A 55,584-nucleotide genomic window follows, 5' to 3' on the forward strand; every position below is an offset into this window, starting at 1 on the left:
CGAAGCCGCCGCGCGCAAGTTCGACGGCATGATGATTGCCCATGGCGCATTGCGCGCCGTCGAAGGCTGGGGCGACGACGTGCCCCATGGCAAGCGCACAGATTTCCACCGCGCGACCGAGGCGAACGCCGATGAGACGGTGGTGTTCAGCTGGACCGAATGGCCCGACAAGCAGGTTCGCGATACCGCCCACGCCGCGATCAACAAGGCCATGGCCGAAGCCGCCGAGCCGATGGACATGCCGTTCGACGGCGCCCGCATGATCTACGGCGGGTTCGCCACGCTTTTCGATCTGGGAGACAAGGCATGAGCGCGCAGGTTCCCTTCGTCTGGTACGAACTGATGACCACCGACGCCGACGGCGCGGCGGCGTTTTATGGCAAGGTAATCGGATGGACGGTTGCCGCCTCCGATCCGGCTTCGCCGGTGGACTACAGGATGATCGCGCGCAGCGACGGCAAGGCCGTCGGCGGCCTGCTGCCGCTGACCGCAGAGATGCAGGCCGGGGGCGCTCGGCCCGCCTGGTTGCCTTATCTCGCGGTGGAGGACATCGACGCCGGCCTTGCCGCGATCACGGCGGACGGTGCCAAGGCGCTGATGCCGCGCACGGACATTCCGGAAGGCAGCTTCGCCCTGGTCACCGATCCTCAGGGCGCGCCGTTCTACCTGATGAAGCCGGTGCCGCCCGCTGGCAGTCCCGACGGCGAGAGCCACGCCTGGAAGGCCGACGGCGTGCAGCACGCGCGCTGGAACGAACTGGCGACCAGCGATCCTGTCGGTGCCAAGACGTTCTACGCCAAGCACTTCGGCTTCGCCTTCAACAACGCCATGCCGATGGGCGATGCGGGCGATTATGCCTTCATCGATTTTGGCGACCAGGTGCTGGGCGCGATCATGCCGGTCATGGATCCGGCCCGGCCGCCTTCGTGGCTGACCTATTTCGGCGTGCCTTCGGCCACGGCGGCGAAAGCGGCCATCGAGCAGTCGGGCGGCACCGTGCTGATGGGCCCGCACGAGGTTCCGGGCGGCGAATGGATCGTCGTGGGCACAGATCCGCAGGGTGCTGCGTTTGGTGTGGTAGGACCGAAGGGAGAGTAACCGTGGCCGAGTTTACCTTCTTCACCAATCCGATGTCGCGCGGGCAGATCGCGCGCTGGGCGCTGCACGAAGCGGGCGCGGACTACGAACAGGTGCTGTGCGGCTGGGGCCCCAAGCCCGAAGCGCTGATCGCGGCCAACCCGATGGGCAAGGTGCCGACGGTGATCCACCATGCCCCCGGCGGCGACCGCGTGGTGACCGAGGCTGCGGCGATCTGCCTCTATCTGGCCGAAGTTCTGCCCGGTGCCGGGCTTTCCCCGCGCGCGGAGGAACTGGCGGATTACCTGCGCTGGTCGTTCTTCGCGGCCGGTCCGGTGGAGCAGGCGGTGACCGCGCGGAGCATGGGCTTCGAGCCGCAGACGCCGCAGCAGCAGGGCATGGCAGGCTATGGCAGCTACAACCGCATGGTCGATGCGCTCGCGGGGCATTTCGCGACCCACGCCTTTGTCTGCGGTGATCGCTTCACCATGGCGGACGTCTATGTCGGCTCGCAGGTCGATTGGGGGCTGATGTTCCAGAGCCTGCCCGAAAGGCCTGAATTTTCGGCCTATGCCGAGCGGCTGCGTGCGCGCCCCGCCTATCAGGCGGCCAAGGCCATCGACGGCAAGCTGATCGCGGAGATGCAGCAATGACCGCGCCCGCACCCGCTGCCACGCTGTGCCTGTGGTATGACCGCGCGGTGGAGGGCGGCGCGGAAGCCGCCGCCACCTTCTATGCCGCCACCTTTCCCGACAGCTGGGTGAGCGCGGTTCACCGCGCTCCGTCCGATTATCCCGATGGGCGCGAAGGCGATGTGCTGACGGTGGAGTTCACCGTGCTGGGCCTGCCCTGTTTCGGCCTCAACGGCGGCCCGCATTTCACCCATACCGAGGCATTCTCGATCCAGGTCGCCACCGATTCGCAGGAGGAAACCGACCGCTACTGGAACGCCATCGTGGGCAACGGCGGGCAGGAAAGCGCCTGCGGCTGGTGCAAGGACAAGTGGGGCCTTTCCTGGCAGATCACCCCGCGCGCGCTGACCGAGGGCATGGCGGATCCCGATCCGGCCGTGCGCAAGCGCGTGTTCGAGAGTATGATGACAATGCGCAAGATCGACATCGCCACGATCGAGTCTGCGCGGGCGAGGTAATGCGATGCTGGAACTCTACGGACATCCTTTCTCTTCCTACACGTGGAAGGCCGTGATCGCGCTGCGCGTGAACGAGACGCCTTTCGCGTTCCGCATGGTCGGGCCGGAGCATCCCGAAAACACCGCGCGGGTGGCGGCGGCATCGCCGCTGGGCAAGTTCCCGCTGCTGATCGACGACGAGACGCATGTATTCGAGGCGACCTCGATCATCGAGCACGTGTGGCTGCACCATCGCGGCCCGGCGCCGCTGCTGCCCGATGATCCGGTGGAAGCGGCGCGGGTGCGGATGATCGACCGCGTGTTCGACAACTACGTGATGGCGCCGCTCCAGGCGGTGGTGGGCGAATACCTGCGCGCGCCCAAGGCGCCGGACCAGGTGCGGATCGACGAGGCGCTGGCGCAGCTCGATCGCGCCTATCGCTGGCTGGAGGACTGGCTGGCGGGCTATCGCAGCGACGGCGCGATCTCGCTCATCGAATGTGCGGCGGCGCCTTCGTTGTTCTATGCCGACTGGGTGCGGCCCATCGGCGAAGCCTTCCCGCGCCTTGCCGCCTTCCGCGCGCATCTGCTGGCGCTGCCGGCGGTGGCGCATTGCATCGACGAGGCGCGGCCATGGCGCGCCTTCTTCCCGCCGGGCGCGCCTGACCGGGACTGACGGAGGACCGATCCCATGCACCAGCTTTCGATCACCCGGCATATCGCCGCGCCGCCCGCGAAAGTGTGGGACGTGCTCACCAACCGCCAGGCGGAATGGTGGTGCCCCCGGCCGTGGCGCGCCGAAGTGGTGGCGCAGGAGCGCCGGCCCGGTGGGCGCAGTTCCATCACGATGTATGGCCCCGACGGCGAGGTCGCCCCGCACGAGGGGATATTCCTCGCCTGGGATGAAGGGCGCCGCTTCATTTCCACCGATGCCGTGACCGCCGATTTCCAGCCAGCCGGGCCGTTCATGATCGGCGTGTGGGAAATCGCGCCCGAGGGTGAGGGCACGCGCTACACCGCCAGCGCGCGCCACTGGACCGAGGACGACATGAAGCGCCACGCCGAGATGGGCTTCGAGGCGGGCTGGAATGCCTGCGCCGACCAGTTGCAGACGCTGTGCGAGGCGCCCCTTTGACCGCGGGAGCCTGATCCCAGGCGCTCTGCCTCAACCCTTCGCCGTCCGGATATATTCGCCCACGTTGCTGGCCAGCACATCGAGCGGCACGTTGCCGCCGCCCACCACCGCGTCGTCGAAGGCGCGCAAGTCGTAGCGCGCGCCCAGTTCGGCCTGCGCGCGGGCGCGCTGGCGCAGGATCTCGGTGTGGCCGATCTTGTAGCCGCAGGCCTGCCCCGGCCAGCTGCAATAGCGGTCCACTTCGCTCGATACTTCGTCGAGGCCCGAGCCGTTGGTCTCGGCGAACCACTTGATCGCCTGCTCGCGGGTCCAGCGCTTGGCGTGGAGGCCCGTGTCCACTACCAGCCGGCAGGCCCGGAATGCGATCGACTGGAGATAGCCGAGCTGCCCGACCGGATCGCCTTCGTAGGCGCCCAGCTCGTCGCCCAGCGTTTCCGCATAGAGCGCCCAGCCTTCGGAATAGGCGTTGAAGGCCAGCGCCGAGCGGATCAGCGGCAGCGTCTGCGCATATTCGCCCTGCCACACGTGGCCGGGGATCGCTTCGTGATGGACCAGCGTGGGCAGGCTGAACTTGTTGTGCAGCTTGGTGGTGCCAAGGTTGATCCACATTCGGCCCGGAATCTTGCCGTCGATCGAGCCGGGACCGCCATAGGCGCCGGGCGCGCCGGGTTCCTCCTCGGGCGGCAGGCGGCGCACTTCCACGTTGCCGCGCGTCAGCTTGCCGAAGGCGCGCGGCATCTGCGCGCGGATGTAGTCCAGCCGCTTCTGGATGAAGGCCATGATCTCTGCGCGGCCGGTGTCATTGTCGGGGAAGGCGAAGCGCGGATCGTTGCCCAGCGCGGTCATGCGCTGCCCCACGGTGCCCTGCGTGTAGCCCAGGCTGCGCAGGATCGGGTCCATCCGCGCGTGGAGCGCCTTCAGTTCGTCCAGCCCGATCTGGTGGATCTCGTCCGGCGAAAGCGTGGTGGTGGTGCTGGCCTTCAATGCCCAGGCATAGAACGCATCGCCGCCAGGGCGCGCCCACATCCCGGCATCGCTGGTGGCGCCGGCGCGCTGGCGGGTAAGTTCAGCGACCTGCCGTTCCAGCGCGGCGGCCACTGGCCCCGTGGCGATGGCGCGTGCGCGGCTCGCCCAGTCGCCGGCGATGCCCTTGGCTTTGGTGCGGCGTTCGATCGATTCGACCAGCCCGCCGCCAGCGCGCGCACCGGCCAGCGAGGCGGCAAGCTGCTTCAGCGCCTTGTCGAGCAGGAACGCCGGCGCGACCACGCCTTGCGCGGCGGTGGCCTTGAGCCGGTCGGTCTCGCCATCGAGAACGCCGGGATAGGCGGCAAGGCGTGAAAGGTAGGCTTCGGCATCGGCCGCCGTGTCGATCGGGTGGTCCGAATCGAGGAAGCGCGGAATGTCGAGATAGGCGCCCACGTTCTGGATCACGACGTAGGGCGTGTTGCGATAGCCGCCGACGGCGACATCGCCATAGGGCAGCGCGAAGCCTTCCAGCGCGGTGCGATAGGCGCTGCGAACCACCGCAAGGCTGGTGCGGGTGGAATGGTCCAGACTTTCCATCGGCACGGCCTCGACCCGTGCGAGATCGGCGCGCACCGCCGCCGCGATGGCGCGCTGGCCCGCGGCCGAACGGTCGGTCAGGAGGCTGCGCAGGCCAGAGTGCGCGCCGGTGTCCACGCCCAAGCTGGTCGCGCCCTCGGGCGAATGCGAGAGCAAGTCCCAGGCGAGGCTGTCGAGCAGGGCTGCGGCATCGCCTGGCGCGCCGACCGGCATGGCCGGGGACAGGGCCGGGGCCGATGGAACCGCCCCCGTGCGCGCGCAGCCGGGCAGCGCGAGCGAGGCTGTGCCGGCGGCCAGCGCGGCAAGGGTCTGTCGGCGGGTGAGGGTGTTCGTTTCGGGTGCAACCATGGCGCGCACCCTGTCGGCACGCGCCCCGGCTGTCAAACCCCTGTGGAAACGTCGGGAATGGGTCAGTCGGTCATGCTGGCGGGCACCTTGCCGCCGTTCTCGGCCAGCTTGCGCATCGTCGCCTTGTGCAGCCAGATGTTCATCTCCGCCGATCCGTCCAGCGCGCCGGTGTAACCCAGTTCCCGCGCCAGTTCCTTGCGGTTGTCGAGGCTCGAATCGATGCCGAGCAGCTTCATCAGGTCGACGATCGAGCTGCGCCAGTTGAGATTCTTGCCGTCCGCCAGTCCTGCCAGCTGCGCTTCGACGTCCACGTCCTGCAGCGGCGTTGCCGTGATCGCGGGCGGCACATGGGGCGCGGGGGCGGCTTGCGGGGCTGCACCGGCCGCAGCGGGCACGGGTGACGGCTGCTGCCCGGTCTGCGTCGGGCGGGTGCCCTTGAAAGAAATCGCGTCCATGATCTTGGAAAAGATGCTCATCGGTCGGCTCCTGTGCTGTCCACAGGCAACCGGTGGGAGTCCGGACCGGTTCCGGCTTGCATCGCGGGGCAGGCGCGGACTAACGCAGCGCCATGCTCGACACCGCGCTTTCGCTGCTCATGCTCGTATCGCTCGCCCTGATCGGCGGGGCGATGATCCTGTGGCGCAAGGGCGAGCGCAAGCGCCCCGCGCTGATGCTGGTGCTGGCGGCGGTGATGGCCCTGAACCTGGTGATCTGGACCTTGCCGACCACGCAGGGCGGCACGTTGGTGGCCGAAGCGCAGAAGTGATGCTGCGAAAGTGAAAACGCCCGGCGGGTGAGGCCGGGCGTTTCAGGTCACTTGATCGGGCAATCCGGCGCGAGGCGCATGTCGAGGTAGTTGTCGACCGAGCGCATCATCTCGTCCATCTCGTTCTCGAAGAAGTGGTTCGCGCGCGGCACTTCGTCGTGGTGGATGGTGATGTGCTTCTGCGTGCGCAGCTTGTCGACCAGCTTCTGCACCGCGTTCGGCGTCACCACCGTATCGGCATTGCCCTGCACGATGATGCCCGAGGCGGGGCACGGCGCGAGGAAGCTGAAATCGTACATGTTCGCGGGCGGCGCCACCGAGATGAAGCCGCGGATTTCGGGGCGGCGCATCAGCAGCTGCATTCCGATCAGCGCGCCGAACGAATAACCCGCGATCCAGGTGGTGCTGGCTTCGGGGTGGATCGACTGCACCCAGTCGAGCGCGGCGGCGGCATCGGACAGTTCGCCGATGCCGTTGTCGAAGCTGCCCTGGCTGCGGCCCACGCCGCGGAAATTGAAGCGAAGCGTCGCGAAACCGCGGTTCACGAAGGTCTTGTAAAGCGCCTGGGTGATCCGGTCGTTCATCGTGCCGCCCGCCTGCGGGTGGGGATGAAGGATCATCGCCACCGGCGCGCGCGGGCGCGATGCGGGCTGGAAACGACCTTCGAGACGACCTTCGGGACCGGGAAAGATGACTGCGGGCATCGTGTGTCCTGATGAAACTTGGTGGAGCGCCGCGCCGGCGCGAAACCGCCGGGGCTGGGAATTGAAGCAAGGGCTATATAGAAACGAGTGCTCCGAAAGCAACGTTTGCGGGATTTCCTGTTGTCCGAAGGCTGCATTTACCTCGATTACGCGGCCACGACGCCGCTGCTGCCACAGGCGCGGGCCGCCATGGACGAAGGATTCCGCCTCTGGGCGAACCCGTCCAGCCCGCACAAGGCGGGCCGCGCCGCGCGCGCCGCGCTGGAAGATGCGCGCTTGCGGGTGAAGGCCGCGCTGGGCTGGCAGGGCGAAGTGGTGTTCACCAGCGGCGCGAGCGAGGCGCTGGCGCTGGCCATCGGCCGGGCGAAGCTGCGCCGGCTGGTCGTCTCGGCCGTGGAACATGACGCGGTGTTGCGCCCTGCCGGTCCGGACGCGCTGCGGCTGCCGGTGGACGGGGCCGGACTGGTGGACTTGGCCGCGCTGGCGGCGGCGCTGGAACAGGGACCCGCGATTGTCGCCGTCCAGCAGGTCAACAGCGAGACGGGGGTGATCCAGCCGCTGGACGAGGTGGCCGCGCTGGTCCGCTCCGCCGGCGGCGTGCTGCTCTGCGATGCGGCGCAAGGCGCGGGCAAGATCGCGCTGCCCGATGCGGACCTGATCGCGCTTTCGGCGCACAAGTTCGGCGGCCCCATCGGCATCGGCGCCTTGCTGGTGCGCGATTTCGCCTTGCTCGATGCGCCCGGCGGGCAAGAGCGAGGCTATCGCGGCGGGACGGAGAATCTGCCCGGCGCGATGGCCATGGCGGCCGCGCTGGAGGCTGGAAATCAATGGCTCAAGTTCACTTCAGGTTTGCGAAAATCCTTGGAATTGCAGGTGGTTGAAGGTGGAGGCGAGGTGGTGGCCGCCGAAGCGCCGCGCCTTCCCGCGATCGGCGCCTACCGGATGCCGGGGGTGCCTTCGGCGGTGCAGCTGATCCGTTTCGACGGCATGGGACTGGCGGTTTCGGCGGGCAGCGCCTGCTCGTCGGGCAGCCTCAGGCCCAGTCACGTGCTGACCGCGATGGCCTACCCCGCGCTTGGCGAGGTGATCCGCGTCAGCCTGGGCCGCGAGACGACGGAGGGCCATGTGGCCGGTTTCGTGGCGGCGTGGCGTGAAATCGCGGGCGGGGCGCGCGCATGATCTATCTCGATTATCAGGCGACCACGCCGCTTGCCCCCGAAGCGCGCGAGGCGATGCTGCCGTGGCTGGCGGGGCCGGACGCACCGGGCTTCGCCAATCCGCACAGTTCGCACCGATACGGCCGCGCGGCGGCGGCGGCGGTCGAGGCCGCGCGCGAATCCGTCGCTGCGCTGCTGCCGCCGGGTGGGCGCGTGGTTTTCACCTCGGGCGCGACCGAAGCGATCAACCTCGCCATCATCGGTTCCGGTCGCAAGCGGTTGGCGGTGTCCGCGATCGAACACGCAGCCGTGCTCGACACGGCCCGGTTCGTCGATCCGGCCACCGTGATCCTGCCGGTCGATGGCGCCGGCCTGGTCGCGCCGGATGCAGATATCCCCGAAGGCACCGGGCTGGTCGCGGCGATGCAGGTCAACAACGAGATCGGCACGGTCCAGCCGGTCGCCGCGCTGGCGGAGCGCGCGCGGGCGATGGGCGCGCTGTTCCTGTGCGATGCGGTGCAGGGCGCGGGCAAGCTGGCCGCACCGGAAGGCGCGGATCTGATCGCGCTGTCGGCGCACAAGCTGCACGGCCCCAAGGGCATCGGCGCGCTGTGGGTGCGCGACGGGGTCGAACTCGCGCCGCTGATCCACGGCGGCGGGCAGGAGGGCGGCCTGCGGTCCGGCACGCTTTCGCCCGCGCTCTGCGCCGGGTTCGGCGTGGCGGCCCTCCTGTGCAAAACCTGGTGGGAAAGCGATGGACAACATGTGGAAAGGCTGTGGCAAAAAGCCCGCGCGCTGTTCTCCGACTGGACGTTGAACGGCAGCGCGGAGCAGCGCTGGCACGGCAATCTCAACCTGCGCCGCGAAGGCCTCGACGTGGCGCGACTGTTGTCCGAATGCCGCACCGTGGCGATTTCCGCAGGCTCGGCCTGCGCCAGCGGGTCGGGCAGGCCCAGCCATGTCTTGCGTGCCCTCGGACTTTCGGACAGGGATGCCAGAACCGCGATCCGGATCGGCTTCGGACGCTATACCGGGGAAGATGAGCTGGAACGGGCCGCTGCGGCGATCAACGCCGCGGTGCGGGCGCAGGGAGTCTAGCTATGGTGAAGGTCACGTTCGTCACCGCCGAAGGGCAGCGGGTGGAGACCCGTGGCGAGGAAGGCCAGCGCCTGCTCGAACTCGGCCAGAATGCTGGCATGGCGCTCGAAGGCACGTGCGAGGGGCAGATGGCCTGCTCCACCTGCCATGTCGTGATCGCCGCCGAATGGTTCGACCGGCTGCCGCCCGCCGTCGAGGACGAGGAAGACATGCTCGACCTTGCCGCCGGCGTAACCCGCACCAGCCGCCTGTCGTGCCAGGTCGTTCTCACCGCGGACCTCGACGGGCTGGAAGTCCGCATTCCCGAAGAAGCGCGCGACATGCAGCGAGGCTGAGGCGAAGGCCCGGACACCGCAAGGGCATCCGGGCCGTTCATTGCCGATTCGCGGGACCGAGGATCAGAGTTCCTCGATTTCCTCGTCTTCTTCTTCCTCGTCGTCTTCCTCATCCACTTCGCCGCGCTCTTCCAGCGCGTCGATCAAGGCCTGCGCGAAGGCGGGGATGTCGTCGGGCTTGCGACTGGTGATGAAGTTGTCGTCGATGACCACTTCCTCGTCGACCACTTCGGCACCCGCGTTTTCGAGATCGGTGCGAATCGAGGGCCAGCCGGTGACGGTGCGCCCGTCCAGCAGGTCGGCTTCGGCCAGCAACCACGGCGCGTGGCAGATCGCCGCGATCGGCTTGCCGGCGTCGTCGAAGTCCTCGATCAGCTGGATCACCCGTTCGTCCATGCGCAGGACGTCCGGGTTCATCTGGCCGCCGGGGAGCATCAGGGCGTCGAAGTCCTCTGCCTCCACATCGTCCAGATCGGCATCGACGGGGACGGACTTGCCCCAGTCGCCGTGATTCCAGCCCTTGATCTCGCCGGACTTGGGACTGGCGACGACCGTCTTGATTCCGGCGGCTTCGAGGGCCTTCCGGGGTTCGATCAGCTCCGATTGTTCGAAACCGTCGGTAGCGATGATGAGCACGCGCTTGGCCATGGGGGATTCTCCATCAGGAGGTGGGGAGTGCCCCGCCATAATGAGCGGCTTCCGTGACAGTTCCGGAGTTCCCCACCGGCTATCCTGTTGCTAGGACGTTCCACCTATGGCGATCACCACCGATGCCCACCCTGATCCGTTCGACGCCATCGTCGACGCCCCGTTCGATTCCGCGCTGTCGGAACGCTATCTTGTCTATGCGCTGTCCACGATCACAGCGCGTTCGCTGCCCGATCTGCGCGATGGGCTGAAGCCGGTCCACCGCCGCCTGCTGTGGGCGATGCGCCAGCTGAAACTGGACGCCAACGGCGCTTTCAAGAAGTCCGCGCGCGTGGTCGGCGACGTGATCGGCAAGTATCACCCGCACGGCGATGCCTCGGTCTACGATGCGATGGTCCGCCTCGCGCAGGATTTCGCGCTGCGTTATCCGCTGGTCGAAGGGCAGGGCAACTTCGGCAACATCGACGGCGATAACGCGGCCGCCTACCGCTATACCGAGGCGCGGCTGACGCGCACCGCGATGCGGCTGATGTCGGGGCTGGACGAAGGAACGGTGGAATTCCACCCGACCTACAACGGCGAGGAGGAAGAGCCGGAAATCTTCCCCGGCCTGTTCCCCAACCTGCTCGCCAATGGATCGAGCGGTATCGCCGTGGGCATGGCGACCAACATCCCCAGCCACAACGTGGCCGAGATCGTCGATGCCACGCTGCTGCTGATCGACAACCCGGCCGTCGAACACGCGCAGCTGATGGAAGTGTTTCACGGCCCGGACCTGCCGACCGGCGGCGTGGTGGTGGACAGCCCTGCCGCGATCTCGGCCGCCTATGAAAGCGGGCGCGGCGCGATTCGCGTGCGCGGGCGCTTTTCCACCGGCCGCGACGATGCGGGCCAGTGGGAAGACAGCGGCATCGAGAAGCTGGGCAGCGGCCAGTGGCAGCTGGTCGTGTCCGAAATTCCCTACATGGTGCCCAAGGGGAAGCTGATCGAGCAGATCGCCGCGCTGATCGCGGACAAGAAGCTGCCGATCCTGGAGGACGTGCGCGATGAAAGCGACGAGCAGATCCGCATCGTGCTCGTGCCCAAGAGCCGGAACGTCGATCCCGACCTGCTCAAGGAATCGCTCTATCGCCTGACCGACCTCGAATCGCGCTTCGGCCTCAATCTCAACGTGCTCGATGCACACCGCACGCCGGGCGTGCTGGGGTTGAAGCTGCTGCTGCAGGAATGGGTGATCAGCCAGATCGACATCCTGCTGCGCCGTTCGCAGCACCGGCTGGACAAGATCGCCGCGCGGCTCGAACTTCTCGATGGCTACATCATCGCCTATCTCAACCTCGACCGGATCATCGAGATCATCCGCACCGAGGACGAGCCGAAGCCGTTGATGATGGCCGAGTTCGGCCTGACCGACCGGCAGGCCGAGGCAATTCTCAACATGCGTCTCCGCAGCTTGCGCAAGCTGGAGGAGATGGAACTGCGCAAGGAGCACGACGCGCTTCTGGCCGAGCAGGACGAACTCCAGAAGTTGCTCGACAATCCGGCGCGCCAGCGCACCCGGCTGAAGCGCGACCTGAACGCTCTGCGCAAGGAATACGGCCCGGATACCGAGCTGGGCCGCCGCCGCACCACCATTGCCGAGGCGGCACCCACGCGCGAATTCAACATGGACGCGATGATCGAGAAGGAGCCGGTGACGGTGATCGTCTCGCAGCGCGGCTGGATCCGCGCGGCCAAGGGCCACGTTCCGCTCGACGGCGATTTCAAGTTCAAGGAAGGCGATGGCCCCGCCTACGCGCTCCACGCGCAGACCACCGACAAGCTGCTGGTGGCCGTGGACAGCGGGCGGTTCTACACGCTGGGCGCCGACAAGCTGCCCGGCGCGCGCGGCTTTGGCGAACCGGTGCGGACGATGGTGGACATCGATCCCGACGCGCACATCGTGGCTGTGCTGATCTACAAGCCCAAGGGCCAGTTGCTGCTGGCGGCAGACACCGGGCGCGGCTTTGCGGCGGAAATGGACGAACTGCTGGCCGAGACGCGAAAAGGGCGCGGAGTGGTGACCACCAAGCCGGGGGTCAAGCTGACGATCGTGCGCGAGATCGCGCCCGAGCACGATCACGTCGCCGTGGTGGGCGAGAATCGCAAGCTGGTGATCTTCGCGCTGAACGAAGTGCCGATCCTGGCCAAGGGGCAGGGGGTGACCTTGCAGCGCTACCGCGATGGAGGCCTGTCCGACGCCATCACGCTCAAGCTGGAAGACGGCCTGACGTGGGCGATGGGCGGCGACAGCGGGCGCACCCGCGTCGAGAAGGACCTGCTGCCGTGGAAGGTGGCGCGCGGCGCGGCCGGGCGGCTGCCGCCCAACGGTTTCCCCCGCGACAACAAGTTCTGAACCGGGCGCGCAAAGCGACCTGAACGAACCGCCGGCTTGCCCCAAGTTCGGACTCGACCTGTTTCGCACTTCTGTTAAGCGCCCGCTTAACCGGAAGCATCGAGGGAGAGACTAGTGGAGAAGCCGCGTTATTCGCTGGAAGGTCGCATCGCGCTGATCACCGGGGCATCGTCGGGTCTCGGCGCGCACTTCGCCCGGCTTTATGCGGCAGCGGGTGCGGCGGTGGTCATCGGCGCACGCCGCGCCGAACGCATTGCCTCGCTCGCGCAGGAAATTCAGGCTGCGGGCGGCCGCGCGCTGGCGGTATCGATGGATGTGACCGACGAAGCTTCGATCATTGCCGCTTTCGATGCGGCCGAGGCCGAAATCGGGACGCCCGACGTGGTCCTGGCCAATGCCGGCATCGTCGAGGCGGGCCGTTCGATCGACCTGCCGGCAGAAGCGATGCGCCGCGTGGTCGATACCAATTTCAACGGCGTGTGGCTGACCGCGCGGGAAGGCGCGCGGCGCATGATCAAGGCAGGCTCGAAGGAAACCGAGCGCGGGCGGATCATCCTGACCGGCTCGATCACTGCCGACATGACCGGGCAAGGCGATGCCGCCTATGCCGCCAGCAAGGCGGGCGTTGTCCACCTCGGTCGCCAGTTCGCGCGCGAATGGGCGCGGTCCGGGATCAACGTCAACACGATCCAGCCGGGCTACATCCGCACCGAGATCGACGGCGAATGGTTCGACAGCGAAGGCGGCAAGGCGCAGATCGCCAGCTGGCCGCGCCGCCGGCTGACCGATATCTCGGCGCTGGACGATATGATGCTGTTCTTCGCGTCGGATGCCTCGCGCTTCGTCACCGGATCGCACATCTCGATCGACGACGGCCAGTCGCTGTAAGTAAAGCACGGTTCGCGCAGCGCAGAGGCTGCGCGAACCCCTTACCTTCCGGCGGCCAGCGCGGGCAGCGTCTCGGGCGTCAGCACCTGCGGTAGCTTGACCGGTGCGCCGCCGCCCGCCGGATACCACAGGTAGAGTGGCACGCCCGCCGCGCCCTGCGCGGTGAGGAAACGCGTGATCGCTGGATCTCGCCGCGTCCAGTCGCCCACCAGCACGGTCACGCCCGCCTTGCGGAACGCATCGCGCGTTGCTTCGCGCTTGATCGCCACGCCCTCGTTGACCTTGCACGACAGGCACCAGTCGGCGGTGAAATAGACGAAGGCCGGCTTGCCCGACCGCTGCGCCTTGGCGAGCGCCGCCTCGCTGAACGGCCGCGCATTCAGCAGGCCCGCGTCGGCGCCCTGCCGCGCCTCGGCCAGATGCGGCGCGCCGATCACGGCGGCAGCGGCCAACGCCAGCAGCGCCGGCGCAACGAAGCGCGCCGCAGGCCGACCGCCGCGCTGCGCGCGTCCCGCCAGCGCCAGCACGGCAACGGCGGCCAGCGCCAGCGCGGCGGCGGCCAGCGCATAGCCGGTCCCGCCCAGCCGCCATGCCAGCCAGCCGAGCGCAAGCACCGTCAGCCCCATCGGCAGCGCCATGAAGTGGCGGAAACGCTCCATCCACGGCCCCGGCTTGGGCAGCAGCCGGCGTAGTGCCGGTACGAAGCCCAGCAGCAGGAACGGCAGCGCCAGTCCCACCCCCAGCGCTGCGAACACCGCGAGCGCGGCCCAGGTCGGGAGCACCAGCGCCGCGCCCATTGCGGCTGCCATGAACGGGCCGGTGCAGGGCGTGGCGACGAAGGCCGCAAGAAGCCCCGTGCCGAACGCGCCCATCGATCCCGATCCGCGCTCGATGGAAAGGCCCGGCAGCTCGAACAGCCCTGCGAAATTCGCGGTGATCGCCGCCGCCAGCAACAGCAGCAGCGCGACGATGCCGGGATCCTGCAGCTGGAACGCCCAGCCCACCTGCTCGCCCGCGGCGCGCAGGGCCAGCATCGCCCCGCCGAGCGCGAGGCAGGCCAGCACCACGCCGGCGGTATAGGCCAGCCCTTCGACATGGGCACGGTGCGAATTGCCGCGCGCCAGCGCCAGCGCCTTCAGGCTCAGGATCGGGAACACGCAGGGCATCACGTTCAGCACCAGCCCGCCCAGCAGTGCGCCGAGCACCGCCAGCCCCAGCGTCGCGGCCGAAAATCCGGCGACAGCGCCCACCGGCGTGCCGCCTTCGGGCACGGCACCGGCGCGCGCGACCAGCGCGATGCCGCCCGCGTTATCGCCAAGCGCCAGCACGCCCGAGATCACCGTCGGCTGTTCGGCCGAAGGCACTTTGGCTCGGGGCAGGTCCACCACCAGCACGTCGCCCTTGCGGCGGAACGCCTGCGGCGCGGCGTAGTTCACCAGCCCGTCGCCCGCGATGAAGAAGTGCGGCGCATCGATCCCGGCCGAGGCGGGGAAGGGAATGGCAAGGCTGATGCCCTTCGGCGTAACAGCGAAGGTGCCCGGCCGGTCGAGCGGGGCGGGCAGCGCGGCGCGCCAGCGCTCGAAGCGGGCGTCCGCAGGGCCTTGTCCCACTGTTACCGTGCCTTGCAGCACCGCCTGTTCGGGCACGCAGATCGATTCGGTGCAGGCCAGCCACTGCGCCTTGGCGGTGATCGGCAATGTGGTGCCGGCGCGCGCGTTCGCGGGCAGGGTCAACGGCACCAGCACCGCATAGTCATGCTCGTAGACGTGGTTCATCAGCCCCTGCACCAGCAGGGTCTGCGGCACCGGATAGAGCATGGTGCCGGCCCTTGCCCCTTCGGGCAGGGTCCAGTCGAGCGTCAGCCCCAGTCCGGCATCGCCGGGGTTCAGCCAGTATCCGTGCCAGCCCTTGTCCGGCTGCATCAGGATCGCCAGCGTCACCTCGCCGCCGGGTGCGGCTGGCGCTTCGGCGACAAGGCTGGCGCGGATGTGGTTGGCACTCGCCGGCGCGGCCATCGCCAGCACGCCGATCAGCAGGAAAAGTATCGCCAAAGGAAACGAATGAAACTTTCCGGTCACATTCGCGGCTAAGGGTCGACGGTGCATGGACGAAACGGCCTGGTGGCTGGTGCGGCCCCTTGCACCCGGAGACTGGCGGGGCCAAGACCCGCGTCTACGGATGCCCGGGACGTGAGTCCAGTGCGCCCCGTATCGGAGAACAGCGATCCCATGATGCCCCGCTCGAAAGCCCTGCTCCTGCTCGCCGCCGCGCTGCTGCCTCTCCAGCCGGTCGCGCTGGCCCGCCCTGCCAAGACTGCCCGCCCGGCCGCCACAAGGGCCGCCCAGCCCGCGCCGCAAGCGCAGTCCAAGGGCCCCCCGCGCCTGCTGGTGGCCATCGCGGTGGACCAGTTCTCCGCCGATCTTTTCGCGCAGTATCGCAGCCACTTCACGGGCGGCCTTGCCCGCCTGACGGGCGGCGCGGTGTTCCCGGCCGGCTACCAGAGCCACGCCGCGACCGAGACCTGCCCCGGCCACTCCACCATCCTGACGGGCATGCACCCCGCGCGCACCGGGATCATCGCCAACACCTGGATCGACCAGTCGGTCGGGCGCGAGAAGAAGACCGTCTATTGCGCCGAGGACGAGACGAAGCAGGCCGCCGATCCCAAGGACTACGTCGCCTCGGTCAGCCACCTGCTTGTGCCCACGCTGGGCGAGCGGATGAAGCAGCAGTGGCCCGCCAGCCGCAACGTCGCGGTTTCGGGCAAGGATCGCGGCGCGCTGATGATGGGCGGGCACGAGATCGACCAGGTCTACTGGTGGAAGGGCAACGGCTTCACCTCGCTAGAAGGCCGGCCGGTCGCGCCGGTCGTCGCTGCGGAGAACAAGATGATCGCGGGCACGCTGGCTGCCGGTGCGCCGGCCTTCGCGATGCCCGCATGGTGCGGCGCGCATGACCGCGCGATCACGCTGGGCGCCGCGGCCAAGGCGGATGCGGCGCCGGGCGCCACCGGCATGGGCAGCATGGCCGCCGGCGCGGCTGCGGCGTCGGCACCCTTCACCGTCGGAACGGGCCGCTTCGCGCTGGCCAAGGGCGATGCCAACGCCTTCCGCGCCTCGCCCCGGCTTGATCGCGCCACGATCGACATTGCCACCGAAATGGTCGACAGCCTGAAACTGGGCAAGGGCAGCGCGCCCGATATGCTGTCGGTCAGCCTTTCGGCCACGGACTATGTCGGCCACGCCACCGGCACCGAAGGCACCGAGATGTGCATCCAGATGCAGCAGCTCGATCTCGCGCTCGGCGATTTCTTCAAGGCGCTGGACCAGCGCGGGATCGATTACGCGGTGGTGCTCACCGCCGATCATGGCGGATTCGACCTGCCCGAACGCCTGCACGATCAGGCCTATCCCTACGCCGGTCGCGCCTGGCCGCAGCTGCTGCCTGAAAAGCTCTCTGCCGCCGTGGGCGAAAAGCTGGCGCTCGATCCCAAGGGGCTGATCCTGTCGGACGGCGCGTTCGGCGATTACTGGGTGCGCCGCGATCTTCGCCCTGAAGAAAAGCTGCGCGTGGTCGAAGCGGCGCGGAAGGTCCTGTCGGAAAATCCGCAGGTCGCGGCGGTGTTCAGTGCTGCCGAGCTGGCCGCCATGCCGATGCCCACCACCCCGCCCGATATGTGGACGCTGGCCCAGCGCGCGCGCGCCTCGTTCTATGCGCCGCGCTCGGGCGATTTCGTCGTGCTGCTCCAGCGCGGTGTGGTGCCCATCGTGAAGCCGATGCCGGGCATTGTCGCCACGCACGGTTCGGCCTGGGACTATGACCGGCGCGTGCCGATCCTGTTCTGGCGCGCGGGGATGACCGGGTTCGAACAGCCCAATGGGGTGGAAACGGTGGACATCGCCCCCACGCTCGCTGCATTGATCGCGCTCAAGGCGCCGGAAGGCACTTTCGATGGAAGGTGTCTCGATCTCGACGCCGGACCCGGCACGACCTGTGGAGCCACGAATTGAGCGATAGCGCCCTTTCCGAAGTTACCCCCACCGCCACGGCTGACGTGGTGATCCTTGGCGGCGGCCTTGTCGGCATGACGCTGGCGATCGGCCTCGCCAAGGCGGGGATCACCAGCGTGGTGGTGGACAGCTCCGATCCCGCGGCGCAGACCGCCAGCGATTTCGACGGGCGCGCCTCGGCGATCTCCACCGCCAGCTGGAACCTCTACGTCAATCTGGGCATGGCCGACGATCTTGCGCCCAAGGGCTGCCCGATCGATTCGATCGCGGTGACTGACGGGATGAAGCCGGGCCGGATCGATTTCCGCCCCGGCGAAGGCGGTTCCTCGCTCGGCCGGATGTATGCCAACCGCGATCTTCGGATCGCGATGTATGCCGCCGCCGCGCGCGAAAGTGCGATCAGCTTCATCACCAACGCCCGCGTCACCGCGCGTGAACGCGGCGAACACGGTGTGCGCGTGGCGCTGGCGGACGGGCACGTGCTGGGCGGAAAGCTGCTGGTGGGGGCGGAGGGGCGCCAGTCGCCCACGCGCGACGAAGCCGGCTTCACCCCCGCGCGCTGGGACTATGGCCACCGCGCGATCATCGCCGGACTTTATCACGAAAAGCCGCACGGCAACGTGGCGTGGGAAATCTTCTATCCGGCCGGCCCGTTCGCGCTGCTGCCGCTGCTGGATGATGACGGGCGGCACCGTTCGGCATTGGTCTGGACCGTGGCGGAAAAGGATGCGGCGGGCGTGCTGGCGCTGCCAGAGCACGCTTTCCTGTCCGAAGTGGAAAAGCGCATGGGCGGGGTGTTCGGCGACATCAGCCTTGCCAGCCGGCGCTCGTCCTATCCGCTGAACTTCCACCACACCGCCCGGATCGTCGACAACCGGCTGGCGCTGGTGGGCGATGCCGCGCACGGGATGCATCCCATCGCGGGGCAGGGCCTGAACGTGGGGCTGCGCGATGTGGCGGCGCTGGTCGAAGTGCTGTCGGACGGAATGCGGCTCGGGCTCGATGCGGGTGATGCCCAGCTGCTCGCGCGCTACGAACGCTGGCGCGCGCTCGATACGTTCATGGTCGCGGGCGCGACCGACGTGCTGACGCGCCTGTTCGGCCTGCCGGGGCGCATCCCCTCGGCGATCCGCCGACTGGGCATGGCCGGTGTGCAGCGCCTGCCTTCGCTCAAGCGGTTCTTCATGGACGAAGCCCGCGGCATGAGCGGCAAGCTGCCCGCGCTGCTCCAGGCCTGAACGGTCAGCCGCGGCGCCCGTTCAGGGCGCGGGCGGGCCTTGGGTCGGTGCGGGGGCGGGCGAAGCGGCGGGAGCAGGCGCTGCCGCCGCCACTTGCGCCGCCGCCACTTGCGCCGGTGCCGTCTGCGCAGGTTCGGGCAGGGTCAGCGCCGATGTTTCAAGCTGGTCCAGCGCGCGCTGTGTCATCACCCAGTCGCGGGCATGGGCAAGCCACTCGGTCGCCCCGTCCTTGCCCGGCGTGCGCTCGATTTCGGCGATGGCCATGTCGATCCGGCCGCCGGCGATGGCCAGCCGCGCACGTTCGATCCGGCTTTCGGGCGTGGGCGAGGGGGTGTCTTCGTGGCGGATCACGAACAGGTTGCCCATTTCGCGCTTGATCCAGCCCCAGCCGCCTTCGTTCGCCGCGCCGCCGGCCAGACCGGGCGCGATGCGCTCGAATTCCTCGGAAAGCGTCGCCAGCGTGACCGGCTTCTGGCTGGCCATCAGCAGGCGGTCGACCGCGTTGGGCTGGCTGTTGCCGAAGCGCAGGCGCAGCTGGTTTTCCAGATAGCCCAGCGGTGCCCCGCGTTCGACCGCGCGGCGCGCGGCGACGGCCACCAGCAGAGCCTCTGCATGGGTGGCCTGGCCCGATGCGGCGTTGGCCTGCTGGCTCAGTTCGGCAAGCCGCTGTTCCAGCGCGGAGACCTTGGCCGCAGCCCCGGCCAGCGCTGCCTCGGTCGCCACGCGGTCCGCGATCAGCGCGGTGCCGGGCGTGGGCGACGGAGTGACGGGCGCGGTCTGGCTCGTGCCGAGATCGAGATGGACGAGGCCCTTTTTCCAGCCGAGCCACGTTGCCGCGGCCAGCCCGCCCAAAAGCATCACGATGATCAGAAGGCCAACGAGCGCGCCGGTGCCTCGTCCGCGGCTTCCGCGCCGGGACGTACCCGGTTCGGTATAAGTCGTGTCCTGCATCAGCGCCTTTTTGCTTGTCCGTGGCCCTAGGGACACACGGTCTGGCACATTTGGACGGCGAGCGCCAGCAGCGCGTCATCCGTGTGGGTCCGGGCGATTTCAATGGCCTGCCAACCGGCGCCCGCTTGCACGCCGATTCGGGGCGCAAGGCAGGCGAGTGCCAGCCCGCCGCGCGGGATCGCCAGCCGGTCGCACTCGGCGGCGAAATGGGCGGCGGCCTCGCCCGAATGAAGCAGCACCACCGCCGGCTGCGCCAGCGCCGCCGTCAGGTCCGCCGGAAACGGCAGCGCCCGCGCGGCATAGACCACGCGCGTGTCCACGGTTACGCCCGGCGGGCAGGCCAGCGGCACGTGCTTTTCCCCGGCGAGACGCAGCCAGCGGCCGGGGGCAAGGTGCGATACCAGCGGCTGCAATCCGCCTTCGCCGGTTTCGGCCACGGTGAAACCGGCAGCGCGCGCGGCCTCTGCCGTCATGGCACCCACGGCGTGGGCCGGAAGGCCGCGTAGCCCCGCGATCCCCGCGCCGCCCAGCCGGAACACGTTGGCGCTTCCGGCAAGAAGGCCGGCGTAACCCTGCGGCAAGGGCACCGCCCAGTCGGCCGGCGCCATGTCGAACAGCGGGTGGGCGATCACCTCCAGCCCCAGCGCGCGCGCAGAGGCGGCGGTCGCGGCGTTGCCCGGCTCGGGCCGGATCACGACGACCGGCCGCGCGCTCATCGCTGTGCGGCGGGGTGGCCGTGGAAATGGACGCGAATGCCTTCGGGCGCCTTGTCCAGCAGGTCGGCCGCCAGCGCGGCGGCGCCCCGGTCGTCGCCAATGGCGAAGCGGGCGCTGGCTTCCACGCGCATCGAACCGTCCGGACTGAACAGCGCGGCGCGCAGCGCGACCGAATCCCCTTCCACCCCGCTCAGCAGCGCGATCGGGCTGTGGCAATTGCCGCCCAGCGCCAGCAGCAGCGCGCGCTCGGCGCGGATCGCGGCGTGGCTTGTCGCATCGTCGATGGCGGCCAGCCAGCCGCGCACGTCGCTGCGTTCGGCCAGGCATTCGATGCCGATGGCGCCCTGCGCCGGTGCGGGCAGCCACGCATCTGCGGGCAAGGGATGGCCGACGCCGGTTTCGCCCAGCCGCTGTAGGCCGGCGGCGGCGAGCAGCGTCACGTCCGCCTCGCCCGCCTGCAATTTCGCCAGCCGGGTGGCAACATTGCCGCGGAACGAGACGACCGTCAGGTCGGGCCGGGCATGGAGCATCTGCGCCGCACGGCGCGGCGCGCTGGTCCCCACGCGCGCGCCGGGCGGGATCGCGGCCACGCTTTCCGCGCCCACCAGCACGTCGCGCACGTCCGCACGCGGCAGGATCGCGGCGATGGCGAGGGTTTCGGGGCGGATCGTCTCCACGTCCTTCATCGAATGGACGGCGAAGTCGATCTCTCCGGAATGGAGCCAGGCGTCGAGTTCCTTGGTCCACAGCGCCTTGCCGCCGATCTCGGCCAGGGGGCGGTCCTGCACCTTGTCGCCGCTCGCCACCACGGGCACCAGCTCGACCAGATCGGTGCTCCAGCCATGGGCGGCGCAGAGGCGCGCGCGGGCTTCCTTGGCCTGTGCCATGGCGAGCGGGGAGCGGCGTGTGCCGAGCCGCAAGGGGCGGGCCGGTTGCGCCAACTTGGGGGCAGATGCCGCCTGTGTCACGTTAGGTGTCGTTCGGGACGTGTTCATGCACGGTTGCCGTAACGGGGATTATCTCTAAGGGAAAGCGCTCCATGGCCCTCATCCTCGGCATAGAATCCTCCTGCGACGAAACCGCCGCCGCGGTGATCGATGGCAATGGCCGCACGCTGGCCGAGCGCATCGTCGCGCAGCGCATCGCCTCGCAGGACGAGGCGCACCGGCCCTATGGCGGTGTCGTGCCCGAAATCGCCGCCCGCGCCCACGTCGAAGTGATCACGCCGATGGTGGGCGCGGTGCTGGCCGATGCCGGCCTGACGCTGGCTGACATGGACGCGATTGCCGCGACCGCCGGGCCGGGCCTGATCGGCGGGGTAATGGTCGGGCTGGTCACGGGCAAGGCGCTGGCAATGGCCGCGAACAAGCCGCTGATCGGGGTCAACCATCTGGAAGGCCACGCGCTTTCGCCCCGGCTGGCGGAGCCGTCGCTCCAGTATCCCTACCTGTTGCTGCTCGTTTCCGGCGGGCATTGCCAGATCCTGGAAGTGCGCGGGCTGGGCGATTATCGCCGCCTCGCCACCACCATCGACGACGCGCTGGGCGAGGCGTTCGACAAGTCCGCCAAGATCCTGGGCCTGGGCTATCCCGGCGGCCCGGCGGTGGAGCGACTGGCGCGCGAGGGTGATCCCAAGGCGGTGCCGCTGCCACGCCCGCTGGTGGGCAGCGGCGAACCGCACTTCTCCTTTGCCGGCCTGAAAAGCGCGGTGATGCGCGCCAAGCAGGCGGGCACCTGGACCGACGCGGACATCGCCGCCTCGTTCCAGCAGGCCGCGCTCGATTGCGTGATCGACCGGACGCGGATCGCGCTGGGCGCTTGCGGCCCGGTGACGGCGCTGGTCGTGGCGGGCGGCGTGGCCGCCAACGCCGCGCTGCGCGGCGCGCTGGAAGGGCTGGCCGCCTCTGCCGGATTGCCGCTGGTGGCACCTCCACCCCGGCTTTGCACAGATAATGCAGCCATGATCGGCTGGGCGGGGGCGGAACGCTTCGCAATGGGTTATACCGACGCGCTCGACGTGGCCGCGCGTCCGCGCTGGCCGCTCGACGCCAACGCCGCGCCGGTGCGCGGAGCGGGAGTGAAGGGATGACCGTGGAAGTGGGCGTCGTGGGGGCGGGCGCATGGGGCACCGCGCTGGCGCAGATGCTGGCCAGCGACGGCCGCGAGGTGCTGCTGTGGGCGCGCGAGCCGGAACTGGTCGCGCAGATCAACGACGAGCGCCGCAACGGCCTGTTCCTGCCTTCGGCCGAACTCCACCCCTCGATCCGCGCCACGGGCGACCTGACCGCGCTGGCGGACGTGCCCGTGCTGCTGCTGGTCACGCCGGCGCAGCACCTTGGCGCGGTGCTTTCGGGCATGGGGCGCAGCGACGGCGATATCGTGCTGTGTTCCAAGGGCATCGAGGCTGGCAGCGGCCGGCTGATGGCGGATGTGGCGCGCGCCGCCGCACCCCGCGGCAGCCTTGCCGTCCTTTCCGGCCCTACTTTCGCGCACGAAGTGGCTGCCGGGCTGCCCACCGCCGTCACGCTCGCCTGCGCGGGCGGCGAAGCGCAGTGGCAGCGGCTTTCCCCGGCCATCGCCCGGCCGACTTTCCGGCCTTATTATTCGGATGACGTGACCGGCGCGGAGATCGGCGGCGCGGTCAAGAACGTGCTCGCGATCGCCTGCGGCGTGGTGGAGGGGCTGCGGCTGGGGCAGAACGCCCGCGCCGCCCTGATAAGCCGGGGTTTTGCCGAAATGCAGCGCTTCGGCCTCGCCATGGGCGCACAGGCGGAAACCTTATCGGGGCTTTCGGGGTTGGGTGACCTCGTGCTGACCTGTTCCTCCACTTCCAGCCGCAACTTCTCGCTCGGCAAGGCGCTGGGCGAGGGAGCGAGCGCCGCCGCGATCCTGGCCGACCGGGCCACGGTGGCCGAAGGCGCATTCACCGCGCCGGTGCTGGCCGACCTCGCGCGGGCCAAGGACATCTCGATGCCCATCGTCGAAGCGGTAACGCTGCTGCTTGAAGGCGCGGCACCCGCACATGAGGTGGTGGCGCGCCTGCTCTCACGCCCGCTGCGCGCGGAAAATCCGCTTGGCTGAGGCCGCCGCCATCCCTCCGAGCCGAACCGGCGAGCAGCAGGACATTGCCGCGCTCGCCAAGGGTGGGCGCACCAACTTCCTCGGCTTCCTGCTGCGGCTGGCCGCGCGCATACCGTTCCTGTTCATCGCCGGGCGCCTCTATGGCGCGGACGACCTTGGCCGCTTTGCGTCCGCCACCATTGCGGTGGAACTGGCGGCGCAGCTGGCCACGCTGGGGCAGAAGCGCGGGCTGGCGCAGCAACTGGCCAAGGACGACCGGCCCGGTGCCTGTATCGTGGCCGATGCGCTGCTGCTGTCCGGCGTGGTCTCCGCGATCTTCGCTGCGATCCTCTATGCCTTCCCGGCGCCGATGTTTCCCAGCGGCGAATTTACTGCGCTTCAGCGCCTGCTGCCGCTGACGATCCTGCCGCTGGCGCTGGGCGACATCGCGCTTGCGGCGCTGGCCTACAAGTTCGACGTGGGTGCCACGGTGCGCGCGCGCGCGGTGGTCGAGCCGTGGACGCTGTCGATCGTGGCGGGCGGGTTGTGGCTGGCGGGAATGTGGTATCTGCCGCTGCGCGAAAGTGGGCTGATCCTGTCCTACGTGGCGTCGATGGTGGGGGCGATGGCCACCGCTTTCGTGCCGCTGGTGAAAAGCTATGGTCTGCCGCGGCAGTGGTCCCCGCGTCCGGGCGACCTGCTGCGGCTGGCGAACCGCAACCTGCCGCTGGCCGGTGCGGACGCGGTGGAATGGGGCACGCGCAAGCTCGACATCTTCATCCTGGGCACGTTCGCGCCGCCCTCGGCCGTGGGCATCTATTACGTCGCGCAGCAGGTCGCCTCGCTGCCGCAGAAGCTGAAGACAAGCTTCGAGCCGATCCTGGGGCCGGTGATCACGCGCAACCTCAAGGAACGCAATTACGACGCCATCGCCCGGCAGGTGTGCCAGGTGGGGTTCTGGATCATCGCCGCGCAGGCGGGCATCGCGCTGGCGCTGGGCATTCCGGGCAGGGGCGTGATGGGGCTGGTCGGGCCGAACTTCGTGGCTGGCACCGGCGCGCTGGCGCTGCTGCTGGCGGCCGAAGTGGTCGCGGCCACGGCCGTCGTCAGCGAGGCGGCGCTGATCTACGTGGCGCGGATGCGCAACCTGTGGATCAGCCTTGGCACCATTGCCTTGCAAGGGGCATTGACCGTGGGGCTGATGCTGCTGGCACGACGCGGCGGCGCGGGGCCGCTGCTGGAGGCGGAGGCCGCCGCCTTCGCGCTGGCGGTCACGCTGGGGCTTTCCTCGCTGCTGAAATCGCGGCTGCTGGGGCGGATCCTGGGCCAGAGCATCAACAACTGGCGCTGGGCGCTGGTGTGGGCGGCGGTGCCGGCGTGCATGGTCGGCTATTTGGTCAAGTTCCTGCCCGAATGGGCGGAGCTTTCGTTGGGTATTCCGGCGATCCTGGGCGTCTATTGCTACGTGATCTGGCGGCGCGGCTTCGGGCCGGAAGACCGGATGCTGTTCAGGAAGCAGGCCGCCTGACATCTTGGCAATGGCGCCGCTCCGTGGGATGGCGCAGACGGGTTTGTGAAACGCGGGTTCGGGAGTTCACATGGTACAGATGCTCGAGGCCAACTGGATCGCGGTACTGGCGGTCGTTGCGCTCGTCTTCCTTGTCGCCTGGCTGGTGTGGGGACGGCGCAAGCCTGCCCGCGTGCAGCGGGAATATCGCGACGTTCTGTCGGAGGGCGCCGGCCCGGCACAGCGCAACAACGCCTTGATCGACACGCCGCCGGCTGCGGCCATTCCGCCGATCACCACCATCGCGCCGCCCCCCGGCGCGGGTCTGATGGCCGGCGTCGGCGAGATCGTGAGCGAGGCGGCCGAACAGGAAATCGAAGCCGCCGTCGCGCCCGAGCCAGCACCTGCACCTGCGGCTTCGCCGGCAGAGCCGGTGGCTCCCGCGGCATCTGCGCAGGGTGATGACCTCAAGCGGATCAAGGGCGTCGGCCCCAAGCTGAGCACGCTGCTGGGCCAGTTGGGCGTGACGACCTTCGCGCAGATCGCGAACTGGACCGAGGCGGACCTCGCCGCGATCGACGCCAAGCTGGGCGCGTTCGCGGGGCGGCCGACGCGCGATGCGTGGATCGAGCAGGCCAAGCTCCTCGCGGGGGGGGATACCGCCGGCTACGAAGCGAAGTTCGGCAAGCTCTGAAGGGGGCTGTTCAGGCCCAGGCTACTCGGGGGCGGCAGCGCTGAGCGGCGCGGCCACCGCCGGGCTGGCCTTGCACCGGCGCAGCACGTCGCGCGCGGCGTCGCTGGCCACCACCTTGATCATGCCCCCGCCGGGCAGCGTACCGTTGAACGCGCCCTGGAACACGGCCGCGCCCGGATCGTCGGGATTGAGCGAGCCCTGCCACAGATAGCCGCGCTGGCCGGGCACCGAGGTGGCATCGACCGGCAGCCGCAGGATGTGCCCGCTGCCCTGAAGCGCGAACAGCGCCTGCGCGCCGACTTCCGCAGGGCTGTGCCGGGTGACCAGGACCACGCCGGAGCGACAGGCCAGCGTCAGTAGCGGAGTCTCGCCGGCATAACCGAAGCGCGCCTCGTCCCCGTTGCCGGTCCATCCGGCCCGAGCGTTTTCGACCGGCGCGCCCGGCAGCGCTTCGCTCTGCGGCATCGACAGGCGCACCGCATCGAGCGGCGCACCTTCGCGCGGCGTGCTGGCGGCGGACTTGGTGCAGCCGGACAGCGCAGCAAGGCTGCAGACGGCGGCGATCCCGGTGATCCCTGCTCGGGCGAGGTGGCGAATCATTTGCCCCATTTACGCTGAGACTTGCCGTAACGCATCTTCCGCGTGCCGGGTTTTCCCTCGTTCGATCGCCCGACCATCGGCGCCTTGCGGTCGCCTTCGGGCAGGCCGAGCTCTGTGGCTTCCAGTCGTCGGATTTCGTCGCGCAGCCGGCCCGCTTCCTCGAATTCGAGATCGGCGGCGGCGGCGCGCATCCGTTTCTCGAGATCCTCGATATAGCCGCGCAGGTTGTGGCCGACGAGATTGTTGGTGGCGTCGTCGTCGATTTCGACCAGCACGCCGTCGCGGCTGGCGGTATCGGCCACGATATCGTGGATGTTGCGCTTGATCGTTTGCGGCGTGATGCCGTGTTCTTCGTTGAAGGCCTGTTGCCGGGCGCGGCGGCGGTCGGTTTCGGCGATGGCGCGTTCCATGCTGCCGGTCATGCGGTCGGCATAGAGGATCACGCGACCATCGACGTTGCGCGCGGCGCGGCCGATGGTCTGGATCAGCGAGGTTTCGCTGCGCAGGAAGCCTTCCTTGTCGGCATCGAGGATGCAGACGAGGCCGCATTCGGGGATGTCCAGCCCTTCGCGCAGCAGGTTGATGCCCACCAGCACGTCATAGACGCCAAGGCGCAAGTCGCGGATCAGCTCGATGCGTTCCAGCGTCTCGACATCGGAATGCATGTAGCGCACGCGCAGCCCTGCCTCGTGCATGAACTCGGTGAGATCCTCGGCCATGCGCTTGGTCAGCGTGGTGACGAGTGTGCGGTACCCCTGCGCGGCGGTTTCGCGGCATTCGTTGATGCAGTCCTGCACCTGGTCCTCGACCGGGCGGATGAACACCGGCGGGTCGATCAGGCCGGTGGGACGGATCACCTGTTCGGCGAAGACGCCGCCCGATTGCTCCATTTCCCACGATCCGGGCGTGGCGGAGACGGCCACGGTCTGCGGGCGCATCGCGTCCCACTCGTTGAAGCGCAGCGGGCGGTTGTCGATGCAGCTGGGCAGGCGGAAGCCGTATTCGGCCAGCGTGATCTTGCGGCGGTGATCCCCCTTCGACATCGCGCCGATCTGCGGCACGGTCTGGTGGCTTTCATCGACGAACAGCAGCGCGTTGTCGGGCAGGTATTCGAACAGGGTCGGCGGCGGCTCGCCCGGCATACGGCCGGTGAGGAAGCGGCTGTAGTTCTCGATGCCGGCACAGCTGCCCGTCGCGGCGATCATCTCGAGATCGAAATTGGTGCGCTGTTCGAGCCGCTGGGCTTCCAGCAGCTTGCCTTCCGCTTCCAGTTCCTTGAGCCGTTCGGTCAACTCGAAGCGGATTGCCTCGGTCGCCTGCTTCATGGTCGGCCCCGGCGTGACATAGTGCGAATTGGCGTAGACGCGCACTTTGTCGAGCTTGGTGCCCGCCTTGCCGGTCAGGGGATCGAACTCGGCGATCTCCTCGATCTCGTCGCCGAAGAACGACACGCGCCATGCCATGTCCTCATAGTGCGACGGGAAGATTTCGAGATTGTCGCCGCGCACGCGGAAATTGCCGCGCTGGAAGGCGGCGTCGTTGCGCTTGTATTGCAACGCCACGAGCTTGCGGATGATCTCGCGGTTGTCGACCGTGTCGCCCTTCTTGAGGTCGAAGATCATCGCCGAATAGGTTTCGACCGAACCGATGCCGTAGAGGCACGAGACCGACGCCACGATGATCACGTCGTCACGTTCGAGCAGCGCGCGCGTGGCCGAGTGGCGCATCCGGTCGATCGCCTCGTTCACCGAGCTTTCCTTCTCGATGTAGGTATCCGAGCGCGGGACGTAGGCTTCCGGCTGGTAGTAGTCGTAGTAAGAGACGAAATACTCGACCGCGTTGTCGGGGAAGAAGCTCTTCATCTCGCCATAGAGCTGCGCCGCCAGGATCTTGTTGGGCGCGAGGATCAACGCCGGCCGCTGCAACTGTTCGATCACCTGGGCCATGGTGAACGTCTTGCCCGATCCGGTGACGCCGAGGAGAACCTGCGTCTGCTCTCCTTCCAGCGCGGTGGAGACAAGGTCAGCGATCGCGGTCGGCTGGTCGCCGGCGGGCTGGTAATCGGAAACGATCCGGAACGGGCGACCCCCGTCGGACTTTTCCGGCCTCTGCGGCTTGTGGGGAACGAAGTTGCCGGAAGTGTCGGGTTCTTCGAGACCCCGGCGGATGACGAGTTCGGCCATGATGCGAGTATGGGTGTTCTTTATGCGTTCCGCAATGCCCGCGTGCGTTGCCACGCGCGCCGGTTGGCAAGCGCGGCTGGCGGGACTAGGGTGCGCCGGCAGGGGACACGTGGAACCATCGTTCGCGCCGCGAAGCGATGGTTCGTAGAAGAAACGAGGTCCCCATGCGCTTGCCCGGCCTGTTGTTGACACTGACCATGCTCGGTTCGGCGAGCGCTTCCACGGTGCTCGCTCCGGCGCTGTCGGACCGCGGCAATGCGCGCAACGGACCGCAGATCGCGGCGGAGACCGATCGCCCCAGCTATTCGCTCTATGCGCCGGGCGAGCCTGTGGCGGTGAATTTCGACGTCACCGGGCTCGCGCCCGGCCAGGCGACATCGCTGGCGCTGGTGGTGCGCGATGATGCCGACAGGCAGATTGCCTCCGCCAGCCTGCCCTTGCGGGCGGATGCGGCCGGAGAGGCCCACGCGACCTATGCCGCCCCGCATCCCCGCCTGGGATACTACGCGGTATCGGCCCGGTTGCCGGATGGTTCGACCATCATGGGCGAGGGGACGCGCCCGGATGGTATCGTGACGTATGGCGTGCTGCCCGATCCCGCGCTTCGGCGGGATTTCGGCGCGGCGCGGTCGCGTTTCGGATTGCAGGGCGGCTTCAACCGCAAGGTCAGCGTGTTGCCCTGGCTGGGCGTGCGATATGTTCTTGGTGCAGGAAGCTGGACCCGCAGGACGCCGCTCTCGCCGGGCTTGCCAATGGCGGAGCAACCCGGCCCGGCAAACGGGCGGCGATCGGTGCTGGCCGCATCCGCCGGCGCGCCCTCGTACGACGGCAAGCCTTGGAACGTCTATCCGATCGCCATCGTTGGTTCGAACAACCTGCCGGAATGGGCGGTAAGGCCCGGATCCGAGGGCACGGTGTGCAAGCAGGCGGGCGCGCTGGGACCGGAGGGGCAGAAGGCGTTTCCGGCCTATGCCGAGCAACTGGCGAGGATCTTCGTGGCCGATTACCCGGACCAGTCCCCGCGCATCTACCAGATCACGTGGGAGCCGGAGCAGAAATGGTGTTTCGGTGGATCGGCGGAGGATCTCGTCACATTCTATCGGTTGGTCCACGATGTGATCCACCGCGTTGACCCCAACGCACTTGTCGCGGGGCCGACGTTGTTTCCCCAACCTGAATCGACTCGTCAGCTTGGGCAATTGTGGGACGCGGGCCTGCGCCGCTACATCGATGCCTTCGCGCTCCATCCCTATCCCGGCGGGGTGCCGGCGGAACGCTTCGGGATGCCGCGCGAACTGGAAAGGCAGCTTGCCGCCATTCCCGACGGGCAGGGGATTCCGTTCCTCGGCACGGAACATGGCGCCGATAGCGACCGTGATGGCCTGATCGGCAAGGCGACCGAGGATCTCCACAAGACGCTGATGATGCTGGGGCACGGCGCGTTGCTGGACGTGGGTTTCTACGTTGCCGACTATTGGGTGGCTGCGAACGGCCCTCACGGCAAGGGCCGCGATACGCAGGGCTTCTTCTTCAACCTCAACGGCGCGATGCCTTATGGCACCGATCGCCTTGGCCCCAAGCCGCTGGTGCCGGCCTATGCGGCAATGACCCAGCTGCTCGACGGGAGCGACGGGCGGGGGCGGCTGGCCGGGCTGACCGGCACGCAGAACGGCTACCGCTTCGTGCGCGGCGGAATGACGGTCGATGCGGTGTGGGACTATGGCACGCCCGCCAACAGTCAGCCTGCAGCCGGGCAGGCCGGGTCTCGCTGGCCGGTCCGCGCGGGCGCGCGCCTCTGCGACTGGATGGGCAATTGCCGCCCCGCCAGCACGTCGTTCGTCACGCTGGGCCAGCGGCCGGTATACATCGTGACGGGCACGCCCTGATCCTTTCGCGCCATCCCAGGTTCATGACACTTTTGTGAAACTTTGCGGCAGTGCTGGCGTTGAGCGCTGGCATGGGCTCAGGGCTTCGGCCTGCAGGAGTGAAGCGATGGCGGCATGGATCGAACAGGATTGGCACGGCGCGGCAGCCTTGCGCGACGCCGGGGCGCGGCTGGATGCGGTTCGCCGTGAGGTCCTGCGCCGCCATGCCTTGGCCTTCCAGCCTCGTCCCTCCACCGCACGCGGCCCTGCGCTGGCCCGGTTGCTGGCGGAACTGAAGACGCCGATCGAGCAGTGGCAGGCGCGCCGTGCGGCCAACTCGCAGCCACCTTCGGCCGGGCCGGCCGTCACGTCGCGCCCGGTCATGCTGCTGCCCGGCTTCGGCACGCACCCGGCGCGGATGGGCGCGCTTCGCAAGGCGCTCGATGGCGCGGGGCACCGCGTGTCCGACTGGGGGCTGGGCTTCAACTTCGGTCCCACGGCGGATCGCTTCGACCGTTTGTGCGAACGCGTGGTGACGATGGCGCGCCGCGAGGGCGAGCCGATCGTGCTGGTGGGCTGGAGCCTTGGCGGGCTGTTCGCGCGCGAGGTCGCGCATCGCCATCCCGAGGCGGTGGCCATGGTGGTGACGATGGGGTCGCCGTTTTCGGGCGACCGCAGGGCAAACAATGCATGGCGCGCGTATCAGCTGATTGCCGGGCACAGCGTGGATGAGCCGCCGGTGGGCCTCACCTTCTCCCAAAAGCCGCCCGTGCCCACCGTGGCGCTGTGGAGCCCGCGCGACGGGATCGTCTCGCCGCGCTCGGCTTGCGGGCGCAAGGGGGAGCGGGATCTCGCCGTGGCCCTGCGGTGCACGCATCTCGGTTTCGCGGCGCATCCCGCGGTGGCGGACACATTGTTGCGGCTGGTCGCCACGCTTTGATCCCCACCTTATTTACGGTGAACTGACAAAATATTTCGCAGGTGCAGCATAGGCGCTTGTCGGACACTGATTCGTGTGCGAGCAATGAGGTCCAGACGGGATGTGCCTATGACCAACTCCTCGCCCTCGTCCTATGACGAGATGCATGATGCCGACGGCGCGGCGCGCGCTGCCTACAACGGTTACTGCAAGTGGTTCGAGGAGCAACCGCCCGGTTTGCTGAAGCGCAAGGGCAGCGAAGCCGAAGCATTTTTCCGGCGCACCGGCATTACTTTCAACGTCTATGGCGCAGAGGATGCGGAAGAGCGGTTGATCCCGTTCGACATGGTGCCGCGCATCATCACCGCGCACCAGTGGCGCAAGCTCTCACGCGGGATCGAGCAGCGCGTTCGCGCGCTCAATGCCTTCCTCCACGATCTCTATCACCGGCAGGAGATCGTCCGGTCGGGCCGGCTGCCCGAGCGATTGCTCGAACGCAATGCCGCGTTCCTGCCGCAGATGGCAGGCTTCACCCCGCCGGGCGGGGTCTACACCCACATTGTCGGCATCGATCTCGTCCGCACGGGCGAGGACGATTTCATGGTTCTGGAGGACAACGCCCGCACGCCGTCCGGCGTCTCCTATATGCTGGAGAACCGCGAGACGATGATGGCGATGTTCCCGGAACTGTTCACCCGTGTGCGGGTGCGCGAGGTTTCGGACTATCCCCGGCGGCTTGCGCGCAGTCTGGCAGCATGCGCGCCCCCGGCCGCGCGCGGGCACAAGCCGGTGGTCGCGGTGCTGACGCCCGGCATCTACAACTCCGCCTATTTCGAACACGCGTTCCTGGCCGACCAGATGGGCGCGGAACTGGTCGAGGGCAGCGACCTGCGCGTCGAGAACGGACGCATTGCCATGCGCACCACGCGCGGGTGGAAGTCGATCGACGTGATCTATCGCCGGGTGGATGACGAATACCTCGATCCGCTGACGTTCAATGCCGACAGCGTGCTGGGCGTCTCGGGCATCATGGACGTCTACCGCGCGGGCGGCGTGACCATCGCCAACGCCCCCGGCACCGGCATCGCCGACGACAAGGCGATCTACAGTTTCATGCCGGAAATCGTCGAGTTCTACACCGGCGAGAAGCCGATCCTGCAGAACGTGCCGACCTGGCGCTGCTCGGAGCCCGATGCGCTGAAGTACGTGCTCGACAACCTGGCCGACCTTGTCGTGAAGGAAGTCCACGGTTCGGGCGGCTATGGGATGCTGATCGGGCCAACCTCGTCGAAGAAGGAAATCGCGGCCTTCTCGGCCAAGCTGCGCGCCCGGCCCGACAACTACATCGCGCAGCCCACGCTTTCGCTGTCCACCGTGCCGATCCTGACCAAGGCCGGCCTCGCGCCGCGCCACGTCGATCTTCGCCCCTTCGTGCTGGTCAGCCCCAACGGGATCGACATCACGCCGGGCGGTCTGACGCGCGTGGCGCTCAAGAAGGGATCGCTGGTGGTGAACTCGTCGCAGGGCGGGGGCACCAAGGACAGCTGGGTGCTGGACGACTGATGCGGAAGGAACGCTGATGCTAGGACGCTCCGCAAACGGCATTTTCTGGCTGTTCCGCTACCTTGAGCGCGCGGAGAACACCGCGCGGCTGATCGAGGCGGGATTCCGCATGGCCCTGACTCGCGATTCCAGGGACGCCAGCGACGAGTGGCGTTCGGTGGTGGTCACGCTTGGCCTGCAAAAGGCCTACGAAGCCAAGTTCGGGCGCGAATATGGTGGCCCGCAGGTGTTCAACTTCATCCTGCGCGACAAGGACAATCCCGGCAACGTGCTGGCGATGACCGAGCAGGCGCGCACCAATGCGCGCATGGTCCGCACCGGCATCACGCGCGAGGTGTGGGAAACCGTCAACGAAAGCTGGATGCGGCTGCGCGACCTGCTCGCCCGGCCGGTGAGCGAGACGCGGCTGGGCGACGTGATCGACACGATCCGCCGCCAGGCGACACAAGTGCGCGGGGCGATGGATGGCACCATGCTGCGCAACGACATCTACAATTTCGCGCGGATGGGCACGTTCGTCGAACGCGCCGACAGCACCGCGCGCATTCTCGATGTGAAATACTACGTGCTGCTGCCCAGCATTTCCTATGTCGGCTCCAGTCTCGACAACGTGCAGTGGGAAAACGTGCTGCGTTCGCTGGCGGGCGAGCGTGCTTATCGCTGGCTTAATGCCGGGCGGATGGAAGCGCGCGGCATTGCGGAATTCCTTGTGCTCGACGGCCGTTTCCCGCGCAGCCTTGCGTTCTGCTACGCCGAACTCCAGTCGAACCTCGCGCATCTCGCGCGTGAATACGGCGGCGAGATGGCCAGCCACGAGATTCTGCGCGATGCGGCGAGCAAGCTGCACACGATCACGATCGAGGCCATCTTTGAGCAGGGCCTCCATCAGTTCATTGGCGACTTTATCGCCTGCAACACCCGTCTCGCGCAGCAGATCCAGCGCGACTACCGGTTCATCGAGTAGGGAAGGCCCGCCGCCATGCGCCTCGCGATCGACCATACCACGCACTACCGCTTTTCCGGCCCGGTCTCGCGCGGGCAGCAGCGGTTGCGGCTGAAGCCCAAGGAAAGCGCGGGGCAGAGCGTGCTGGAGTGGGCTATCCACCTGGACGGCGCGCGCTGCGAAGTGGAGTACGATGACGAGAACTCCAACCACGTTACGCTGATCTCGTTCGAGCCGGGAACGACCGAAGTGACCATCCGCTGCGAAGGCGTGGTCGAAACGTCGGATGTGGCGGGGATCATCGGGCGCCACGCCGGTTACCTGCCGCGCTGGCACTTTCTCCAGCAGACCGACTTGACCGCGCCGGGGCCGCGCCTGCGCGCGCTGGCCGCCAGCCTGGACAGCACGGGCGATGCGCTGACCAAGCTGCACGCGCTGTCGTCGCTGGTGCGCGAAACGATCGCCTATGAACTGGGCTACACCGACGCGGCGACGACTGCCGAAGCTGCGCTCGCCGATGGACGGGGCGTGTGCCAGGATCATGCCCACGTATTCATCGGTGCGGCGCGCTTGCTGGGCATCCCGGCGCGCTACGTCAGCGGCTATCTGATGATGAACGACCGGGTCGAGCAGAATGCCGGCCATGCCTGGGCCGAGGCGATGGTCGAGGGACTGGGCTGGGTCGGCTTCGACGTCTCGAACGGCATCTGCCCGGACGTGCGATACGTGCGCGTGGCGACGGGGCGCGATTACCGCGATGCGGCGCCGATCACGGGCATCCGCACCGGCGCGCGGGACGAGACAATGCACGTGAAGCTTGCCGTGGAACAACAGCGTGTGGAACAATAACCGCCAGCGCTGACAGGCAGCGGGGATTCGGCCGGGCCGGTCTCCTGGCTCGCCGTTGCAGGAATGTCCGGGGATCATAATGACGTATTGTGTGGGAATGGTGCTCGACCGGGGCCTTGTCCTGATGAGCGACACGCGCACCAATTCCGGCGTCGACAACATCTCGGTGTTCCGCAAGATGTTCAGCTGGTCGGAGCCGGGCGAGCGGATCATCACGATCATGACCGCGGGCAATCTGGCCACAACGCAGGCGGTGGTCAGCCAGCTGGAGGAACGCAACAAGGCGCCCGGCGAGCGACGCCCCTCCATTCTCGAAGCACCGACGATGTTCCAGGTGGCGACGCAGGTCGGCCGCTTGCTGCGTGACGTGATCGAAGGCCGGCAGGACGGCGGGATGCAAAGCGAGGGGCCACGCTTCTCCGCCTCGATCATCGTGGCGGGGCAGATCCGCGACATGGAGCCGCGCCTGTTCCTGGTCTATCCCGAAGGCAATTTCATCGAGGCGAGCTTCGACACGCCGTTCTTCCAGATTGGCGAGACCAAGTATGGCCGCCCGATCCTGCTGCGCGGCTACGACAAGACCATGTCGTTCGAGGACGCGGTGAAGCTCATGATGGTCTCGTTCGATTCCACGCTGGCGGCGAACCTTTCGGTGGGCTTGCCGCTTGATCTGATGGTGATCGAGCGCGACGGCTTCCAGCCGCTGCACCAAAAGCGGATCCTCGCCACCGACCCCTACTTCAAGTCGATCTCGTCAAGCTGGAGCGAGGCTTTGCGGCAAGCGTTCCACTCGCTGCCCGATTATACCTTCGAGGACCCCAGCCCCGCCGCCGCGCCCTTGGAGTAGGTATTTCGCCTTAGGCGAATCACCTGCGCTAAGTGGTTAAGAAATAGAGCATAAACGGTAACCGCTGCGAGAGGCGGAGAGGCTCATATTTCCTGCATGGAACAGGAACACCCGCCCCTTGCGCAAACGTTGTCTGGAAACACAATCCGTTTCGGACGAAAATCTCCTAAGGGAAATGCTTTAGGAATGGCCCTACGGGGCAAACCTTTGGTTCAGAACGAAGGCAACCCGGATGGCACTGCGGCGCCGGTCGATGGCTTAGTTCTCGACATGGTCGAACGTGTCACACTCCACATCCTCGATAGCGACAGCGCCCGCCGGGCCCAACTCGCTCGTCTCGCTTTCGCAGCGGGGCATCACGCCGAAATCTACGCGAACGCGGAAGAGCTGCTCTCCCACGCTCCGTCGACCGGCCTGGTGCTGGCGCACGATGAACCCACTGGCGAAGGCATCGCAGCGCTGATCGGCGCCATGATGCGCGCCGGGCACTGGCTGCCGGTCATCGCCGTCGCGGAAGTGCCTGAAACCCACGCGGTGGTCACCGCGATCAAGGCCGGTGCGCTCGATTACCTGGGCGTGCCCACCCAGATCGCCCCCCTCAACGAAGCCATCGCTCGCGCCGCGCGCGAAGCAGAGACGCACCGCGCCCAGCGCGCCCGCGCCGCCGAAGCGCGTCAGCGGATCGCCCGCCTGTCGCTGCGGGAACGCGAAGTGCTGGACCGTCTTGCCGAAGGTTGCAGCAACAAGGCCATCGCACGCGATCTGGAAATCAGCCCGCGCACGGTGGAAATCCACCGCATGAAGATGATGGGCAAGCTGGGCGCGCGCCACGCCGCCGAAGCGGTGCGCCTGCGCATCGAAGCGACGGGGCTAGACGACGTGGCAGCCTGATCGGGGCCAGCCTGATCGGGTCCAGCCTGATCGGGTCCAGCCTGATTGGGGGCAGCCTGATCCCAGGGCTGCCTATTCCGTCACCGGCAGAAGGGCCGGCCCTGTCCGACTTCCAGGTGCAAATGGTCGCGATGCGCGGGATTGTATTCCGGCGAAAGCACCGTGGCGAAGCGCTTGCAGCCGCTGTCGCGCACCGTCCGCAGGAAAGCGCGGATCTGGGGGGAGTCGCTGTCCCAGTCGCGCAGCACGTTGATCCGGCGGCCGTCGGCCAGCAGGAAGCCGCCGATGTCGATGGCATCGGCCGTTGCGTGCGCTGACATCCGGCTGGTGCCGGCCACCGTCCGGCATGAGTAGCTGCCCATCGTCTCGATCCGCGCCAGCGGACTGCCCAGGATCTGCCGCGCCGCCCGGTCCACGCCGAACCGCGCCCAGCCTGACAGCGCACTGGCCAGCGGGCAGGTGACCGGACCGAGGTTCGACAGTTGCAGCCGGCTGTCGTCGCTCCTCAGGTAGTTCAGCCGCACCACATTGAGCGTCGAGCAGCCCGCGCCGAAATACTGGTCGGGCAGCGGCGTGAAAGCCGCGTCGCTGCGGCCCAGGTTGGCAAGGCAGGCGCGTGCGTCGGGACGCTGGGTCATGGTGCCAAGGCTGGTGCGCGAAGGACCGCGCCGCGCCGGCTCGGGCGCATCGACGCAGCCGGCAAGGGCGGCGGCGAGCGTGGCAGTCAGCAGCAGGGGCAGGGCCGGCCATTTCATGCCTGCTACCCTGCGCCGACTTGGTTAACGAAACGTAACTGGCGCGGCGAGCTGTTCATGGCGATTCGCCTCCCCCCGGAGGGTCATGCCGCGCGCCGCCGAAAAATTATCGCACGGCTAGACCCGCACAAACCCTCACCAATTGGCTGATGCGCGGATTCGCACGGATACGCGCGGTTGACAACGTGCGCACCGCCGCTAGGGCCGGCGGCGGGCCACGCGGTCCCAACGCCGCGCGAGCTCTCTGCAAGGAGAGAATACATGACTGTCCAAGTTCCCGCCGCGAAGCCGGCGCGCCCGTTCTTTTCCTCGGGCCCCTGCGCCAAGCCGCCCGGATACTCCACCGACAAGCTCCAGACCGCATCGCTTGGCCGCTCGCACCGCGCCAAGATCGGCAAGCAGCGCCTTCAGTACTGCATCGACCTGATGCGCGAAGTGTTGCAGCTGCCCGACACGCACCGCATCGGCATCGTCCCCGGTTCCGACACCGGCGCGTTCGAAATGGCGATGTGGACCATGCTCGGCGCTCGCGGCGTGACGGCGCTGGCCTGGGAAAGCTTCGGCGAAGGCTGGGTTACGGACGCAGTCAAGCAGCTCAAGCTCGAACCGACCGTCGTGCGCGCCGATTACGGCCAGCTGCCCGACCTCGACAAGATCGACTGGGCCGACGACGTGCTGTTCACCTGGAACGGCACCACCTCGGGCGTGCGCGTTCCCGATGGCGAATGGATCCCCGACGACCGCGAGGGCCTGTCCTTCGCCGACGCGACCAGCGCCGTGTTCGCCTATGACATTCCGTGGGACAAGATCGACGTCGCCACCTTCTCCTGGCAGAAGGTGCTGGGCGGCGAAGGCGGCCACGGCGTGCTGATCCTTGGCCCCCGCGCCGTGCAGCGGCTTGAGGAATACACCCCGAGCTGGCCGCTGCCGAAGGTCTTCCGCCTCGTGTCCAAGGGCAAGCTGGCCGAAGGCGTGTTCAAGGGCGAGACGATCAACACTCCGTCGATGCTGGCCGTCGAGGACGCGATCTTCGCGCTCGAATGGTCGAAGTCGGTCGGCGGGCTGGAAGGCCTGAAGGCGCGCTGCGCCGCCAACGCCCACGCGCTCGACAAGATCGTCGCCGAACGCGACTGGCTTGGCCACCTCGCGGTCGACAGCGGCATCCGCTCGAAGACCTCGGTCTGCCTCACCGTCGAAGGCGCCGATGCCGATTTCATCAAGGCCTTCGCCGGCCTGCTGGAAAAGGAAGGCGCGGCCTATGACATCGCGGGTTACCGCGATGCCCCGGCGGGTCTGCGCATCTGGTGCGGCGCCACGGTCGAAACCGCCGATATCGAGGCGCTCGGTCCCTGGCTCGACTACGCCTGGGCTTCGCTCAAGGCCTGATCCGGTCCTCCCCGCCGTCGTGCGGGGAGCGTCCTTCTCCACCATGAATTCACGGCCGGGCGCGCGCAGGATGGCACAAGCCAGCGCACCCGTGCAGCACAAGGGAAACGTCCCATGACCAAGCCCAAGGTTCTCATTTCCGACAAGATGGACCCCAACGCCGCGCGCATCTTCGAAGAGAGCGGCTGCGATGTCGACGTGATCACCGGCGAAACCCCGGAACAGCTGATTGCGCGCATCGGCGACTATGATGGCCTCGCCATCCGTTCCTCGACCAAGGTGACCAAGGAAATCCTCGCCGCGGCGAAGAACCTCAAGGTCATCGGCCGCGCCGGCATCGGCGTCGACAACGTCGATATTCCGGCCGCTTCGGCGCAGGGCGTGGTGGTGATGAACACCCCGTTCGGCAATTCGATCACCACCGCCGAACACGCCATCGCGCTGATGTTCGCGCTGGCGCGCCAGATCCCGGAAGCCAACGCGCAGACCCAGGCGGGCCTGTGGCCCAAGAACGGCTTCATGGGCGTTGAAGTCACCGGCAAGACCCTCGGCCTGATCGGCGCGGGCAACATTGGCTCGATTGTCGCCAGCCGCGCGCTGGGCCTGAAGATGAAGGTCGTCGCTTACGATCCGTTCCTCACCCCGGAACGCGCGATCGAAATGGGCGTGGAAAAGGCCGATCTCGAAACGCTGCTCGCCAAGGCGGACTTCATCACGCTGCACACCCCGCTCACCAGCGAGACGCGCAACATCCTGAGCCGCGAAAACCTGGCCAAGACCAAGAAGGGCGTCCGCATCATCAACTGCGCACGTGGCGGCCTGGTGGATGAGGCTGCGCTCAAGGACGGGCTGGATTCGGGGCACATCGCCGGGGCAGCGCTCGACGTGTTCGAGACCGAGCCGGCGAAGGATTCGCCGCTGTTCGGCACGCCCAACTTCATCTGCACGCCGCACCTCGGCGCCTCGACCACCGAAGCGCAGGTCAACGTGGCGCTGCAGGTGGCCGAGCAGATGGCGGACTTCCTCGTCACCGGCGGCGTTACCAACGCGCTCAACATGCCGTCGCTGTCGGCTGAGGAAGCGCCGAAGCTGAAGCCCTATATGGCGCTGGCGGAAAAGCTGGGCAGCCTGGTCGGCCAGCTCGCGCACGACAACCTGACCAAGATCTCGATCGAGGTCGAAGGTGCAGCGGCGCAGCTCAACCAGAAGCCGATCACCGGCGCGGTTCTGGCGGGCCTGATGAAGCAGTATTCGCAGACCGTGAACATGGTCAACGCGCCCTTCCTGGCCAAGGAGCGCGGGCTGGACGTGCGCGAAGTGCGCCACGACCGCGAAGGCGAATACCGCACGCTGGTGCGCGTCACCGTGGGCACCGCGCAGGGTGATCGCTCGGTCGCGGGGACGCTGTTCGGCAACGGCCAACCGCGTCTGGTCGAGATCTTCGGCATCGGCATTGAAGCCGACCTCGACGGCGACATGCTCTACATCGTCAACTCCGACGCACCGGGCTTCATCGGCTCGATCGGCACGATCCTCGGCCAGGCCGGCATCAACATCGGCACCTTCCACCTCGGTCGCCGCGAAGCCGGCGGCGAAGCGGTGCTGCTGCTCTCGGTCGACAGCCCGGTGACCGAAGACGTGCTGAAGCAGGCGCGCGACGTGGCCGGCGTCCGCACCGTCAAGGCGCTGAAGTTCTGATCGCCTGATAGTTCCCGGCTCGCTCGCTCCCCCTTCGACAAGTGGGGGGCGAGCGGGTAGGGGGCGAATCACCATGACCGACACCAGCGACGCCGACCTGCTGCCCGAGGGGCTTGAAGACCGCCTCCCGCGCGAAGCCGCCACCACGACCCGCGCCATGCGCGCCATCCAGGACGTGATGCACGGCCACGGCTATGACCGTGTGCTGCCGCCGATGATCGAATTCGAGCGCAGCCTGGCGAGCCGCATGGCTGGTATCCAGTCTCGCCGGATGTTCCGCTTCGTCGATCCGTCGTCGCTGCGGATGATGGCGCTGCGCAGCGACTATACCCCGCAGATCGGCCGCATCGCGCAGACCCGGCTGGCCGAGGCGGCCCGCCCGCTGCGCCTGATGTATGCGGGCCAGGTTCTCACCATCAAGGGCGACGGGCTCGATCCCGCGCGCGAGAAGCTCCAGTGCGGTGCCGAACTGATCGGCAGCGACAATGTCGCCGCCGCGACCGAAATCCTGTCCATCGCGATCGAGGCGCTGCACGCGGCCGGCGCGACGGGCGTGAGCGTCGATTTCACGCTGCCCGACCTGGTCGATACGCTGGCGGCCAAGGCGCTGCCGCTCGACGCAAGCCGGATCGAGGGCGTGCGCCGTGAACTTGATACCAAGGATGCCGGCGGGCTGGTCGATGCCGGCGGCGCGGCTTACGTGCCGTTGCTCTATGCCACCGGCGATTTCGACAGCGCGATCGAGAAGCTGGCCGCGATCGACGCCGGCGGCGTTCTGGCCGGGCGCATCGCTGCGCTGCGCGAGATTGCCGCGGCGCTGGGCGGCAAGGCGCGCCTGACGCTCGATCCCACCGAACGCCACGGTTTCGAATACCAGTCGTGGTTCGGCTTCATGCTCTATGCCGATGGCGTGCGCGGCGCGCTGGGCCGGGGCGGCACTTATCGCATTGCGGGCACAGCCGGCGGCGAAGGCGAAGTCGCGACCGGTTTTTCGCTCTATCCCGATGCCCTGATCGGCCTGCTCGCCGCGAACGAGGGGAACGAGGACCGCGTGTTCCTGCCGCTCGGCCACGATCGCGAGACCGCTGCGCGTCTGCGCTCGATCGGCTGGCGGACGGTGGCGGCGCTGAACGAGGCGGACAACGCGGAAAGCCTTGGCTGCACGCATCGGCTGGAAGGCAGCGAGCCGGTCAGGCTCTGAACGGCCGGCGCGGGGCGTTACCCGGTCAGGTGCAACAGGCCGGGCGCGAGCGCGCGCCACCAGTCGCTGCTCGCGATCCATGGCGACGCGATATGGATCGGCACCAGCGCCGCAGCGGCCCACAGCGTGGCCGGACGCACCCGCCCACGCTCGCGCCTGTCGTGGACTGCCAGCGCAATCAGGAACAGGTCTGCCAGAAGGTTGGGCGCCATGTCCGATAGTGGGAACGCCGCGGGGAGCAGCAGGACCCAGCGCGATACGGCCGGCCCCACCAGACACAGCGCGGCGGCGAACGTGAACCGGCGATGCCAGTCGGGATGGCGGGTGACGCCGGCAAATGCGGCGGTCATCATTGCCGAGAACAGCGCGATGTCGACCACGTTGTAGAACGTCACGTCGAACGGATGGGAATCGCCCGCCGCGATCCTTCGCCGGATGGCCACGATTGCCATGATCGCGCCCAGCGGCAGCATCATTGCCGAAAGCGCAACGCCCGCCAGCCCCAGTTCGCGATGTCGCGCGGTGCGCCCCTGCGCGACCAGCTGCGTCTGCCAGGCATAGAGGCCGATCCACGCGAAGAACGGCAGGCCGTGGATGTGGTGGAACGGTGAAAACCGCCGGCTGCCGGAGACGAGCGGCGCGTAATACGTCAGCGGAAAGCTCAGCACCACGCACACCAGCATCACCATCGCGGAACGGGTGAAGAAGCGCGTGTGCGGCCTTGGTGCGCCGGTGTCCCTCGCCATGTTCGTGCCCCCGCCGGGAAATCGTCCCGATCGGCACCGAACCTAACGCAAACGTCCTGTGGCGGCGATGGACAAAGTCGGCCCGCCCTTGACTTGCGCGCCTCTCTCACCCTACGGCGCGCACCGCAAAGCGGGCGCTTTCGGGCGCCTCCCGTTCCATCCGTTTCGCCGAGTCCTGTCGAAGGGCGTCACCGGATCCGCCTGGGCAGGGTGGTGGAGTATAAGCATGGCCAACGTAACCGTGATCGGCGCCCAGTGGGGCGATGAAGGCAAAGGCAAGATCGTCGACTGGCTCGCCAGCCGTGCCGATGCCGTGGTGCGCTTTCAGGGCGGCCACAATGCCGGCCACACGCTCGTCGTGGGCGAACATGTCTACAAGCTTTCGCTGCTGCCCTCGGGCATCGTCACGGGCACGCTGTCGATCATCGGCAACGGCGTCGTGCTCGATCCCTGGGCGCTCAAGGCGGAAATCGAAAAGCTGACCGCGCAGGGCGTGGAGATCAATGCCGAAAACTTCGCCATTGCCGACAATTGCCCGCTGATTCTGCCGCTGCATCGGGACCTTGATGGCCTGCGTGAACAGGCCGCCGGCGCGGGCAAGATCGGCACCACCGGGCGCGGCATCGGCCCCGCCTATGAAGACAAGGTCGGCCGCCGCGCGATCCGCGTTTGCGATCTGGCCCACCTCGATGCGCTCGATGCGCAGCTCGATCGTCTTTGCGCGCACCACGATGCGCTGCGCGCCGGTTTCGGCCAGCCGCCGGTTGATCGCGCCGCGCTGATCGCCGAGCTGAAGGACATTGCGCCTTACGTGCTCCAGTTCGCGCAGCCAGTATGGATGCGCCTGAACAAGGTGCGCAAGGCCGGCGCCCGCATCCTGTTCGAGGGCGCGCAGGGCGTGCTGCTCGATGTCGATCACGGCACGTATCCGTTCGTCACGTCGTCGAACACCGTTTCGGGCACGGCGGCGTCCGGCTCGGGGCTTGGCCCCAATTCGACCGGCTTCGTGCTTGGCATCGTCAAGGCGTACACCACCCGCGTCGGTTCGGGACCGTTCCCGACCGAGCTGGAGGATGAGACGGGCCAGCGGCTGGGCGAGCGCGGCCACGAATTCGGCACCGTGACCGGGCGCAAGCGCCGCTGCGGCTGGTTCGACGCGGTGCTGGTGCGCCAGTCCTGCGCGATTTCGGGCGTCACCGGCATCGCGCTGACCAAGCTCGACGTGCTCGACGGCTTCGACAAGGTGAAGATCTGCACCGGCTACCGCCTGCGCGGCAAGGTGCTGGACTATTTCCCCAGCCATGCCGCCGACCAGGCAGCGGTCGAGCCGATCTACGAGGAAATGGACGGCTGGGTGGGGACCACCGCGGGCGCGCGGTCCTGGGCCGATCTGCCGGCGCAGGCGATCAAGTATATCCAGCGCGTGCAGGAACTGATCGAGACGCCGGTGGCGCTGGTCAGCACCTCGCCCGAACGCGAGGACACGATCCTCGTGCGCGACCCGTTCGTCGACTGACGGCCATGCGCCGCCTGCTCCTTCCCCTCGGCCTTGTGCTGGCGGCGGACGGAGCAGCGGCGTCGGTCGATCCCGGCCAGGCAGAGCCGCCCGCGGCCGGCTCGGTCCTGATCGAAAAGGCAGCCCGGCGCCTGACACTGTTCGACAGCGCCGGCCATGCCATGCGGACCTATTCGGGCATCCAACTGGGCGATGCGCCCGCAGGTCCGAAGCGCTTCGAGGGCGATGAACGCACCCCGGAAGGCCGCTATGTCATCGACTATGGCAATGCGGACAGCGCCTATCACCTCTCGTTGCATATCTCCTATCCGGATTCGCGCGACGTGGCCTTCGCGCACGCGCGGGGCCGCAGCCCCGGCGGACTGATCTTCATCCACGGCCAGCCCAACGGCTTTCAAGGGCAGCGGATGCCGGGCGACTGGACCGATGGCTGCATCGCCTTAAGCAACGAGCAGATCGAGGAAATATGGTCGATGGTTGCCGACGGCACGCCGATCGACATCAAACCTTGATCCAAAATCGAGGTATTGTCGGTTGACCCCGGCGGCCTTGTTCTACTCTTGTTCGCATTACGTGCAAATACGGAGCGAACAGAATCATGGGGCAGGCCGCAGCGCCTTTCGATTTCCAACCTGGCGAGACCGGAGGCGGGGGGCGTGGCCTTGGAGCGCTGGCCGTCTCGATCTTTGCGGATCGCGGCTATCTGCGCGCGGAAATGGCCGAGGATGCGGCGGCGGCAGGGCTGCGCGTGGCGCAGACCGCGGACTTCGAGCGGCTCCTTGGCGGTGATGGGGCACCGGCGGGCGATCTTGTCCTTGTCGATTGCCCCGTCGTGGAAGGCGCCCAGCTGGCCGCACTGTCGCAGCTGGATATTCATGCCGCGAAAGGGCTCGCGCATCTGGTGGTCTCGACCAGTATAGGCTCGCTCGACGATGTGTTCGGTTGCCTTGATCAGTCTGACGCGCAAATCCTCGTCAGCCCCAGTCGGGCCGAACGGGTGATTGCGCTCGGCCGCGTGATTGCCCGTCTTGGCAACCGCGTGCGTGAACTGTCGGAGGACGACCGCCTCTCGCTGCTGCGGCTGACCGATCAGGTCACCCAGATCGCCCAGAAGCTGGAAGCCTTGTCGTCGGGCAGCAATGTCGTCTCGCCCGATGCCTCGGCTTTTCGTTTCGACGGGCATGGAGACGATACGCGGATGGAGGAGCCGGGCGATCGGCTCGTTCGCGCGGCCCGGCCGGCCTTGCCCGATCCGCGTCTCGTGCGCCGGGTGATCCGCCAGCGCCAGTTGCGGGGCCGCTTTTTCGGTGGCGATCTCTTTGCTGATCCGGCGTGGGACATGCTGCTTGATCTGACGGCTGCGCGGGCGGAGCACGTGCGCGTCTCGGTCACGTCGCTATGCATCGCCTCGGGTGTCCCGCCTACCACGGCGCTGCGCTGGATCGGTCAGATGACCGATGCCGGCCTGCTCCAGCGCGTCGATGACGAGACAGACCGCCGCCGCGCCTTCATCACCCTGTCCGACAAGGCGGCAGACGCGATGGCCCGTTATTTTGCCGAACTGGCCGCGACCGCGTCAGCGCTGGTCTGATGCGGAAAGTCCGGTTCGGATGAAAAACCATCCCGGTATTTTGAATCGGCCGGGGAATAAAGCAATGTGCGCTGCCGTTAAGTGATCGTGCCTGCTTCAAGGAAGAAACCCGACAGCGGGATGTATCCGATAGCCGGCGACGACGATATTCTTTCGGGCGATACCGGCGATGATCGCCTGAACGGCGGCAGTGGCAACGATCACATCGATGGTGGTGACGGCCGTGACACCGAGCGTGGCGGTACCGGCGACGATTCGATGTCGGGCGCCAACGGCGACGATCGCCTGTTCGGCGATTCGGGATCCGATTCGATGGATGGCGGCGCCGGAGGCGACACGATGTCGGGTGGCAACGGTGACGATCATCTCGCCGGCGGCAGCGGCAATGATCGTGAATCCGGCGGTGCCGGTATCGATCATCTGGACGGTGACGACGGCAACGACTCGCTGTCCGGCGGTGACGGCAACGATGTGCTCGGCGGCGGTTCGGGCGACGACGTGCTCAAGGGCGGCAACGGCGACGACAGCCTGTCCGGCGGCACTGGCAGTGACAAGCTGTTTGGTGGTCTGGGGGCCGACACCTTCGTGTTCACCAGCGCGGATTTCGGTGTCGATGTGAGCGGCAGCACCGACCGCATCGTCGACTTCCACCAGGACCAGGGCGATCGCATCGACCTGTCGGGCATTGATGCCAATGTCTCGGCCGATGGTGACCAGGCGTTCTCGTTCATCGGCAATGCGGCATTCTCGAACACGGCTGGAGAACTGCGTTTCGAGCAACTGACGGGCCGCACCATGCTGACCGGCGACACCAACGGCGACGGCGTTGCCGACTTTGCCATCCGCATCGACGGCGTGAACGCGCTCGTCGCAGGCGATCTGGTGCTGTAACCCTATCCGCCGGGCGCTCTGCGATGCCGGGCGCCCGGTCCGGACGCAATCGCAACAAGGAATGGTGGGCGGTGAGGGGCTCGAACCCCCGACCCTCTCGGTGTAAACGAGATGCTCTACCAACTGAGCTAACCGCCCGCCGCAGCGGAAACCGCGCTATTGCGCGGTTTCCTGCGTTCCGTCAATGCCTCCCCGTCGCAAGAGGGGCATTGGATTGACCCTGCTCGCGGGGCAGTCTCGCAATGGTCGGGAAGTGGTCCGGGTCCGTTTGAAGAGGCGCCCTGCGTTGCATTTCAGCGCGGCCTATGCGGGCTGGCCCTTGCCGTTGCGGGCGAGCGATGCCGACATGGCCGCCAGTTCGATCTGCCGGCCTACACCCAACTTGGCAAAGATCTGCTCCAGCTGCGAGCGCACGGAGCCAAGCCGCGCGGCCTTGTACCCTGCCGCAAAGTAGTAGGCGATTCTTGCGAGGGTGACCGGCGCGGGAAGCGTCAGCCGTCGCAGGCGGAATCGTCGCCGGCTCGGCATGCCGCCACCGCGCGGCGCCATTCGGCCAGGTCGCGCTGGTACTGCGCGCGGCTCTGCTCATAGTCCGCCACGTCGCGCCGGTGGTCTTCCACCCGCCCGCTGTAGCCTTCGTTGTCTGCCGTGGGATTGCCCTGTTCGCGCCATGCGCGCCAGCCTTCGGCGTAACGGGCATCGCGTTCGCGCACCATCGCGGCTTCACGCAAGTTCAGTTGCCGGATGATCTCGCGGTCGCGGGCCCGTGCTGCCGCCGAGCGCATCGCGGGGTCTTTCGGATTGTCTGCCCACGCGCTGACAGGTGCCGCCGCGGCGGCGATCGCCGCACAGGCCATGACCCAAACCCTCATTGTTTCTCCGCCCGTCTTGTTGTCGGCACCGAGTATCAAGGCGATGGACCGCCGCGCAATGCAACCGCGACGAACGGTTGGCAGTCCGTCACGACAATCGGGCGTTTCGTCTCTCGGTCGTGCCGCGACTGGGTTCTATTCGGCCCCTCGGTAGCGCAGCGCCTCGACCACCGCCGCGAAGGCCGGGGTCGGTTGCCGCCGGCTGGGGTAATAGAGATGGTAGCCGGGAAACGGCGGCGACCAGCGGGACAGCACGGCTTCGAGCCGGCCGCTGTCCAGATGCGGCTGGACCATGGTCTGCGGCAGATAGGCGATACCGAAACCGTCCAGCGCGGCCTCCAGGATCGAGAACACCGACGAGAAGGTCAGCGGGCCATCCACCCGCACGCGAAATTCGCGGTCATCGCGCTCGAACTCCCAGGCATAGAGCCCGCCATAGGTCGGCAGGCGCAGGTTGATGCAGGGAAAGCCGGTCAGGTCCTCCGGCTGATGGGGCCGGCCGTGTCGGGCGAAGAACGCCGGAGCGGCTACCGCGAGCATCCGGGCGTCGGGACCGATCCGCACCGCGATCATGTCCTTCGCCACGATCTCGCCAAAGCGGACGCCGGCGTCGAAACGCTCTGCCACGATGTCGGTGAGGCGGTAGTCGGTAGCGACTTCGACATGAATGTCGGGATGGTCGGGGAGGAACCGCCGCAGCGCCGGCCACAGCACGAATGCCATCGAATGCTCGTCGGCGCTGATCCTCACCGTGCCCGCCGGCTTTTCGCGCAAGGCGCTCAGGGCCGCGACGTCCGCCTCGATATCGTCGAAACGCGGCCCGATCGATTGCAGCAGCCGGTCGCCCGCCTCGGTGGGTGTCACGCTCCGCGTGGTGCGGTTCAGCAGGCGCAGCCCCAGCCGTTCCTCCAGCCCGCGCACGCTGTGGCTGACCGCCGAGGGCGTGACGCCAAGCTGCGCCGCCGCGCGGGTGAAGCTACGCTCTCGCGCGACAGCCAGGAAGAAGGTGAGTTCGGCGAGGTGTTGCCGGTTCATTGATGAGCCTCATTCACAGCCGCATGGAAATAGCGCCTTCTTATCCGGCAAGTCCATCGCGGCTATCGCGCCACCTTGCCGGAAGCGGCCGCGAAGCTTCCTGGCCCCATGCAGGAGCAGCCGATGAAGATTTTCCGCAATGGATCGAGGCCGTCGCAGCAAGGGCCGGCTGAATGGTTCACGGGATCGGTGCGGATCGATCCGTTGAACACTGCTCCGCCGCCGGCCCGCACCGGCGCCGCAAGCGTGACGTTCGAGCCGGGCGCCCGCACGGCATGGCATACGCATCCGCTCGGCCAGACTCTGGTCGTCACCGCCGGCGTGGGCTGGACCCAGTGCGAGGGTGAGCCGATCGTGGAAATCCGCGCCGGCGACGTGATCTGGTGCCCGCCGGGACATCGCCACTGGCACGGGGCGACCCCAACCACCGCGATGACCCACATCGCCATCCAGGAAGCGCTCGACGGCAAGATGGTCGAATGGATGGAACACGTGACCGACGCACAGTACCTCGCCGGCCCTCCCGGCGAATAAATCCTCTCCTCTCCTCTCCTCTCCTCTCCTCTCCTCTCCTCTCCTCTCCTCTCCAAGGAAACCTCATGCTGACCAAAGCCTATGGCGCCCATGCCGCCGACAAGCCGCTCGTGCCCATGGATATCGAGCGGCGCGCGCCCGGCGCGCACGACGTGCAGATCGACATCGCCTTTTGCGGCATCTGCCATTCCGACCTCCATCAGGTGCGTTCCGAATGGAGCGGGACCATCTACCCCTGCGTGCCGGGGCACGAGATTGTCGGCCGGGTAAGCGCGGTGGGCGATGCCGTCACTGCGTTCAACGTCGGCGATCTGGTCGGGGTGGGCTGCATGGTGGACAGCTGCCAGCACTGCCACTCGTGCGAAGACGGCTTCGAGCAATTCTGCGAGAACGGCTTCACCGGCACGTACAATGCCCCGACGGCGGACGCCCCCGGCCACACGCTCGGCGGCTATTCGCAGCAGATCGTGGTCGATGACAAGTTCGTGCTCAAGGTGACGCACGGCGAGGAACAGCTTGCCGCAGTCGCGCCCCTGCTGTGCGCCGGCATCACCACCTACTCGCCGCTGCGCCACTGGAAGGCGGGACCGGGCAAGAAGGTGGGCATCGTCGGCATCGGCGGCCTTGGTCACATGGGCGTGAAGCTGGCCCATGCCATGGGCGCGCACGTGGTCGCCTTCACCACCTCCGAGAGCAAGCGCGACGATGCGAAGGCTCTGGGCGCCGATGAGGTGGTGGTTTCGCGCAATCCCGAGGAAATGGCGGCGCACGCCAACAGCTTCGATTTCATCCTCGATACGGTGGCGGCAAGCCACGATCTCGACGCGTTTACCGCCCTGCTCAAGCGCGACGGCACGTTGACGCTGGTCGGCGTTCCCGAACACGCGCACCCGTCGCCGGATGTTTCTGCGCTGATCTTCAAGCGCCGCTCCATTGCCGGCTCGCTGATCGGCGGCATTGCCGAGACGCAGGAAATGCTCGATTTCTGTGCCCGGAACGGGATCGTCGCCGATGTCGAACTGATCGCGGCGGAGCAGATCGAGGGCGCTTTCGAGCGGATGCAGCGCAGCGACGTGAAGTATCGCTTCGTCATCGACATCGCCACAATGGCGGACTGATGGAAAGACGCCGGGGCCTCGCCCACCGTTGTGGTGGATGAAGCCCCGGCCCCTTCCGGCATCCGGGCTTACAGCATCACAGCCCGGTCATGGCCTCGATCGCGGGGGTGTAGCGGCCACCCTGAACGTCGACCGTGCCCAGCAGCGTTTCGATTTCCGCCATGTCAGCTTCGCCCAGAACGACATCGGCCGCGCCCAGGTTCTCTTCCAGGCGGTGCAGCTTGGTGGTGCCGGGGATCGGAACGATGAACGGCGCCTTGGCCAGCAGCCACGCCAGCGCGATCTGCGCGGGCGTCGCGCCGCGATCGGCCGCGATGCGCTTCACAAGGTCCACCAGCTTCATGTTGTGGGCCATGGCATCCGCCTGGAAGCGGGGCAGGGTTCCGCGGAAATCGCCTACCGCGACCTGATCGGCGCTGGTGATCGAGCCCGCAAGGAAGCCCTTGCCCAGCGGCGAATAGGGCACCAGCCCGATGCCCAGTTCGGCGCAGGCATCCAGGATGCCGTTGGTTTCCACGTGCCGCGTCCACAGCGAATATTCGTTCTGGAGCGCGCTCACCGGCTGCACTGCATGGGCCTTGCGCAGCGTGGCGACACCCGGTTCGGACATTCCGAAGTGCCGCACCTTGCCCTCGGCGATCAGGTCGCGAACAGTCCCCGCCACGTCCTCGATCGGCACCTTGGGGTCGACCCGGTGTTGGTAGAACAGGTCGAGCGCATCGACCCGCAGGCGCTTGAGGGACGCTTCGCAGACGCGGCGGATCTGCGCCGGGGTGCTGTCCAGCCCGCGCATGGCGCCGGTTTCGGGATCGATGTCGAACCCGAACTTGGTGGCGATGACGGCCTGGCCTTTGAACGGTTCGAGCGCCTCGCCGACCATCTCCTCGTTCGTCCATGGACCATAGACTTCGGCCGTGTCGAAGAAGGTGACGCCGCGCTCGAAGGCTGCGCGGATCATGGTGATACCATCGGCCTTGGCCAGCTTTTCGGCATAGCCGAAGTCGAGGCCCATGCAGCCATAGCCGATGGCCGACACGGTGAGGCCGGAGCGGCCGAGTTCGCGTGTTTGCATTGCATATCTCCTGGGGAGGATGGGGGAGGGAATAGCCGATGGAGCAGCGATGATCCCGCAGGACCGGCTGCCCCCTCGATCAGCGATAGGAATATTGCAGCACCGCTTCGGGCAGGCGCGCGCCGACCACGGGGATGGCGGCGAGGGCGCGCTCGATCCGCGCGAGATCGTCCACGGTCAGTGCCACCTGCGCCGCGCCGACGTTCTCGATCACGCGGTCGAGACGGCGCGTGCCGGGGATGGGCACGATGAACGGGCGCTGCGCCAGCAGCCAGGCCAGTGCGACTTGTGCCGATGTGGCGGACTTTTCCGTCGCAACGGCCGCGAGAAGATCGACCAGTGCCTTGTTCGCGGTGCGCGCCTCTGCCGTGAAGCGGGGCGAGGCGTTGCGGAAATCTTCGCCGGCAAGGGGCGTTTCAGCATTCACGGTGCCGGTAAGGTATCCCGCACCCAGCGGACTCCACGGCACGAAGCCGATGCCCAACTCCTCGCACAGGGGCAGGATTTCCGGCTCGGGCTCGCGGGTCCACAGCGAGTACTCGCTCTGGATCGCGGCGACGGGCTGCACCGCGTGCGCGCGGCGGATGGTGTCGGCGGCGGCTTCGGACAAGCCGAAGTGGCGCACCTTGCCCGCCGCGATCAGGTCGCGGACGGTGCCGGCGACGTCCTCGATGGGGACGGCGGGATCGACACGGTGCTGGTAGAGCAGGTCGATGGTCTCGACCTTCAGGCGCCGCAACATGCCCTCTACCGCAAGAATGACATGGTCGGGCCGGCTGTTCAGACCCGGATGGCGCTCGCCGGTTTCGCTGTCGATATTCCAGCCGAACTTGGTGGCGATGACCACCTTGTCCCGGATCGGGGCCAGCGCCTCGCCGACAAGTTCCTCGTTCGAGAACGGGCCATAGGCTTCGGCCGTGTCGAAAAAGGTCACGCCATGATCGAAGGCGCCGCGAATGACCCGGATCGCCTCTGCGCGGTCGGGCGCGGCGCCGTAGATGCCGGTAAAGCTCATCGTGCCGAAGCCGATCTCCGAGACGTCGAGGGGGCCGAGCGTGCGATGCTTCATGATTGTCTCCTGCGCCGATGCCATTGGCTGCGGGGACAGAGATAGACCTGGCGGGATTATTCGATTAGACAGATAATTCTACATGAACCTATATCTGGATGTGATTAATGTTGCGCGATGAGCTGGGCGATCTCGCTGTTTTCCTCGCAGTCGCCGAAGAGCAGAGCTTCACGCGCGCTGCCGCGCGGCTGGGCACCTCGCAGTCGGCGCTGAGCCAGACGGTGCGCCGGCTGGAGGAGCACTTGGGGGTCAAGCTGCTGGCGCGCACGACGCGCACCGTGAACCCGACCGAGGCGGGCGAGCAGTTGCTCGCCACGCTGCGCCCGGCGCTGGGCGACATCCGCGACCGGCTGGCCGCGCTGGGCCAGTTTCGCGACCGGCCTGCCGGACTGGTGCGGATCACCACCAGTCGCCACGCGGCGGAAAGCGTGCTGTGGCCCGCGATCGACCGCGTGATGGCGCGCTATCCTGATGTCGAGGTGGAGCTTTCGATCGATGGCGCATTGACCAATATCGTCGCCGATCGCTTCGATGCCGGCGTCCGGCTGGGCGAAAGCGTGGAAAAGGACATGATCGCGCTGCGCATCGGGCCTGACTTGCGCCTGGCGGTGGTCGCGGCGCCGGGCTATTTCGCGGATCGGCCCGTGCCGCGCACGCCCCGCGACCTGACTGGGCATCGCTGCATCAATTTGCGCATGGCCACGCGCGGCAACCTCTATGCCTGGGAATTCGAGAAGGACGGGCAGGCGCTCAACGTGCGGGTCGAAGGCCCGCTGATCGTGAACGACGGGGTGATGGCGCTGCAGGCGGCGCGTGCCGGGCACGGCATCGCCTGCACGATCGAGGATGAAGCGATGCGCCGCGACGTGGCCGAGGGACGGCTGGTCCGGGTGCTGGAGGACTGGTGCCCACCATTTGCGGGACACCACCTCTATTACCCGGACCGACGCAATCTCTCGCCCGCGTTCAGGGCCGTGCTGGAGGAATTGCGCGCCACCCGGACCTGACCGCTCGGTCTAGAACCAGCTGCGCACGCCCAGCACCACGCTTCCCTCGCTGGGATCGTGGCCCGCCGCGCGGGCATGATCGGCGGTGCGGCCGGCCAGCCATGTCCACGAAACGCCCACATAAGGCGCGAACTCCCGGCGGATTTCATAGCGCAGCCGCAGACCCAGTTCGGCCGATGTCAGCCCCGAGCCGATACCGATATCGGGCATGTCCTGCGCGGACAGGTTCAGCTCGGCGCGCGGCTGGAGGATCAGCCGCTGGGTCAGCCGCTGGTCATAGGTGCCTTCCACCCGGCCGGTGACTTCGCCGCGCTGCGACAGAAATGCCGCCGCCTGCACGTCGAACTGGTAGGGCGCGCGGCCTTCCACGCCGATCACCGCATGGGTGCGTACGGGTTTTGGCTGGATGTCCTGCCGGATGCCGACCTGCAGATTCCACCACGGATCGAGCGCCTTGGAATAAAGCGCCTGCACTTCGGCATGATCGACGCCTTCACGGAAGGTGCCTTCGCCCTTGCTGCGCAGCACCACGCGGTCGAGATCGCCGAACCAGGCTTCCGCTTCCCAGCGGTAGCCGTCCTTGCCCTCGCGGAACTGGTATTCGGCAAGGTCGAAGGTCAGCTTGGCATAGGTCGCCTTGCCATGCGCCTGCATCATCGCGGCTTCGGCGGGCGCCATCGCGGCTGCGCCATAGAAGGCATCGGCGGGGCGATCATGCACGACAGGGGGCGGGGGAGCGTTGCCCGGCGCGGCATCGGTGCCAACCAGGCCGGAGGGCATCCCCGCATCGCTGGGTGCGGCGCCGTGATCGTGATGGGCCGGGGCTTCAGTCGGTTTTGGCGGCGGCGGAGCGGCGGGTGGTGGAGGCATCTCCATTGCGCCGTGGTCCATGGCTCCATGGTCCATGCCATGCATCGAATGGTCCATCGGCTGGGCGAGGGCAGGGCTGGCGATCAGCGCCAATCCCGGCAAGAGCGCATACTTCATGTCGCGCCTCCTTCCACCGGGCGCACCTGGACAATGCGCATCATGCCCATCACCATGTGCAGGAACAGGTGGCAGTGGAATGCCCAGTCGCCGGCGATGCCCGTCACGTCCCAGCTGACCTTGCCGCCCGGCAGCACGTTCACCGTATGCTTGCGCGGCGCATGGTCGCCGTGTCCGGTGACCAGCTCGAACAGGTGGCCGTGCAGGTGGATCGGATGGGCCATCATCGTGTCGTTCACCAGCGTGAAGCGTACACGTTCCCCGGTGCGGATCGGCAGCGGTTCGTGGGCCTCGGACATGGTCTTGCCGTCCATCGACCACATATAGCGGTCCATCGAGCCGGTCAGGTGCACCTGGATCTCGCGCGCGGGAGCGCGGGTGTCCGGGTTGGGATCGAGCGCGACGAGATCCTTGTAAGTCAGCACGCGGTGGCCGGCATCGTCCAGGCCGATGCCGGGATCGCCGGTGCGGTCCATCGGCATGGGGTTGATCATGTCCACCCCCGGTCCCATCCGCACCTGCGGCGCGTTGGCGGGATCGCGCATGGACATTCCGGCCATGTCCATGCCGTCCATTTCCATGCCCATGTCCTTCATGGTCAGCAGCGGACGCTGGCGCAGGGCGGGCGCGGCGGCGCGCATTCCCGCGCGCGGGGCCAGCGTGGCCACCGCCATGCCGGAACGGTCCATGCTTTCGCCCACGATGGCAAAAGCGCGGTCCTCCTGCGGACGGACGATCACGTCATAGGTCTCGCCGGGCGAGAACTGGAACTCGTCCACCGTCACCGGGCGCACATCCTGCCCGTCGGCGGCCACCACGTCGAACGCGAGGCCGGGGATGCGCACGTTGAACGCGGTCATCGCCGCCGCATTGATGAAGCGCAGCCGCACGCGCTCGCCGGGCGCGAACAGCGCGGTCCAGTTGTCGCGCGGGCCGTGGCCGTTGACGAGATAGGACATCACCGCGCCGGTCACATCCGCGATGTCGGTGGGGTCCATCCGCATCCGTCCCCAGGCGAGCCGGTCGTGCAGCGGCTGGTCCTTGCCCGCCAGCAGGCCGGACAGCGTCTGGCGCTGGTAGTTGTAGTAACCCGGCTCGGCCTTCAGCTTGCGCAGGATGGTGGCGGGATGGACGAAGCTGTGGTCCGACAGCAGGATCACGTGCTCGCGGTCGTGCTGCACGCGTTCGCCCCCGGCCGGATCGATCACGATGGGCGCGTATTGCCCCATCATTTCCTGCAGCCCGCTGTGGCTGTGGTACCAATAAGTGCCGGCCTGCACGATCGGGAACTCGTAGGTGAAGCGCCCGCCCGCCTTGATGCCGGGAAAGGAAACGCCCGGCACGCCGTCCATCTGGAATGGCAGAAGCAGCCCGTGCCAGTGGAGCGAGGTGTCCTCGTCCAGTTCGTTCTCGACCGTCAGGCGCAGGTTCTGGCCCTGTCGCAGGCGCAGCAGCGGCCCCGGCACCGTGCCGTTGATGGTCACGGCGCGCGCCGCCTTGCCGTCGATGGCCAGGCTTCCGCGTGCGATGCGCAGGGTGATGTCCTCGCCGCTCAGCGTGGGCAGGCCCGGCGAAACCGGCTGCGCCCAAGCGGGCAGCATGGCGCCAAGCCCCACGCCCAGCCCACCGACCGCACCAATGCGCAGCAGGTCGCGGCGCGCCATGGATAGCGCGTTGTTCATGATGGTGGTCCCTTTGTGCGGACGTATCGTCCGTGTCTTTTGGCGGGGAGGCGCCGGGGCGCGCTCCCCGCACTTGGTCAATGCTGGCCCGGGCTGGGAGTGGCGCTGCTCGTCGGCGCCGCCATGTCATGCCCCTGCATGATCATGCCGGGATGGTGCTGGTGGCCTTGATGCGCCTCCGGTGCAGCCGTCGGGGATGGCGTGGCTGTCGGCGTGGGCGTGGGCGTCGGTGAGGGCAGGGGGGACGGCGCAGGCGCGGGCGATGCAGGCTGCGCGCCGTGCTGGTGCCCGGCGTGGTCGGCCGCCTGATCGGCTGCAACCGCAGCGGCGGGGATGGCGATCGTG

General features: G+C 67.7%; 55 protein-coding genes and 1 tRNA gene (2 of these 56 only partly in view). 35 read left to right on the forward strand and 21 right to left on the reverse strand.

All coding sequences use genetic code 11. The features are described 5' to 3' along the window. The 6 genes in view from OLX02_RS06505 to OLX02_RS06530 are tightly spaced (at most 15 nt apart) and all read left to right on the forward strand, a layout consistent with a single transcriptional unit that may run on beyond the window. Positions 1–310: the 3' portion of a DUF1428 domain-containing protein gene (locus OLX02_RS06505; RefSeq protein WP_264421294.1), read on the forward strand. Its footprint begins 56 nt before the window's first position; the window shows 310 of its 366 coding nt (coding positions 57–366); its start codon lies off the left edge, out of view; it ends in the stop codon at positions 308–310. Next, positions 307–1,098: a VOC family protein gene (locus OLX02_RS06510; protein WP_264421296.1), complete on the forward strand. Its 792-nt coding sequence runs from the start codon at positions 307–309 to the stop codon at positions 1,096–1,098. The genes OLX02_RS06505 and OLX02_RS06510 overlap by 4 nt, the downstream gene beginning before the upstream one ends. A gap of 2 nt (positions 1,099–1,100) precedes the next feature. Further along, on the forward strand, positions 1,101–1,730 hold the full coding sequence (locus tag OLX02_RS06515; protein WP_264421298.1) for a glutathione S-transferase family protein: 630 nt from the start codon (positions 1,101–1,103) through the stop codon (positions 1,728–1,730). After that, complete coding sequence (locus OLX02_RS06520; RefSeq protein ID WP_264421300.1) at positions 1,727–2,227, forward strand: VOC family protein; 501 nt, start codon at positions 1,727–1,729, stop codon at positions 2,225–2,227. The genes OLX02_RS06515 and OLX02_RS06520 overlap by 4 nt, the downstream gene beginning before the upstream one ends. 4 nt (positions 2,228–2,231) lie before the next feature. After that, the gene (locus OLX02_RS06525; RefSeq protein WP_264421301.1) at positions 2,232–2,882 is read left to right on the forward strand and encodes a glutathione S-transferase family protein; all 651 of its coding nucleotides are present in this window, start codon (positions 2,232–2,234) and stop codon (positions 2,880–2,882) included. A gap of 15 nt (positions 2,883–2,897) precedes the next feature. Further along, positions 2,898–3,341 carry an SRPBCC family protein gene (locus tag OLX02_RS06530; RefSeq protein WP_264421302.1) on the forward strand — a complete coding sequence of 148 codons (444 nt, stop codon included), beginning with the start codon at positions 2,898–2,900 and terminating at the stop codon, positions 3,339–3,341. Positions 3,342–3,371: 30 nt separating this feature from the next. Here the strand turns inward: OLX02_RS06530 and OLX02_RS06535 are convergent, their stop codons facing one another. After that, positions 3,372–5,252: a DUF885 domain-containing protein gene (locus tag OLX02_RS06535; protein WP_264421304.1), complete on the reverse strand. Its 1,881-nt coding sequence runs from the start codon at positions 5,250–5,252 to the stop codon at positions 3,372–3,374. Positions 5,253–5,314: 62 nt separating this feature from the next. After that, entirely contained in the window at positions 5,315–5,728 is a 414-nt protein-coding gene (locus OLX02_RS06540; protein ID WP_264421306.1) for a DUF3597 domain-containing protein, read from the reverse strand. A gap of 92 nt (positions 5,729–5,820) precedes the next feature. On the opposite strand from OLX02_RS06540, the gene OLX02_RS06545 reads away from it, so the two are divergent. Further along, positions 5,821–6,018, forward strand: a complete 198-nt coding sequence (locus OLX02_RS06545; protein WP_264421308.1) for a hypothetical protein — start codon at positions 5,821–5,823, stop codon at positions 6,016–6,018. 47 nt (positions 6,019–6,065) lie between these two features. Here OLX02_RS06545 and OLX02_RS06550 read toward each other — a convergent pair whose 3' ends face one another. Further along, positions 6,066–6,722 (reverse strand): alpha/beta hydrolase, encoded by a 657-nt coding sequence (locus OLX02_RS06550; RefSeq protein ID WP_264421309.1) that lies wholly within the window; start codon positions 6,720–6,722, stop codon positions 6,066–6,068. A gap of 120 nt (positions 6,723–6,842) precedes the next feature. On the opposite strand from OLX02_RS06550, the gene OLX02_RS06555 reads away from it, so the two are divergent. Genes OLX02_RS06555 through OLX02_RS06565 form a run of 3 tightly spaced genes read left to right on the forward strand, consistent with a single transcriptional unit; the run spans position 6,843 to position 9,312 of the window. Further along, positions 6,843–7,901, forward strand: a complete 1,059-nt coding sequence (locus tag OLX02_RS06555) for a cysteine desulfurase family protein (RefSeq protein ID WP_264421310.1) — start codon at positions 6,843–6,845, stop codon at positions 7,899–7,901. Next, positions 7,898–8,977, forward strand: a complete 1,080-nt coding sequence (locus tag OLX02_RS06560; protein ID WP_264421311.1) for a cysteine desulfurase family protein — start codon at positions 7,898–7,900, stop codon at positions 8,975–8,977. Before OLX02_RS06555 ends, OLX02_RS06560 begins: the two co-directional genes overlap by 4 nt. A gap of 2 nt (positions 8,978–8,979) precedes the next feature. Next, the gene (locus tag OLX02_RS06565) at positions 8,980–9,312 is read left to right on the forward strand and encodes a 2Fe-2S iron-sulfur cluster-binding protein (protein ID WP_264421313.1); all 333 of its coding nucleotides are present in this window, start codon (positions 8,980–8,982) and stop codon (positions 9,310–9,312) included. A 63-nt stretch (positions 9,313–9,375) separates the two neighbouring features. Here the strand turns inward: OLX02_RS06565 and OLX02_RS06570 are convergent, their stop codons facing one another. Further along, the gene (locus OLX02_RS06570) at positions 9,376–9,960 is read right to left on the reverse strand and encodes a type 1 glutamine amidotransferase domain-containing protein (RefSeq protein ID WP_264421315.1); all 585 of its coding nucleotides are present in this window, start codon (positions 9,958–9,960) and stop codon (positions 9,376–9,378) included. Between the two features lie 106 nt (positions 9,961–10,066). Here OLX02_RS06570 and parC point away from each other — a divergent pair, with 106 nt between their 5' ends. Both parC and OLX02_RS06580 read left to right on the forward strand, forming a co-directional pair. Next, positions 10,067–12,355, forward strand: coding sequence for a DNA topoisomerase IV subunit A (parC, locus tag OLX02_RS06575; protein ID WP_264421317.1), 2,289 nt, complete (start codon positions 10,067–10,069; stop codon positions 12,353–12,355). Positions 12,356–12,469: 114 nt separating this feature from the next. Beyond that, positions 12,470–13,243, forward strand: a complete 774-nt coding sequence (locus OLX02_RS06580; RefSeq protein ID WP_264421319.1) for an SDR family NAD(P)-dependent oxidoreductase — start codon at positions 12,470–12,472, stop codon at positions 13,241–13,243. 41 nt (positions 13,244–13,284) lie between these two features. On the opposite strand, the gene OLX02_RS06585 is transcribed toward OLX02_RS06580, so the two are convergent. Next, a complete protein-coding gene (locus OLX02_RS06585; protein WP_413630092.1) occupies positions 13,285–15,348 on the reverse strand; it encodes a protein-disulfide reductase DsbD family protein in 2,064 nt (687 codons plus the stop codon). A 123-nt stretch (positions 15,349–15,471) separates the two neighbouring features. Between OLX02_RS06585 and OLX02_RS06590 the strand changes: the two genes are divergently transcribed. Together OLX02_RS06590 and OLX02_RS06595 are read left to right on the forward strand one after the other, a co-directional pair. Continuing rightward, positions 15,472–17,253 carry an alkaline phosphatase family protein gene (locus OLX02_RS06590; RefSeq protein WP_264421321.1) on the forward strand — a complete coding sequence of 594 codons (1,782 nt, stop codon included), beginning with the start codon at positions 15,472–15,474 and terminating at the stop codon, positions 17,251–17,253. Then, positions 17,250–18,491 carry a UbiH/UbiF/VisC/COQ6 family ubiquinone biosynthesis hydroxylase gene (locus OLX02_RS06595; protein WP_264421323.1) on the forward strand — a complete coding sequence of 414 codons (1,242 nt, stop codon included), beginning with the start codon at positions 17,250–17,252 and terminating at the stop codon, positions 18,489–18,491. Before OLX02_RS06590 ends, OLX02_RS06595 begins: the two co-directional genes overlap by 4 nt. Before the next feature lie 21 nt (positions 18,492–18,512). Here OLX02_RS06595 and OLX02_RS06600 read toward each other — a convergent pair whose 3' ends face one another. The 3 genes from OLX02_RS06600 to hemC are packed head-to-tail and all read right to left on the reverse strand — an operon-like array spanning position 18,513 to position 21,078. Next, positions 18,513–19,442 (reverse strand): hypothetical protein, encoded by a 930-nt coding sequence (locus OLX02_RS06600; RefSeq protein WP_264421324.1) that lies wholly within the window; start codon positions 19,440–19,442, stop codon positions 18,513–18,515. Between the two features lie 26 nt (positions 19,443–19,468). Next, complete coding sequence (locus OLX02_RS06605) at positions 19,469–20,158, reverse strand: uroporphyrinogen-III synthase (protein ID WP_264421325.1); 690 nt, start codon at positions 20,156–20,158, stop codon at positions 19,469–19,471. Continuing rightward, complete coding sequence (gene hemC, locus OLX02_RS06610; RefSeq protein WP_264422049.1) at positions 20,155–21,078, reverse strand: hydroxymethylbilane synthase; 924 nt, start codon at positions 21,076–21,078, stop codon at positions 20,155–20,157. The genes OLX02_RS06605 and hemC overlap by 4 nt, the downstream gene beginning before the upstream one ends. 119 nt (positions 21,079–21,197) lie before the next feature. Here hemC and tsaD point away from each other — a divergent pair, with 119 nt between their 5' ends. From tsaD to OLX02_RS06630, 4 genes are all read left to right on the forward strand, one after another. Then, positions 21,198–22,247 (forward strand): tRNA (adenosine(37)-N6)-threonylcarbamoyltransferase complex transferase subunit TsaD, encoded by a 1,050-nt coding sequence (tsaD, locus tag OLX02_RS06615; protein WP_264421328.1) that lies wholly within the window; start codon positions 21,198–21,200, stop codon positions 22,245–22,247. After that, positions 22,244–23,239 (forward strand): NAD(P)H-dependent glycerol-3-phosphate dehydrogenase, encoded by a 996-nt coding sequence (locus OLX02_RS06620; RefSeq protein WP_264421329.1) that lies wholly within the window; start codon positions 22,244–22,246, stop codon positions 23,237–23,239. Before tsaD ends, OLX02_RS06620 begins: the two co-directional genes overlap by 4 nt. After that, complete coding sequence (locus tag OLX02_RS06625; protein WP_264421330.1) at positions 23,232–24,746, forward strand: lipopolysaccharide biosynthesis protein; 1,515 nt, start codon at positions 23,232–23,234, stop codon at positions 24,744–24,746. The genes OLX02_RS06620 and OLX02_RS06625 overlap by 8 nt, the downstream gene beginning before the upstream one ends. A gap of 70 nt (positions 24,747–24,816) precedes the next feature. Beyond that, positions 24,817–25,419, forward strand: a complete 603-nt coding sequence (locus OLX02_RS06630; RefSeq protein ID WP_264421331.1) for a hypothetical protein — start codon at positions 24,817–24,819, stop codon at positions 25,417–25,419. Positions 25,420–25,440: 21 nt separating this feature from the next. Here the strand turns inward: OLX02_RS06630 and OLX02_RS06635 are convergent, their stop codons facing one another. Together OLX02_RS06635 and uvrB are read right to left on the reverse strand one after the other, a co-directional pair. Next, entirely contained in the window at positions 25,441–26,019 is a 579-nt protein-coding gene (locus tag OLX02_RS06635; RefSeq protein WP_264421332.1) for a hypothetical protein, read from the reverse strand. Then, positions 26,016–28,202: an excinuclease ABC subunit UvrB gene (gene uvrB / locus OLX02_RS06640; protein ID WP_264421334.1), complete on the reverse strand. Its 2,187-nt coding sequence runs from the start codon at positions 28,200–28,202 to the stop codon at positions 26,016–26,018. Before uvrB ends, OLX02_RS06635 begins: the two co-directional genes overlap by 4 nt. Positions 28,203–28,366: 164 nt before the next feature. Here uvrB and OLX02_RS06645 point away from each other — a divergent pair, with 164 nt between their 5' ends. The 7 genes from OLX02_RS06645 to OLX02_RS06675 all read left to right on the forward strand — a co-directional run bounded on the left by OLX02_RS06645 (position 28,367) and on the right by OLX02_RS06675 (position 36,079). Then, on the forward strand, positions 28,367–30,088 hold the full coding sequence (locus OLX02_RS06645; RefSeq protein ID WP_264421335.1) for a hypothetical protein: 1,722 nt from the start codon (positions 28,367–28,369) through the stop codon (positions 30,086–30,088). A 106-nt stretch (positions 30,089–30,194) separates the two neighbouring features. Further along, positions 30,195–31,007: an alpha/beta hydrolase gene (locus OLX02_RS06650; protein WP_264421336.1), complete on the forward strand. Its 813-nt coding sequence runs from the start codon at positions 30,195–30,197 to the stop codon at positions 31,005–31,007. A 108-nt stretch (positions 31,008–31,115) separates the two neighbouring features. Beyond that, positions 31,116–32,549, forward strand: a complete 1,434-nt coding sequence (locus OLX02_RS06655; RefSeq protein ID WP_264421338.1) for a circularly permuted type 2 ATP-grasp protein — start codon at positions 31,116–31,118, stop codon at positions 32,547–32,549. Between the two features lie 16 nt (positions 32,550–32,565). Then, positions 32,566–33,513, forward strand: coding sequence for an alpha-E domain-containing protein (locus OLX02_RS06660; protein ID WP_264421340.1), 948 nt, complete (start codon positions 32,566–32,568; stop codon positions 33,511–33,513). Positions 33,514–33,528: 15 nt separating this feature from the next. Further along, the gene (locus tag OLX02_RS06665; protein ID WP_264421342.1) at positions 33,529–34,341 is read left to right on the forward strand and encodes a transglutaminase family protein; all 813 of its coding nucleotides are present in this window, start codon (positions 33,529–33,531) and stop codon (positions 34,339–34,341) included. Positions 34,342–34,420: 79 nt separating this feature from the next. Continuing rightward, the gene (locus tag OLX02_RS06670; RefSeq protein ID WP_264421344.1) at positions 34,421–35,188 is read left to right on the forward strand and encodes a proteasome-type protease; all 768 of its coding nucleotides are present in this window, start codon (positions 34,421–34,423) and stop codon (positions 35,186–35,188) included. A gap of 207 nt (positions 35,189–35,395) precedes the next feature. Continuing rightward, the gene (locus OLX02_RS06675; RefSeq protein WP_264421345.1) at positions 35,396–36,079 is read left to right on the forward strand and encodes a response regulator transcription factor; all 684 of its coding nucleotides are present in this window, start codon (positions 35,396–35,398) and stop codon (positions 36,077–36,079) included. Positions 36,080–36,159: 80 nt separating this feature from the next. Here the strand turns inward: OLX02_RS06675 and OLX02_RS06680 are convergent, their stop codons facing one another. Beyond that, a complete protein-coding gene (locus OLX02_RS06680) occupies positions 36,160–36,834 on the reverse strand; it encodes an extensin family protein (protein WP_264421347.1) in 675 nt (224 codons plus the stop codon). A 261-nt stretch (positions 36,835–37,095) separates the two neighbouring features. Here OLX02_RS06680 and OLX02_RS06685 point away from each other — a divergent pair, with 261 nt between their 5' ends. The 3 genes from OLX02_RS06685 (at position 37,096) to OLX02_RS06695 (ending at position 41,119) form a co-directional block, all read left to right on the forward strand. Continuing rightward, entirely contained in the window at positions 37,096–38,220 is a 1,125-nt protein-coding gene (locus tag OLX02_RS06685; protein WP_264421349.1) for a phosphoserine transaminase, read from the forward strand. A 114-nt stretch (positions 38,221–38,334) separates the two neighbouring features. After that, the gene (serA, locus tag OLX02_RS06690) at positions 38,335–39,918 is read left to right on the forward strand and encodes a phosphoglycerate dehydrogenase (RefSeq protein ID WP_264421351.1); all 1,584 of its coding nucleotides are present in this window, start codon (positions 38,335–38,337) and stop codon (positions 39,916–39,918) included. Positions 39,919–39,991: 73 nt separating this feature from the next. After that, positions 39,992–41,119 (forward strand): ATP phosphoribosyltransferase regulatory subunit, encoded by a 1,128-nt coding sequence (locus tag OLX02_RS06695; RefSeq protein WP_264421352.1) that lies wholly within the window; start codon positions 39,992–39,994, stop codon positions 41,117–41,119. Between the two features lie 17 nt (positions 41,120–41,136). On the opposite strand, the gene OLX02_RS06700 is transcribed toward OLX02_RS06695, so the two are convergent. Further along, positions 41,137–41,865 carry a hypothetical protein gene (locus OLX02_RS06700; protein ID WP_264421353.1) on the reverse strand — a complete coding sequence of 243 codons (729 nt, stop codon included), beginning with the start codon at positions 41,863–41,865 and terminating at the stop codon, positions 41,137–41,139. 226 nt (positions 41,866–42,091) lie between these two features. On the opposite strand from OLX02_RS06700, the gene OLX02_RS06705 reads away from it, so the two are divergent. The 4 genes from OLX02_RS06705 (at position 42,092) to OLX02_RS06720 (ending at position 45,863) form a co-directional block, all read left to right on the forward strand. Beyond that, positions 42,092–43,381: an adenylosuccinate synthase gene (locus OLX02_RS06705; protein ID WP_264421355.1), complete on the forward strand. Its 1,290-nt coding sequence runs from the start codon at positions 42,092–42,094 to the stop codon at positions 43,379–43,381. Between the two features lie 5 nt (positions 43,382–43,386). After that, positions 43,387–43,893: a L,D-transpeptidase family protein gene (locus OLX02_RS06710; RefSeq protein ID WP_264421358.1), complete on the forward strand. Its 507-nt coding sequence runs from the start codon at positions 43,387–43,389 to the stop codon at positions 43,891–43,893. 86 nt (positions 43,894–43,979) lie between these two features. Then, positions 43,980–44,972, forward strand: a complete 993-nt coding sequence (locus OLX02_RS06715; RefSeq protein WP_264421359.1) for a winged helix DNA-binding protein — start codon at positions 43,980–43,982, stop codon at positions 44,970–44,972. Positions 44,973–45,092: 120 nt separating this feature from the next. After that, complete coding sequence (locus OLX02_RS06720) at positions 45,093–45,863, forward strand: calcium-binding protein (RefSeq protein WP_264421360.1); 771 nt, start codon at positions 45,093–45,095, stop codon at positions 45,861–45,863. Positions 45,864–45,925: 62 nt separating this feature from the next. Here OLX02_RS06720 and OLX02_RS06725 read toward each other — a convergent pair. From OLX02_RS06725 to OLX02_RS06740, 4 genes are all read right to left on the reverse strand, one after another. Beyond that, a tRNA-Val gene (locus OLX02_RS06725) sits at positions 45,926–46,001 on the reverse strand. Positions 46,002–46,166: 165 nt separating this feature from the next. Beyond that, positions 46,167–46,391 (reverse strand): hypothetical protein, encoded by a 225-nt coding sequence (locus OLX02_RS06730; protein WP_264422083.1) that lies wholly within the window; start codon positions 46,389–46,391, stop codon positions 46,167–46,169. Then, positions 46,355–46,735 (reverse strand): hypothetical protein, encoded by a 381-nt coding sequence (locus OLX02_RS06735; RefSeq protein ID WP_264421362.1) that lies wholly within the window; start codon positions 46,733–46,735, stop codon positions 46,355–46,357. Before OLX02_RS06735 ends, OLX02_RS06730 begins: the two co-directional genes overlap by 37 nt. A 135-nt stretch (positions 46,736–46,870) precedes the next feature. Beyond that, positions 46,871–47,770 carry a LysR family transcriptional regulator gene (locus tag OLX02_RS06740; protein WP_264421364.1) on the reverse strand — a complete coding sequence of 300 codons (900 nt, stop codon included), beginning with the start codon at positions 47,768–47,770 and terminating at the stop codon, positions 46,871–46,873. Positions 47,771–47,893: 123 nt separating this feature from the next. Here OLX02_RS06740 and OLX02_RS06745 point away from each other — a divergent pair, with 123 nt between their 5' ends. Together OLX02_RS06745 and OLX02_RS06750 are read left to right on the forward strand one after the other, a co-directional pair. Beyond that, entirely contained in the window at positions 47,894–48,304 is a 411-nt protein-coding gene (locus tag OLX02_RS06745; RefSeq protein WP_264421365.1) for a cupin domain-containing protein, read from the forward strand. Between the two features lie 65 nt (positions 48,305–48,369). After that, positions 48,370–49,422 (forward strand): NAD(P)-dependent alcohol dehydrogenase, encoded by a 1,053-nt coding sequence (locus tag OLX02_RS06750; protein ID WP_264421367.1) that lies wholly within the window; start codon positions 48,370–48,372, stop codon positions 49,420–49,422. A gap of 76 nt (positions 49,423–49,498) precedes the next feature. On the opposite strand, the gene OLX02_RS06755 is transcribed toward OLX02_RS06750, so the two are convergent. Both OLX02_RS06755 and OLX02_RS06760 read right to left on the reverse strand, forming a co-directional pair. Next, positions 49,499–50,494, reverse strand: a complete 996-nt coding sequence (locus OLX02_RS06755; RefSeq protein ID WP_264421369.1) for an aldo/keto reductase — start codon at positions 50,492–50,494, stop codon at positions 49,499–49,501. Positions 50,495–50,573: 79 nt separating this feature from the next. Then, positions 50,574–51,563 (reverse strand): aldo/keto reductase, encoded by a 990-nt coding sequence (locus OLX02_RS06760; RefSeq protein ID WP_264421373.1) that lies wholly within the window; start codon positions 51,561–51,563, stop codon positions 50,574–50,576. A gap of 107 nt (positions 51,564–51,670) precedes the next feature. On the opposite strand from OLX02_RS06760, the gene OLX02_RS06765 reads away from it, so the two are divergent. Beyond that, positions 51,671–52,570, forward strand: coding sequence for a LysR family transcriptional regulator (locus OLX02_RS06765; RefSeq protein ID WP_264421375.1), 900 nt, complete (start codon positions 51,671–51,673; stop codon positions 52,568–52,570). Positions 52,571–52,579: 9 nt separating this feature from the next. On the opposite strand, the gene OLX02_RS06770 is transcribed toward OLX02_RS06765, so the two are convergent. The 3 genes from OLX02_RS06770 to OLX02_RS06780 all read right to left on the reverse strand — a co-directional run. After that, entirely contained in the window at positions 52,580–53,557 is a 978-nt protein-coding gene (locus OLX02_RS06770; RefSeq protein ID WP_264421376.1) for a copper resistance protein B, read from the reverse strand. Beyond that, a complete protein-coding gene (locus OLX02_RS06775; protein ID WP_264421377.1) occupies positions 53,554–55,239 on the reverse strand; it encodes a copper resistance system multicopper oxidase in 1,686 nt (561 codons plus the stop codon). Before OLX02_RS06775 ends, OLX02_RS06770 begins: the two co-directional genes overlap by 4 nt. 77 nt (positions 55,240–55,316) lie before the next feature. Then, positions 55,317–55,584: the 3' portion of a hypothetical protein gene (locus tag OLX02_RS06780; RefSeq protein ID WP_264421379.1), read on the reverse strand. 29 nt of this gene lie beyond the right edge of the window; 268 of the gene's 297 nt are visible here — the last part of the coding sequence; its start codon lies beyond the right edge, outside the window; the stop codon is at positions 55,317–55,319.

Source organism: Novosphingobium sp. KCTC 2891 (assembly GCF_025938155.1).
In the GTDB taxonomy this organism is placed as follows: domain Bacteria; phylum Pseudomonadota; class Alphaproteobacteria; order Sphingomonadales; family Sphingomonadaceae; genus Novosphingobium.

Coding starts and splice junctions, on each gene's coding strand:
- OLX02_RS06745 (WP_264421365.1), top strand. CDS start 47,894: ATGAAGATTTTCCGCAATGGATCGAGGCCGTCGCAGCAAGGGCCGGCT.
- OLX02_RS06730 (WP_264422083.1), bottom strand. CDS start 46,391: ATGCCGAGCCGGCGACGATTCCGCCTGCGACGGCTGACGCTTCCCGCG.
- OLX02_RS06630 (WP_264421331.1), top strand. CDS start 24,817: ATGGTACAGATGCTCGAGGCCAACTGGATCGCGGTACTGGCGGTCGTT.
- OLX02_RS06700 (WP_264421353.1), bottom strand. CDS start 41,865: ATGGCGAGGGACACCGGCGCACCAAGGCCGCACACGCGCTTCTTCACC.
- OLX02_RS06750 (WP_264421367.1), top strand. CDS start 48,370: ATGCTGACCAAAGCCTATGGCGCCCATGCCGCCGACAAGCCGCTCGTG.
- OLX02_RS06775 (WP_264421377.1), bottom strand. CDS start 55,239: ATGAACAACGCGCTATCCATGGCGCGCCGCGACCTGCTGCGCATTGGT.
- OLX02_RS06735 (WP_264421362.1), bottom strand. CDS start 46,735: ATGAGGGTTTGGGTCATGGCCTGTGCGGCGATCGCCGCCGCGGCGGCA.
- OLX02_RS06655 (WP_264421338.1), top strand. CDS start 31,116: ATGACCAACTCCTCGCCCTCGTCCTATGACGAGATGCATGATGCCGAC.
- OLX02_RS06600 (WP_264421324.1), bottom strand. CDS start 19,442: ATGCAGGACACGACTTATACCGAACCGGGTACGTCCCGGCGCGGAAGC.
- OLX02_RS06660 (WP_264421340.1), top strand. CDS start 32,566: ATGCTAGGACGCTCCGCAAACGGCATTTTCTGGCTGTTCCGCTACCTT.
- OLX02_RS06770 (WP_264421376.1), bottom strand. CDS start 53,557: ATGAAGTATGCGCTCTTGCCGGGATTGGCGCTGATCGCCAGCCCTGCC.
- OLX02_RS06520 (WP_264421300.1), top strand. CDS start 1,727: ATGACCGCGCCCGCACCCGCTGCCACGCTGTGCCTGTGGTATGACCGC.
- OLX02_RS06680 (WP_264421347.1), bottom strand. CDS start 36,834: ATGAAATGGCCGGCCCTGCCCCTGCTGCTGACTGCCACGCTCGCCGCC.
- OLX02_RS06705 (WP_264421355.1), top strand. CDS start 42,092: ATGGCCAACGTAACCGTGATCGGCGCCCAGTGGGGCGATGAAGGCAAA.
- OLX02_RS06755 (WP_264421369.1), bottom strand. CDS start 50,494: ATGCAAACACGCGAACTCGGCCGCTCCGGCCTCACCGTGTCGGCCATC.
- OLX02_RS06560 (WP_264421311.1), top strand. CDS start 7,898: ATGATCTATCTCGATTATCAGGCGACCACGCCGCTTGCCCCCGAAGCG.
- OLX02_RS06765 (WP_264421375.1), top strand. CDS start 51,671: ATGTTGCGCGATGAGCTGGGCGATCTCGCTGTTTTCCTCGCAGTCGCC.
- OLX02_RS06525 (WP_264421301.1), top strand. CDS start 2,232: ATGCTGGAACTCTACGGACATCCTTTCTCTTCCTACACGTGGAAGGCC.
- OLX02_RS06510 (WP_264421296.1), top strand. CDS start 307: ATGAGCGCGCAGGTTCCCTTCGTCTGGTACGAACTGATGACCACCGAC.
- OLX02_RS06590 (WP_264421321.1), top strand. CDS start 15,472: ATGATGCCCCGCTCGAAAGCCCTGCTCCTGCTCGCCGCCGCGCTGCTG.
- OLX02_RS06695 (WP_264421352.1), top strand. CDS start 39,992: ATGACCGACACCAGCGACGCCGACCTGCTGCCCGAGGGGCTTGAAGAC.
- OLX02_RS06530 (WP_264421302.1), top strand. CDS start 2,898: ATGCACCAGCTTTCGATCACCCGGCATATCGCCGCGCCGCCCGCGAAA.
- uvrB (WP_264421334.1), bottom strand. CDS start 28,202: ATGGCCGAACTCGTCATCCGCCGGGGTCTCGAAGAACCCGACACTTCC.
- OLX02_RS06710 (WP_264421358.1), top strand. CDS start 43,387: ATGCGCCGCCTGCTCCTTCCCCTCGGCCTTGTGCTGGCGGCGGACGGA.
- OLX02_RS06565 (WP_264421313.1), top strand. CDS start 8,980: ATGGTGAAGGTCACGTTCGTCACCGCCGAAGGGCAGCGGGTGGAGACC.
- OLX02_RS06670 (WP_264421344.1), top strand. CDS start 34,421: ATGACGTATTGTGTGGGAATGGTGCTCGACCGGGGCCTTGTCCTGATG.
- OLX02_RS06715 (WP_264421359.1), top strand. CDS start 43,980: ATGGGGCAGGCCGCAGCGCCTTTCGATTTCCAACCTGGCGAGACCGGA.
- OLX02_RS06545 (WP_264421308.1), top strand. CDS start 5,821: ATGCTCGACACCGCGCTTTCGCTGCTCATGCTCGTATCGCTCGCCCTG.
- OLX02_RS06605 (WP_264421325.1), bottom strand. CDS start 20,158: ATGAGCGCGCGGCCGGTCGTCGTGATCCGGCCCGAGCCGGGCAACGCC.
- OLX02_RS06635 (WP_264421332.1), bottom strand. CDS start 26,019: ATGATTCGCCACCTCGCCCGAGCAGGGATCACCGGGATCGCCGCCGTC.
- OLX02_RS06585 (WP_413630092.1), bottom strand. CDS start 15,348: ATGCACCGTCGACCCTTAGCCGCGAATGTGACCGGAAAGTTTCATTCG.
- OLX02_RS06760 (WP_264421373.1), bottom strand. CDS start 51,563: ATGAAGCATCGCACGCTCGGCCCCCTCGACGTCTCGGAGATCGGCTTC.
- OLX02_RS06535 (WP_264421304.1), bottom strand. CDS start 5,252: ATGGTTGCACCCGAAACGAACACCCTCACCCGCCGACAGACCCTTGCC.
- parC (WP_264421317.1), top strand. CDS start 10,067: ATGGCGATCACCACCGATGCCCACCCTGATCCGTTCGACGCCATCGTC.
- OLX02_RS06570 (WP_264421315.1), bottom strand. CDS start 9,960: ATGGCCAAGCGCGTGCTCATCATCGCTACCGACGGTTTCGAACAATCG.
- OLX02_RS06665 (WP_264421342.1), top strand. CDS start 33,529: ATGCGCCTCGCGATCGACCATACCACGCACTACCGCTTTTCCGGCCCG.
- OLX02_RS06645 (WP_264421335.1), top strand. CDS start 28,367: ATGCGCTTGCCCGGCCTGTTGTTGACACTGACCATGCTCGGTTCGGCG.
- OLX02_RS06650 (WP_264421336.1), top strand. CDS start 30,195: ATGGCGGCATGGATCGAACAGGATTGGCACGGCGCGGCAGCCTTGCGC.
- OLX02_RS06685 (WP_264421349.1), top strand. CDS start 37,096: ATGACTGTCCAAGTTCCCGCCGCGAAGCCGGCGCGCCCGTTCTTTTCC.
- OLX02_RS06620 (WP_264421329.1), top strand. CDS start 22,244: ATGACCGTGGAAGTGGGCGTCGTGGGGGCGGGCGCATGGGGCACCGCG.
- OLX02_RS06720 (WP_264421360.1), top strand. CDS start 45,093: ATGTATCCGATAGCCGGCGACGACGATATTCTTTCGGGCGATACCGGC.
- OLX02_RS06550 (WP_264421309.1), bottom strand. CDS start 6,722: ATGCCCGCAGTCATCTTTCCCGGTCCCGAAGGTCGTCTCGAAGGTCGT.
- OLX02_RS06540 (WP_264421306.1), bottom strand. CDS start 5,728: ATGAGCATCTTTTCCAAGATCATGGACGCGATTTCTTTCAAGGGCACC.
- tsaD (WP_264421328.1), top strand. CDS start 21,198: ATGGCCCTCATCCTCGGCATAGAATCCTCCTGCGACGAAACCGCCGCC.
- serA (WP_264421351.1), top strand. CDS start 38,335: ATGACCAAGCCCAAGGTTCTCATTTCCGACAAGATGGACCCCAACGCC.
- OLX02_RS06740 (WP_264421364.1), bottom strand. CDS start 47,770: ATGAACCGGCAACACCTCGCCGAACTCACCTTCTTCCTGGCTGTCGCG.